General features: G+C 53.2%; 50 protein-coding genes, 1 tRNA gene and 2 rRNA genes (1 of these 53 running past the window's edge). 23 read left to right on the top strand and 30 right to left on the bottom strand.

The genetic code is table 11. The features are described 5' to 3' along the window. The first annotated feature begins 3 nt into the window (after nt 1-3). The 3 genes from rrf (WB237_RS17180) to rrf (WB237_RS17190) all read left to right on the top strand — a co-directional run bounded on the left by rrf (WB237_RS17180) (nt 4) and on the right by rrf (WB237_RS17190) (nt 368). Nucleotides 4-119: ribosomal RNA gene (rrf, locus tag WB237_RS17180) — 5S ribosomal RNA — on the top strand. 14 nt (nt 120-133) lie between these two features. Next, nucleotides 134-209 (top strand) — tRNA-Thr (locus WB237_RS17185). A 43-nt stretch (nt 210-252) separates the two neighbouring features. Beyond that, a 5S ribosomal RNA gene (gene rrf, locus WB237_RS17190) occupies nt 253-368 on the top strand. 106 nt (nt 369-474) lie between these two features. Here the strand turns inward: rrf (WB237_RS17190) and WB237_RS17195 are convergent. The 7 genes from WB237_RS17195 to WB237_RS17225 all read right to left on the bottom strand — a co-directional run bounded on the left by WB237_RS17195 (nt 475) and on the right by WB237_RS17225 (nt 9,892). Further along, nucleotides 475-1,233, bottom strand: coding sequence for an amino acid ABC transporter ATP-binding protein (locus tag WB237_RS17195; RefSeq protein WP_008502871.1), 759 nt, complete (start codon nt 1,231-1,233; stop codon nt 475-477). A gap of 7 nt (nt 1,234-1,240) precedes the next feature. Continuing rightward, nucleotides 1,241-2,344 carry an amino acid ABC transporter permease gene (locus tag WB237_RS17200; protein ID WP_049007524.1) on the bottom strand — a complete coding sequence of 368 codons (1,104 nt, stop codon included), beginning with the start codon at nt 2,342-2,344 and terminating at the stop codon, nt 1,241-1,243. 9 nt (nt 2,345-2,353) lie between these two features. Further along, nucleotides 2,354-3,535, bottom strand: coding sequence for an amino acid ABC transporter permease (locus WB237_RS17205; RefSeq protein ID WP_236921663.1), 1,182 nt, complete (start codon nt 3,533-3,535; stop codon nt 2,354-2,356). Nucleotides 3,536-3,602: 67 nt separating this feature from the next. Beyond that, complete coding sequence (locus WB237_RS17210) at nt 3,603-4,628, bottom strand: amino acid ABC transporter substrate-binding protein (protein WP_114978891.1); 1,026 nt, start codon at nt 4,626-4,628, stop codon at nt 3,603-3,605. A gap of 474 nt (nt 4,629-5,102) precedes the next feature. Beyond that, a complete protein-coding gene (locus WB237_RS17215) occupies nt 5,103-5,324 on the bottom strand; it encodes a lipoprotein (RefSeq protein WP_336214838.1) in 222 nt (73 codons plus the stop codon). 303 nt (nt 5,325-5,627) lie between these two features. Continuing rightward, complete coding sequence (locus tag WB237_RS17220; protein ID WP_336214841.1) at nt 5,628-8,741, bottom strand: efflux RND transporter permease subunit; 3,114 nt, start codon at nt 8,739-8,741, stop codon at nt 5,628-5,630. Between the two features lie 11 nt (nt 8,742-8,752). Next, entirely contained in the window at nt 8,753-9,892 is a 1,140-nt protein-coding gene (locus WB237_RS17225; RefSeq protein ID WP_336214843.1) for an efflux RND transporter periplasmic adaptor subunit, read from the bottom strand. Nucleotides 9,893-10,277: 385 nt separating this feature from the next. Between WB237_RS17225 and envR the strand changes: the two genes are divergently transcribed. Then, on the top strand, nt 10,278-10,994 hold the full coding sequence (gene envR, locus WB237_RS17230; RefSeq protein WP_336214846.1) for an acrEF/envCD operon transcriptional regulator: 717 nt from the start codon (nt 10,278-10,280) through the stop codon (nt 10,992-10,994). On the opposite strand, the gene WB237_RS17235 is transcribed toward envR, so the two are convergent. The 13 genes from WB237_RS17235 to acuI all read right to left on the bottom strand — a co-directional run bounded on the left by WB237_RS17235 (nt 10,913) and on the right by acuI (nt 23,010). Then, the gene (locus tag WB237_RS17235) at nt 10,913-12,991 is read right to left on the bottom strand and encodes a putative bifunctional diguanylate cyclase/phosphodiesterase (protein ID WP_336214848.1); all 2,079 of its coding nucleotides are present in this window, start codon (nt 12,989-12,991) and stop codon (nt 10,913-10,915) included. The genes envR and WB237_RS17235 overlap by 82 nt on opposite strands. Nucleotides 12,992-13,129: 138 nt before the next feature. Then, nucleotides 13,130-13,294: a DUF2556 family protein gene (locus WB237_RS17240; protein ID WP_114978886.1), complete on the bottom strand. Its 165-nt coding sequence runs from the start codon at nt 13,292-13,294 to the stop codon at nt 13,130-13,132. 179 nt (nt 13,295-13,473) lie between these two features. Further along, on the bottom strand, nt 13,474-13,770 hold the full coding sequence (gene fis, locus WB237_RS17245) for a DNA-binding transcriptional regulator Fis (protein ID WP_000462905.1): 297 nt from the start codon (nt 13,768-13,770) through the stop codon (nt 13,474-13,476). Between the two features lie 23 nt (nt 13,771-13,793). After that, nucleotides 13,794-14,759 carry a tRNA dihydrouridine synthase DusB gene (gene dusB, locus WB237_RS17250; RefSeq protein WP_014885445.1) on the bottom strand — a complete coding sequence of 322 codons (966 nt, stop codon included), beginning with the start codon at nt 14,757-14,759 and terminating at the stop codon, nt 13,794-13,796. Nucleotides 14,760-15,141: 382 nt separating this feature from the next. Continuing rightward, a complete protein-coding gene (gene prmA / locus WB237_RS17255) occupies nt 15,142-16,023 on the bottom strand; it encodes a 50S ribosomal protein L11 methyltransferase (RefSeq protein ID WP_028016986.1) in 882 nt (293 codons plus the stop codon). Nucleotides 16,024-16,034: 11 nt separating this feature from the next. Continuing rightward, nucleotides 16,035-17,486 (bottom strand): sodium/pantothenate symporter, encoded by a 1,452-nt coding sequence (panF, locus tag WB237_RS17260; protein ID WP_237995014.1) that lies wholly within the window; start codon nt 17,484-17,486, stop codon nt 16,035-16,037. Further along, nucleotides 17,476-17,718: a YhdT family protein gene (locus WB237_RS17265; RefSeq protein WP_336214853.1), complete on the bottom strand. Its 243-nt coding sequence runs from the start codon at nt 17,716-17,718 to the stop codon at nt 17,476-17,478. Before WB237_RS17265 ends, panF begins: the two co-directional genes overlap by 11 nt. A 108-nt stretch (nt 17,719-17,826) precedes the next feature. After that, complete coding sequence (gene accC, locus WB237_RS17270) at nt 17,827-19,176, bottom strand: acetyl-CoA carboxylase biotin carboxylase subunit (RefSeq protein ID WP_023333644.1); 1,350 nt, start codon at nt 19,174-19,176, stop codon at nt 17,827-17,829. 10 nt (nt 19,177-19,186) lie between these two features. Next, nucleotides 19,187-19,648, bottom strand: coding sequence for an acetyl-CoA carboxylase biotin carboxyl carrier protein (gene accB, locus WB237_RS17275; protein WP_336214856.1), 462 nt, complete (start codon nt 19,646-19,648; stop codon nt 19,187-19,189). Between the two features lie 21 nt (nt 19,649-19,669). Continuing rightward, nucleotides 19,670-20,122, bottom strand: coding sequence for a type II 3-dehydroquinate dehydratase (gene aroQ, locus WB237_RS17280; RefSeq protein ID WP_336214858.1), 453 nt, complete (start codon nt 20,120-20,122; stop codon nt 19,670-19,672). 234 nt (nt 20,123-20,356) lie between these two features. After that, nucleotides 20,357-20,956 carry a protein-methionine-sulfoxide reductase heme-binding subunit MsrQ gene (msrQ, locus tag WB237_RS17285; RefSeq protein ID WP_336214860.1) on the bottom strand — a complete coding sequence of 200 codons (600 nt, stop codon included), beginning with the start codon at nt 20,954-20,956 and terminating at the stop codon, nt 20,357-20,359. Next, on the bottom strand, nt 20,957-21,958 hold the full coding sequence (gene msrP / locus WB237_RS17290) for a protein-methionine-sulfoxide reductase catalytic subunit MsrP (protein WP_336214862.1): 1,002 nt from the start codon (nt 21,956-21,958) through the stop codon (nt 20,957-20,959). Nucleotides 21,959-22,035: 77 nt separating this feature from the next. Further along, nucleotides 22,036-23,010, bottom strand: a complete 975-nt coding sequence (gene acuI, locus WB237_RS17295) for an acrylyl-CoA reductase (NADPH) (protein ID WP_336214865.1) — start codon at nt 23,008-23,010, stop codon at nt 22,036-22,038. Between the two features lie 182 nt (nt 23,011-23,192). On the opposite strand from acuI, the gene csrD reads away from it, so the two are divergent. The 8 genes from csrD to tldD all read left to right on the top strand — a co-directional run bounded on the left by csrD (nt 23,193) and on the right by tldD (nt 35,459). Beyond that, nucleotides 23,193-25,133, top strand: a complete 1,941-nt coding sequence (csrD, locus tag WB237_RS17300) for an RNase E specificity factor CsrD (protein WP_336214867.1) — start codon at nt 23,193-23,195, stop codon at nt 25,131-25,133. Nucleotides 25,134-25,415: 282 nt separating this feature from the next. Next, nucleotides 25,416-26,459, top strand: coding sequence for a rod shape-determining protein MreB (gene mreB, locus WB237_RS17305; RefSeq protein ID WP_000913396.1), 1,044 nt, complete (start codon nt 25,416-25,418; stop codon nt 26,457-26,459). A 61-nt stretch (nt 26,460-26,520) separates the two neighbouring features. After that, nucleotides 26,521-27,537, top strand: coding sequence for a rod shape-determining protein MreC (gene mreC / locus WB237_RS17310; protein ID WP_023309400.1), 1,017 nt, complete (start codon nt 26,521-26,523; stop codon nt 27,535-27,537). Next, nucleotides 27,537-28,025, top strand: coding sequence for a rod shape-determining protein MreD (mreD, locus tag WB237_RS17315; protein WP_028016994.1), 489 nt, complete (start codon nt 27,537-27,539; stop codon nt 28,023-28,025). Before mreC ends, mreD begins: the two co-directional genes overlap by 1 nt. 9 nt (nt 28,026-28,034) lie before the next feature. After that, nucleotides 28,035-28,628: a Maf family protein gene (locus WB237_RS17320; protein WP_336214870.1), complete on the top strand. Its 594-nt coding sequence runs from the start codon at nt 28,035-28,037 to the stop codon at nt 28,626-28,628. Next, complete coding sequence (gene rng / locus WB237_RS17325; protein WP_014833490.1) at nt 28,618-30,087, top strand: ribonuclease G; 1,470 nt, start codon at nt 28,618-28,620, stop codon at nt 30,085-30,087. Before WB237_RS17320 ends, rng begins: the two co-directional genes overlap by 11 nt. A 41-nt stretch (nt 30,088-30,128) precedes the next feature. Then, complete coding sequence (gene yhdP, locus WB237_RS17330; protein ID WP_336214873.1) at nt 30,129-33,929, top strand: AsmA2 domain-containing protein YhdP; 3,801 nt, start codon at nt 30,129-30,131, stop codon at nt 33,927-33,929. A gap of 84 nt (nt 33,930-34,013) precedes the next feature. Further along, the gene (gene tldD / locus WB237_RS17335; protein ID WP_028016998.1) at nt 34,014-35,459 is read left to right on the top strand and encodes a metalloprotease TldD; all 1,446 of its coding nucleotides are present in this window, start codon (nt 34,014-34,016) and stop codon (nt 35,457-35,459) included. Nucleotides 35,460-35,506: 47 nt separating this feature from the next. Here tldD and WB237_RS17340 read toward each other — a convergent pair whose 3' ends face one another. Next, complete coding sequence (locus WB237_RS17340) at nt 35,507-36,121, bottom strand: YagU family protein (RefSeq protein WP_049007549.1); 615 nt, start codon at nt 36,119-36,121, stop codon at nt 35,507-35,509. Between the two features lie 218 nt (nt 36,122-36,339). Further along, nucleotides 36,340-37,266: an HTH-type transcriptional activator AaeR gene (gene aaeR / locus WB237_RS17345; RefSeq protein ID WP_336214876.1), complete on the bottom strand. Its 927-nt coding sequence runs from the start codon at nt 37,264-37,266 to the stop codon at nt 36,340-36,342. A gap of 179 nt (nt 37,267-37,445) precedes the next feature. Between aaeR and aaeX the strand changes: the two genes are divergently transcribed. From aaeX to WB237_RS17370, 5 genes are all read left to right on the top strand, one after another. Further along, the gene (aaeX, locus tag WB237_RS17350; protein ID WP_003860416.1) at nt 37,446-37,649 is read left to right on the top strand and encodes a p-hydroxybenzoic acid efflux pump operon protein AaeX; all 204 of its coding nucleotides are present in this window, start codon (nt 37,446-37,448) and stop codon (nt 37,647-37,649) included. 7 nt (nt 37,650-37,656) lie between these two features. Then, nucleotides 37,657-38,589: a p-hydroxybenzoic acid efflux pump subunit AaeA gene (gene aaeA, locus WB237_RS17355; RefSeq protein ID WP_129994875.1), complete on the top strand. Its 933-nt coding sequence runs from the start codon at nt 37,657-37,659 to the stop codon at nt 38,587-38,589. Between the two features lie 5 nt (nt 38,590-38,594). Beyond that, nucleotides 38,595-40,562 carry a p-hydroxybenzoic acid efflux pump subunit AaeB gene (gene aaeB, locus WB237_RS17360; protein ID WP_336214879.1) on the top strand — a complete coding sequence of 656 codons (1,968 nt, stop codon included), beginning with the start codon at nt 38,595-38,597 and terminating at the stop codon, nt 40,560-40,562. Between the two features lie 90 nt (nt 40,563-40,652). Next, entirely contained in the window at nt 40,653-42,107 is a 1,455-nt protein-coding gene (locus tag WB237_RS17365) for an NAD-dependent succinate-semialdehyde dehydrogenase (RefSeq protein WP_336214881.1), read from the top strand. 45 nt (nt 42,108-42,152) lie between these two features. Next, nucleotides 42,153-42,425 (top strand): barstar family protein, encoded by a 273-nt coding sequence (locus tag WB237_RS17370; RefSeq protein WP_008502839.1) that lies wholly within the window; start codon nt 42,153-42,155, stop codon nt 42,423-42,425. Between the two features lie 66 nt (nt 42,426-42,491). On the opposite strand, the gene yhcN (WB237_RS17375) is transcribed toward WB237_RS17370, so the two are convergent. The 3 genes from yhcN (WB237_RS17375) to argR all read right to left on the bottom strand — a co-directional run bounded on the left by yhcN (WB237_RS17375) (nt 42,492) and on the right by argR (nt 43,977). Beyond that, entirely contained in the window at nt 42,492-42,758 is a 267-nt protein-coding gene (gene yhcN / locus WB237_RS17375) for a peroxide/acid stress response protein YhcN (protein ID WP_111964988.1), read from the bottom strand. A gap of 110 nt (nt 42,759-42,868) precedes the next feature. Beyond that, nucleotides 42,869-43,132 (bottom strand): peroxide/acid stress response protein YhcN, encoded by a 264-nt coding sequence (gene yhcN / locus WB237_RS17380; RefSeq protein WP_114978871.1) that lies wholly within the window; start codon nt 43,130-43,132, stop codon nt 42,869-42,871. A gap of 374 nt (nt 43,133-43,506) precedes the next feature. After that, nucleotides 43,507-43,977 (bottom strand): transcriptional regulator ArgR, encoded by a 471-nt coding sequence (argR, locus tag WB237_RS17385; protein ID WP_003860428.1) that lies wholly within the window; start codon nt 43,975-43,977, stop codon nt 43,507-43,509. A gap of 397 nt (nt 43,978-44,374) precedes the next feature. On the opposite strand from argR, the gene mdh reads away from it, so the two are divergent. After that, nucleotides 44,375-45,313 carry a malate dehydrogenase gene (gene mdh, locus WB237_RS17390; protein ID WP_028017006.1) on the top strand — a complete coding sequence of 313 codons (939 nt, stop codon included), beginning with the start codon at nt 44,375-44,377 and terminating at the stop codon, nt 45,311-45,313. Nucleotides 45,314-45,403: 90 nt separating this feature from the next. Here mdh and degS read toward each other — a convergent pair whose 3' ends face one another. The 3 genes from degS to zapG form a co-directional block, all read right to left on the bottom strand. After that, nucleotides 45,404-46,471 carry an outer membrane-stress sensor serine endopeptidase DegS gene (degS, locus tag WB237_RS17395; protein ID WP_114978869.1) on the bottom strand — a complete coding sequence of 356 codons (1,068 nt, stop codon included), beginning with the start codon at nt 46,469-46,471 and terminating at the stop codon, nt 45,404-45,406. Between the two features lie 92 nt (nt 46,472-46,563). Continuing rightward, a complete protein-coding gene (degQ, locus tag WB237_RS17400) occupies nt 46,564-47,931 on the bottom strand; it encodes a serine endoprotease DegQ (RefSeq protein WP_114978868.1) in 1,368 nt (455 codons plus the stop codon). 171 nt (nt 47,932-48,102) lie between these two features. After that, a complete protein-coding gene (gene zapG, locus WB237_RS17405; RefSeq protein ID WP_008502832.1) occupies nt 48,103-48,501 on the bottom strand; it encodes a Z-ring associated protein ZapG in 399 nt (132 codons plus the stop codon). 189 nt (nt 48,502-48,690) lie between these two features. On the opposite strand from zapG, the gene zapE reads away from it, so the two are divergent. The 5 genes from zapE (at nt 48,691) to sspB (ending at nt 52,390) form a co-directional block, all read left to right on the top strand. Further along, a complete protein-coding gene (gene zapE / locus WB237_RS17410) occupies nt 48,691-49,815 on the top strand; it encodes a cell division protein ZapE (protein WP_336214890.1) in 1,125 nt (374 codons plus the stop codon). Between the two features lie 287 nt (nt 49,816-50,102). Beyond that, on the top strand, nt 50,103-50,531 hold the full coding sequence (gene rplM, locus WB237_RS17415) for a 50S ribosomal protein L13 (protein WP_003860434.1): 429 nt from the start codon (nt 50,103-50,105) through the stop codon (nt 50,529-50,531). A 15-nt stretch (nt 50,532-50,546) separates the two neighbouring features. Beyond that, complete coding sequence (rpsI, locus tag WB237_RS17420; RefSeq protein WP_003860436.1) at nt 50,547-50,939, top strand: 30S ribosomal protein S9; 393 nt, start codon at nt 50,547-50,549, stop codon at nt 50,937-50,939. 309 nt (nt 50,940-51,248) lie between these two features. Next, nucleotides 51,249-51,887 (top strand): stringent starvation protein SspA, encoded by a 639-nt coding sequence (gene sspA, locus WB237_RS17425; protein WP_028017010.1) that lies wholly within the window; start codon nt 51,249-51,251, stop codon nt 51,885-51,887. 5 nt (nt 51,888-51,892) lie between these two features. Then, the gene (gene sspB, locus WB237_RS17430; RefSeq protein ID WP_024906337.1) at nt 51,893-52,390 is read left to right on the top strand and encodes a ClpXP protease specificity-enhancing factor; all 498 of its coding nucleotides are present in this window, start codon (nt 51,893-51,895) and stop codon (nt 52,388-52,390) included. A 28-nt stretch (nt 52,391-52,418) separates the two neighbouring features. On the opposite strand, the gene gltD is transcribed toward sspB, so the two are convergent. Together gltD and gltB are read right to left on the bottom strand one after the other, a co-directional pair. Then, on the bottom strand, nt 52,419-53,837 hold the full coding sequence (gene gltD, locus WB237_RS17435) for a glutamate synthase subunit GltD (RefSeq protein ID WP_061096937.1): 1,419 nt from the start codon (nt 53,835-53,837) through the stop codon (nt 52,419-52,421). Nucleotides 53,838-53,846: 9 nt separating this feature from the next. Continuing rightward, nucleotides 53,847-57,671, bottom strand: partial view of a glutamate synthase large subunit gene (gltB, locus tag WB237_RS17440; protein WP_336214895.1) — the 3' portion only. It continues 636 nt past the right edge of the window; 3,825 of the gene's 4,461 nt are visible here — the last part of the coding sequence; the start codon falls outside the window, past its right edge — the gene reads right to left on this strand; its stop codon occupies nt 53,847-53,849.

Consider the following 57,671-nt stretch of genomic DNA (forward strand, 5'->3'; position numbering starts at 1 on the left):
TTGCCTGGCGGCTTTAGCGCGGTGGTCCCACCTGACCCCATGCCGAACTCAGAAGTGAAACGCCGTAGCGCCGATGGTAGTGTGGGGTCTCCCCATGTGAGAGTAGGGAACTGCCAGGCATCAAATTTAGCGTGCTGATATGGCTCAGTTGGTAGAGCGCACCCTTGGTAAGGGTGAGGTCCCCAGTTCGACTCTGGGTATCAGCACCACTTTATACTTAGGTTAAAGTTCGGCAAGAAGTAAAAGAATTTGTCTGGCGGCTTTAGCGCGGTGGTCCCACCTGACCCCATGCCGAACTCAGAAGTGAAACGCCGTAGCGCCGATGGTAGTGTGGGGTCTCCCCATGTGAGAGTAGGGAACTGCCAGACATCAAATAAGTGAAAAGGCCATCCGAAAGGATGGCCTTTTTGCGTTTATGCACCGAAAAAACGGTAGGCCGGGTAAGGCGAAGCCGCCACCCGGCAGAGCAAACAACTAATGAATCACCTGCGACAGGAATGCTCGCGTACGTTCTGACTTCGGATGCGCAAAGAACTCATCCGGCGGAGCTTGCTCGACAATCTCGCCACGATCCATGAAGATCACCCGGTCTGCTACGGTTCTGGCAAATCCCATTTCATGTGTCACGCACAACATTGTCATCCCGGATTGTGCCAACCCAATCATAGTATCCAGTACTTCCTTCACCATTTCAGGATCCAGTGCTGAGGTAGGCTCATCAAACAGCATGATTTTAGGTTTCATACACAGCGAGCGGGCGATAGCCACACGCTGCTGTTGTCCACCCGATATCTGGCCAGGAAATTTATTAGCATGTTCTGCAATGCGGACACGTTCCAGATAGTGCATTGCCAGCGCCTCCGCTTCCTTTTTCGGCATCTTTCGTACCCAAATTGGCGCAAGCGTACAGTTTTGCAGAACAGTCAGATGTGGGAACAAATTAAAGTGCTGAAACACCATTCCTACTTCCTGACGAACACGTTCGATATTGCGGATATCTTCATTCAGCTCAATACCATCAACAACAATACGCCCCTGTTGATGTTCTTCCAGGTGGTTAATACAGCGAATTGTCGTGGATTTACCTGAACCTGAAGGTCCACAAAGTACGATTCGTTCGCCCTGTTTAACTTTCAGGTTGATGTCTTTCAGGACATGAAACTGTCCATACCATTTATTAACGTCTTCCAGCGTAATCATCGCGTCAGCGGGTGTCATAGTAATTTGGCTCATAATTTCCTCAGTGCGGTGTACGCCCGGTGTTAAAGCGCTTTTCCAGATGCTGGCTATAGCGCGACATGCTAAAACAAAAGATCCAGTAGATTAGGGCAGCAAAGACATATCCTTCGGTGGACATACCCAGCCAGACGGGGTCAACGGTCGCCTGTTGCACACTGCTAAAGAGATCGAACAATCCGATGATGATCACAAGGCTGGTATCCTTGAAAAGGGCAATGATCGTGTTGACCAGACCAGGGATAACCAGCTTGAGTGCCTGGGGAAGAATGACAAGCCCCTGCGTTTTCCAGTAGCCGAGTGCCAGTGATTCTGCTGCTTCATACTGGCCTTTAGGCAATGCTTGCAGACCACCACGCACAACTTCAGCGACATAGGCGGACTGGAAGAGAATCACACCGACCAGGGCGCGGATCAGTTTGTCGATCGTTGTACCTTCTGCCATAAACAGCGGCAGCATGACCGACGACATAAACAGAACAGTGATAAGCGGTACGCCGCGCCAGAACTCAATGAAAATAACGGAAAGGACACGCACGACTGGCATTTTTGAACGCCGTCCCAAGGCAAGTAAAATCCCCCACGGCAGAGCACCGGCTATCCCCACTGAAGCGATAATCAGCGTTAACGTTAGACCACCCCACTGGCGGGTTTCAACGCGTTCCAGCCCCAGGAAACCGCCATACAACAGCACCCAGACAATAATCGGATAGACCACTGCCCAGACGGCAATATAGCGTCCACGATGAGGCAGCTTTTTCCAGAACATGATAGCGATTGAGAGCAGGCCAATAACCAGCGCCAGATTAATCCGCCAGCGTTGCTCGTGCGGATACAATCCATACATGAATTGCCCGAAACGCTCATGAATAAACACCCAGCAGGCACCAGATTTTGTGCAGTCTGCACGGGTTGAACCGACCCAGTTGGCCTGTAAAAACGCCCAGTTCAGCAGGGGAGGAATCAATTCCCACATGAGCCACAGGCAGACAATCGTCAGCAGGCTGTTGCTCCAACTGGAGAACAGATTCTTACGCGCCCAGAGAATGAAACGGCCACCTGTCGAGTGAGCAGGGCGCGAGGAGTGCGACAGTATCGCTTTTGTCATCATAGTTCCTTAGCGCTCGACCAGTGCTATACGACGGTTATAGAGGTTCATCAGCAATGAAATCACCAGGCTGATGATCAGATAGACAGACATGGTGATGGCGATGGTTTCAATGGCTTGCCCGGTCTGGTTAAGCACGGTTCCGGCGAACAGTGACACCATATCGGGGTAACCAATGGCAGCGGCCAGCGATGAGTTTTTGACAATGTTGAGGTACTGGCTGGTCAGGGGCGGAATGATGACCCTTAATGCCTGAGGTATGATGACCTGGCGAAGCGTCACGGTATGGGGCAACCCCAGAGAGCGCGCTGCCTCGTGCTGTCCATGCGGTACGGCCTGGATCCCTGAACGGATAATCTCAGCGATAAAGGCGGAGGTATAAATCGAAAGTGCCAGCGTCAGAGATGCCAGTTCAGGGATCAATACCATCCCGCCCTGAAAGTTAAAGCCACGCAGATGCGGAATATCCCAGTGTAGTGCGGCACCAAAGAGCCAGTGTGTCAAAAGCGGCAGGCCGATGATCAAGACTGCAGCCGTTGGCCAGGTTTTACGAAGCTGGCCAGTTTTTATCTGATGCTTGCGGTTAAAGCGGAATACTCCAACAGAGAGAGCAAGCGCTAACACTATCGCGAAAATGAAAGCGTACAGCCCTTCACCTGGTAGAGGAGAAGGAATGGACAACCCTCGGTTACTCAGGAAAAACAGCTCAAACGCGTCGACGGCCTGGCGTGGACCGGGAAGGTTACGCAGTACGGCGAAATACCAGAAGAAGATCTGCAGGAGTGGGGGGATATTGCGGAACGTCTCGATATAAACAGTCGAAAGTTTTCGCAGAAGCCAGTTTTCAGAAAGACGCGCCAGGCCAATAAAGAAACCCAGTATTGAAGCAAAGACGATACAAAGCGCCGATACCAGCAGCGTATTCAGTAAACCGACCACGAACACGCGTCCGTACGTGTCACCTTCCTGGTAGTCAATAAGATGCTGAACAATACCAAACCCCGCGCTGCGATCTAAAAACGCAAAACCGGAGGTAATACCGCGATTATTCAGGTTGGTTATGGTGTTATGGATAAGATATACGGCGATGAGAACAACCGCAACAATAGCAATAATCTGGAATAACCAGGCGCGGACCGCGGGATGAGAAAAGGATAGCGATCCTTTTACGGCTGAGCGGCGATGGGACATAAAGAAACCTCAGTAACCATGACTCTGGAGTGGGCACCACTTTCGTAGTGCCCGTTACAGCAATGACTTAACGTACTGGTGGAGCGTACTGAATACCGCCGTTATTCCAGAGGTTGTTCTGGCCGCGTTTGATCTTCAGAGGGCTTTCCGATCCCACGTTGCGCTCAAAGATCTCAGAGTAGTTGCCCACCTTTTTGATGATGTTGTAAGCCCACTTGTTATCCAGCTTCAGATCCTTGCCGAAATCGCCCTCTTTACCCAGCAGGTGAGCCATATCCGGGGTGGACGGGTTAGCGGCTTTCTCATCGACGTTTTTCGAGTTGATGCCCATTTCTTCCGCGTTCAGCATGGCAAAGAGCGTCCAGCGAACGATGGAGAACCAGTCTTCATCGCCACGACGGACAACCGGTCCAAGAGGTTCTTTCGAGATCACTTCCGGTAGGACAATCCACTCCGCTGGGTTGCTCAGCTTAATACGTAACGCATACAGCTGTGACTGGTCAGAGGCCAGTGTGTCACAACGACCAGATTCCAGCGCTTTGGCCGATTCATCCGAGCGGTCGAATGTGACAGGGGTGTATTTCATGTTATTGGCTTTGAAATAATCTGCGACGTTCAGCTCGGTATCGGTACCCGCCTGAATACAAACAGTCGCCCCATCCAGTTCTTTGGCACTTTTCAGGCCGGCTTTATTGTGGGTGAGGAAGCCGATACCGTCATAATAGGTGACGCCAGTAAATGACATCCCCATACCTGCATCACGGGAAGAGGTCCAGGTCGTATTACGGGAGAGCATGTCAACTTCGCCGGACTGCAGTGCCGTAAAGCGTTCTTTCGCCGTCAGCGGGGTATATTTTACTTTGCTGTCATCGCCAAAAACGGCAGCGGCGACGCCACGGCAGACATCTACATCAATCCCGGTAAACTTGCCGTTCGCATCGGCATAAGAGAAGCCTGGCAAACCGTCACTGATACCACATTGAACAAAACCTTTCTTTTTAACGGCATCCAGTGTCGTTCCCGCATGGGCTTGACCGGCTACAGCAAACAACATGCCTGCAGCGGCCAGGCTGGCTATCATCGTCTTTTTCATAATGCATCCTGTGTGGCGAAATTTATCGTTATAGAGGCGTTTTAAACGCTTTACCTGTCTGTGGCTTTGGCCAACGTTTATAAAGCAAACGTAATGCCAGGTTTTGCGTCCAACAAAATAAGTGATAAGTGAACGCATAATGCAGAGTGTAGACAGGCTTAAATAAAACGAGCGCCCCGAAACAGTGCGAAATTACAACCTGTGCCACAAATCGGAGCAAAAGTTTCAATGCCATTTGGATGGGAAGAACAGATAGTTTCAGGTGTGAATATTGGCAGGGTATTAAATGCTATTACTATGTGAAAATCATCACGATAGAGTGTGCAATTTAAATGGAATCACTAAAAAGATGTGATTGCCTTCAGGCTTGAATTAATCGTGCGGATAAAGACGGGGCTATTTTTTTACTTATTTGAAAATATTGCACTAATTAAAAGCAAAAGCGCGGCCAAAGCCGCGCTTTCTGAACAGATGTTACTTAGTCAGGGCAACGATACCCAGCGTCAAGCCCGCGACTGCGGCTGCACCACCGGCAATATCGCCTGCAGTCTCCCAGTTATCCTGGGTAGTGCCTTTCATACAGGTATTGGTATGAACCAGTCGGCCCTGGTCGTCGTAAACCGGCACACATGGAGAATCGTGCGCGCAACCAGCAAGCAGCGCAGCGAGTAGTGCAACGGAAATGAATCTTTTCATGATGTTACCTCAGTATTATTTCTCATCCGCTATAAAGCCAGGAGGGCTATTAACGAACTGGAGATTATTTTACCACCAGGGTAAGTCCTCGTTACACGAGGAATAATCTCAAATTATGTAGTTTGTAAAAATCGTGGAGAAAAGTCGTTTGCAGGAGGAATTAATGGAGGAATTGTGAAGTCGTAAAAAGCTGTTCTTACTTAATGCAAATAATCGTTTTTTAAGGTTGTTATTTTGTAATGTCTAATTCCTTGTTTACATTAAAAAATAAAAAAGGCACCAGAGGTGCCTTTCAGGGAAAAATTAATCCTTATGGCGAGTAAACCGTCGCCGGACAACCACAAAGAAGACCGGCACGAAGAAAATCGCCAGAAGAGTGGCGGAAAGCATCCCACCCATGACGCCTGTGCCGACGGCGTTTTGCGCGCCGCTCCCGGCCCCGGTGCTGATCACCAGTGGCATGACACCCAGAATAAAGGCAAGGGACGTCATCAGGATCGGTCTAAGGCGCATTCTTGAGGCTTCCAGCGTGGCTTCAATGAGGCCTTTACCTTCTTTATCCATCAGGTCTTTAGCAAATTCGACGATCAGGATGGCGTTTTTCGCCGATAAACCAATCGTTGTCAGCAGACCGACCTGGAAATAGACGTCATTGTTTAGCCCACGCAATGACGCTGCGAGAAGAGCCCCAATGACACCCAGTGGCACTACCAGCATGACGGAGAAGGGAATGGACCAGCTTTCGTACAGGGCAGCCAGACACAGGAACACCACTATCAATGAGATTGCATACAGTGCAGGCGCCTGGTTACCGGAAAGCCGCTCCTGGTATGACATGCCAGTCCAGTCATAGCCGATGCCGGAGGGGAGTTTTGCGGCAAGGCTCTCCAACATAGCCATCGCTTCACCGGTACTTTTACCCGGTGCAGACTCACCGAGGATCTCCATGGATGGCATCCCGTTATAGCGCTCCAGGCGGGGCGAACCATAAACCCAGTGAGCGTTGCTAAAGGCTGAGAACGGGACCATTTCTCCATTCGCGCTGCGCACGTAGAGGTTGTTAATGTCCCCTGGCAGCATACGGAATCGGGCATCGGCCTGCACGTAAACCTTTTTCACGCGACCATGATCGATAAAGTCGTTCACATAGGTGCCACCCAACGCCGTCGAGACCGTCTGATTAACGTCAGAAAGGCTGACACCTAACGCCTGTGCCTTCTCCTGGTCAACATCCAGTTTGAACTGAGGGGTATCTTCCAGACCGTTAGGACGCACGCGCACCAGCAGGTCAGGGTGCTCTTTCACCATGCCGAGTAGTTGATTGCGTGCCTGGGTTAGTTGGGTATGTCCCAGGTTAGCCTGATCAATCAGCTCAAAGTCGAAGCCCGTTGCGGTACCTAACTCAATAATGGCAGGCAGGTTAAACGGGAACACAAGGCTGTCTTTAATCTGACTGAAGGCTTTCGTCGCGCGACCGACAATGGCCTCGACGCCATTTTTCTCCCCCGGACGCTCCTCCCAGGGCTTCAGGCTGACGAACGCAATACCGGAGTTCTGGCCCTGGCCGCTGAAGCTAAAGCCGTTAACGGTAAAGACGGACTCAACATTTGCCTTCTCGTCGTTCAGATAGTAGTCCTGAACCTGATCGAGAACCTGCTGAGTCCTCGTCTGGGTCGCACCAGCCGGAAGTTGAACCATCGTCATAAACACCCCCTGATCCTCTTCGGGGAGGAAGGAGGTGGGTAAACGCAGGAAGAGCACCGCCATCCCACCGACAATAATGACGTACACCACCAGATAGCGCCCGGTCTTACGCAAAATACCGCTCACGCTGTTGCTGTAGTGCTCCACGCTCTTATCAAAGCGCGCATTAAACCAGCCAAAGAAGCCACCTTTTTTCTCATGGTGGTCGCTGGAAACTGGCTTAAGCAATGTCGCACACAGCGCTGGCGTCAGGATCAGCGCGACAAGCACAGATAGCGCCATCGCCGAAACGATAGTCAGTGAGAACTGGCGATAGATCGCCCCCGTCGAACCGCCAAAAAAGGCCATCGGAATAAAGACCGCTGAGAGCACCATGGCTATACCCACCAGTGCACCCTGGATCTGCCCCATTGACTTCTGCGTTGCCTCTTTTGGCGGCAGTTTGTCTTCAACCATGACTCGTTCAACGTTCTCGACAACCACGATAGCGTCATCAACCAGCAGACCTATCGCCAGCACCATCCCGAACATTGTGAGGGTATTGATGGAGAAGCCGAATGCTGCCAGCACCGCAAAAGTGCCCAGCAGGACGACCGGCACCGCGATGGTCGGGATGAGCGTCGCTCGTAGGTTTTGCAGGAACAGGTACATGACCAGGAAGACGAGAACGATCGCTTCAAACAGCGTCTTCACCACTTCGTGGATGGAGATTTTCACAAACGGCGTGGTGTCATACGGGTAGACAACCTTCAGACCTTGCGGGAAGAACTGTTGCAGCTGTGCCAGCTTGCTCTTAATGGCTGCTGCTGTATCCAGTGCATTTGCCCCGGTTGCCAGCTTAATCCCCAGACCAGTTGCCGCCTGCCCGTTGATTTTGGTCACCATATTGTAGTTTTCGCCACCCAGCTCAATGCGAGCCACATCCTTCAGATGAACCATGGAACCGTCCTGGTTCACCTTGAGCGTCACGCGGCCAAACTCTTCCGGTGATTTCAGACGGGTTTGTGCGATGATCGAGGCATTCAACTGCTGCCCTGGGATGGATGGCGTCCCGCCCAACTGGCCTGCCGCTATCTGGTCGTTCTGCGTTTTCAGCTGGTTGATAATATCCAGTGGCGTCAGCTGGTATTTGTTCATCGCATTGCTGTCGAGCCAGATGCGCATCGCATACTGGGCACCAAACAGCTGGACATCGCCTACACCAGACGTTCGGCTGATAGCATCTTTGACGTTCGAGGCGACATAGTCAGAGATGTCGTTCTGCGTGAGATTTTGGTTGTCTGAAACAAAACCGGCGACCAGCAGGAAGCTGCTACTGGATTTCTCAACGCCAATCCCTTGCTGCTGCACCTCTTGCGGCAGCAGCGGCATGGCGAGCTGCAGCTTGTTTTGTACCTGCACCTGGGCGATGTCCGGATCGGTTCCTGACTGGAAAGTCAGGGTGATAGTGACGTTACCCGCTGAATCGCTGGTGGAGGACATATACATCAGGTTATCAATACCGTTCATGTTCTGTTCGATAACCTGGGTCACGGTATCCTGCACCGTTTGAGCATCTGCTCCCGGGTAGGTTGCGGATATGGCCACGGCGGGAGGGGCGATGGTCGGATACTGTGCGACGGGAAGTTTGAGAATGGCCAGCCCGCCTGCAATCATCAAAATGATGGCAAGTACCCAGGCGAAAACAGGCCTCTGAATAAAGAAATTAGCCATGTCGTCGTCCCTTAACCGGCTGGTGTCGTGGTGGTATCCGGCGTGGCGACGACGGTAGCCCCCGGTCTGATTTTCTGTAAACCGCTAACAATCACACGGTCACCGTTTTTTAAACCTCCTGTCACCAGCCACCGATCGCCAATCGCCTGAGGCGCAACAACGGTACGCGACTCCACCTGGTTTTTGTCGTTAACCAGCAGTACGGTAGCGTCGCCCTGTGGTGTGCGTGTCACACCTTGTTGTGGAACCAGAATGGCATCCGGTTGTATGCCTTCATCAATGCGGGCGCGAACAAACATACCGGGTAGCAGCAGGTGTTGAGGATTGGGGAAAATGGCACGCAGGGTAATGGAACCGGTACTTTCGTCGACGGTAACATCAGAGAATTGCAATGTGCCTTTCAGCGGATAGGGCTGACCATTCTCCATCAGCAACTCAACGGTGCTGGTGGCATCGCCTTTCTGCAGGCTGGTCTGTTTCAGTCGCATGAAATCATTGCTGGACTGTGTAACATCGACATAAATCGGATCAAGCTGCTGGACGGTTGCCAGTGCGGTGGCTTGTCCGCTCGTGACAAGCGCGCCCTCGGTTACGCTGGATTTACCGATGCGACCAGCGACAGGTGACGTCACTTTGGTATAGGCAAGATTGATACGTGCCGATTCCACACCCGCCTGGGCGGCGGCAACGCTGGCGTCTGCCTGTTGAGCCGTCGCCACTGCCTGATCGTATTCCTGTTTGCTGACATATTGTGTGCCAACCAGCGGGAGATAACGCTTCACCGTCAGATGCGCGATATTCGCTGCTGCCCGAGACTTTAACAGTTCGGCTTTGGCGTTGTCATAGGCCGCCTGCCAGGTCGCGGGATCAATCTGGTACAGTGACTCACCTGCTTTTACATCACTACCTTCCGTGAAGTTGCGACGCAGGATGATGCCGCTAACCTGCGGGCGAACCTCCGCAACGCGAAATGCATCTGTTCTGCCCGGGAGTTCAGTGGTGACAGCCAGAGGGGCGCTTTTCACTATATGCACGCTGACCTGAGGTGCCTGTGGATGTTGTTGTTGGTTTTCCTGACCATCGCATCCAGTGAGCAATACCGCACAGACAATGAGACCGGATAAGGGCAAGCGTCTGAAATGATTCGTCATTACTGTTCCTTTAAATACCCATTAACCGATATTTGCCGTGGCTCGGTAGCTGGGCAGAGAGATAAAAATAAAATGTAGCTGCGTATAATAATGAGGGTATTTAATGTTTTTTAATTTATAAGTGCGAATGACCAGGCATGCTGGAAAAATCAGAATCAGACCCGGTGCAATCAGTCTTATAGTTCTGGCATGTTAATCAGGTAAATAGGATTTAATTTTTTATGCTATTCATTCGGTGAATTTAATGGGGGTTATGTATTTGTCTTAATTATAAATTAAGTGGATTGACTTTTTTTGTGCAAAATTAAAACTGATTTTAGTGAATACTTTCCTTCATCTGAACCCGGTATGACGTATAAATTTTGTGAGTAACGAGTAGTTATCTATGGCGCGTAAAAAGAAAGAAGAGGCTCAACAAACCCGACAGCAGCTGATTGAGGCGGCTATTGAACAGTTTGCGATGCGTGGCGTGGCCAGTACGACGCTGACGGATATCGCGGATGCCGCTAAGGTTACGCGCGGTGCGATCTATTGGCACTTTGCCAGTAAAACAGAAATATTTAATGCTATCTGGGAACAACAATTACCGCTTCGTGAAATTATTCGCGACAGACTTTCTGTTTCCGAAAACGATGATCCGTTGTTAATGCTTCGTGAGCAATTTATTATTGCCTTGCAGTATATTGCGCGTGAACCCCGGCAATGTGCGCTTTTACAAATTCTGTATCATAAGTGTGAATTTAGTAGTGACATGATTGCAGAGAGTGAAATCAGAAAACGTATTGGATTTAACTATGACTATTTACGTGCCACGCTGGAGGAATGCATTGCGCGGAAAATCATTTCGGCACAGGTAAATGTTGACCTTACGTTGATCGTATTCCACGGTTTTTTTAGCGGAATAATTAAAAACTGGTTAATGAATAACGACAGTTTTAATCTATATCAGCAGGCTCCAGCCCTGGTCGATAGCATTCTGGCGACACTCCCTGTCATCCGAGTATCGCCCCATGATGCTTACTACTTAGCGTCAGGTAACATTTCTCCCCTGGCACAAAGCGCCTCTATGGTCTGTGCGCTGACAGGTTTACCTAACAGATAACCCTGTAGGGTGTTACAGCCTAGCTTCGTCAAAAAAGTTTGCTGTGCTTCGGTTTCTACACCTTCAGCCACGACTTTCAGATTCAGTGTTTTTGCGAGGGCCACAATCGCAGAGACAATCGTTGCATCCTCGCTTTCCCCGCTTAGTTCTTTCACGAATGCTCTGTCGATCTTCAATTCACAGGCCGGTAAACGCTTGAGATACAGTAGGCTCGAATATCCGGTACCAAAGTCATCAATGGAGGCTTTCACGCCCGCATCCGTTAACTCCGTCAACACCCGTACACTCTCATCCGGGTTACTCATTGCTGTGGTTTCCGTCACTTCGAGGATCAACATTTCCGGTGGCACATTGTGGTGCGCCAGGCAGTCGAGAACGGTTTTAACCAGCGACGGTTGCTCAAACTGCAATGTCGACAGGTTTACCGCCATCGACCAGCTTTGATGCCCCTGAAGATGCCATTCCCTCAACTGCCGACAGGCTTCATTGATTACCCAGTTGCCGATGGGAATAATGAGCCCCGTTTTTTCCGCCAGCGGCAGGAAAAGGTCTGGCGTCAGTAATCCTTGTTTAGGGTGTTGCCAACGCAGTAATGCTTCAAAACCGAGGACAGGGCCAGCGGGTGCGTGAAATTTTGGCTGGTAAAGCAGGCGGAGCTCATTACGATCGATAGCCATCCACAGGTCGTTCATTAACTGGAGATGGGTCTGCGCCAGGGTATTCATGGAGGGCTGGAAGAAGTGGTAGCCATTTCGCCCCATATGTTTGGTGTGGTACATCGCCGCATCCGCATTAAACATCAGCTCACGTTCGGTTTTGCCATCGTGAGGATAAAAAGCGATACCAATGCTGAGTGTCACCACCAGTTCATAAGGATCGAGATTGAACGGACTATCAATCGCGCGAACCAGTGAGCTTGCCAGAGAAGCCGCATCGTCCGGACTTTCTCCTTCTGCCAGCAGAACAAACTCATCACCGCCGATACGTGCAAGGGTGAATTGACCTTTCAGGGGATGCAACAGACGCTGCGTAACGGCGACCAGCAGCTTGTCACCGATATCATGGCCGTAGGCATCATTGATGGCTTTAAAACCGTCAAGATCCATAAACATCAGGGCAAAATTGCTGCCTTCACGGTCAGCTTTGCTGATGGCCTGATCGAGTCTGTCTTCCAGCAGAATACGGTTGGGCAGACGCGTCAGGGTATCGTGCAGTGCCAGTTGCGCGAGTTCACGGTTCGCTTCGGCAAGTGATGAAGCAAGAAGGGCGGTACGCGCCTGAAGGCGGGCATCCAGCATTGATACCAGCAGGCTGATCCCCAGAATAGAGAGAGCAACAACGCTAACCAGCACCGCCAGCCAGCTTCCATTAATACCGTCATGGTGAACCATCGTCGACATCGGGAACTGTGCGGCTTTCATTCCGGCGTAGTGCATACCCGCAATGGCAATCCCCATGGTGATGGCAGCACCCATGCGCATCAGCACAACTTGAGCCGCTTCCTGGCGCAAGCGGAATGTCAGCCACAATGCAACGAGTGAAGCGGCAAGTGCAATGGCGACCGAAATGGCGACCCATATCTTGTCCCAGATAATGCCCGGTGTGACCTCCAGCGCTGCCATGCCGGTGTAATGCATGGCCACGATGCCACTTCCCATCACTAACGCGCCGGGCAACAGACGGCGTAAACGCAATCGCTCGCAGCTGACGAGCCATAGAGCAAACAGTGACGAACCCACAGCGATGATCATGGATAACACCGTCAGATTGGCGTTGTAACTCATGCTCATGGAGAGGTCCATCGCCAGCATGCCGATAAAATGCATCGCCCACACGCCAATCCCCATTGCAATACCACCGCCAGCCAGCCAGATACGGGCTGCGACACCCTGACTCCCGGCGACGCGCGCGGCCATATTCAGCGCGGTATACGCGGCAAGGATAGCAACAACAAAGGAGAGGACTACAAGGATATGGTTGTATTGGCTAACCAGCATGGTCGGTTCTACTCGAGTTTGACGTTACGCCAGAGCGGTTGAGAAGGGCGAGACATTATCATCGGAAGGGAACGGCTCAAAGGGATTTAAATCCCTGTTTTTAGTAGGAGATAACAGGGAGTTGATGGGGAAAGAGGCTTAGTCGAGTTCTGAACAGTTCACTAATTTGAGCGGATTGACGGAGTTCATATTGCGACACTTATCGGTTTCGGTGCTCATTAGTTCAATCCACTGCATCAGGAGTGCATCGAAAATGAAAACGGAGATTGCGAAGACAACCAGCCACCAGTATTTACGAATCATTGTGTCATTCCGCGAGAAGAGAGTCAGTAAAGTGGTGGAAATATACATGAAACGTCGCGGTTTAAAAGTGGGATAACCGAAGGTTTACAAAGCGTTGACGGTGGCAGGCGCGGGCAATAAAAAAGGCGCATCCCCATGCCAGGTAGCGCCTTTTTAAACAAGCATTTCGCTAATCGAAATTAGTTCATGCCGTATTTTTTCAGTTTCTTACGCAGAGTACCACGGTTGATACCCATCATCAGCGCAGCGCGGGTTTGGTTACCGCGGGTGTATTGCATCACCATGTCCAACAGTGGCTGTTCAACTTCAGCCAGTACCAGCTCATACAGGTCATTAACATCCTGACCGTTCAGTTGAGCAAAATAGTTCTTCAGTGCCTGTTTAACCGAGTCACGCAGGGGCTTTTGAGTTACCTGGTCCTGAGAGTTAACGGTAGAAACGGTCAGTACGTCAGAATTTACGCGTTGTTCGAACATAGTTCTGTCAGCTCTTTATTTCATTACGCAAGATTTTCGAAGTATGCCTCCAACGCCTCCAGCTGTTCGCTGGCATCCTCTATGGCGTTGAATGTGCGCCGAAACTGGTCATCTGGAGCGTGCTCCTGGAGATACCAGGAGACGTGTTTACGCGCAATTCGGTACCCTTTTGCCTGACCGTAGTGGTCATGCAGTTCCCGAACATGCGAACAAAGCAAGCGCTTAACCTCTGCCAGAGGCAGCGGGGCAAGCAGCTCCCCAGTGTCCAGATAATGCTGGATTTCCCGGAAGATCCAGGGTCTTCCCTGAGCTGCACGTCCTATCATCAGAGCATCAGCTCCCGTATAGTCGAGTACAGCCCTGGCTTTAAGCGGGTCAGTTATGTCGCCATTCGCGATAATCGGAATGGAAACTTTCTGCTTAACTGCCCGAATGCTGTCGTATTCAGCTTCACCGTTGAACAAACAGGCGCGAGTGCGTCCATGAATGGTCAGGGCCTGAATGCCACAGTCTTCGGCCAGTTGGGCAATCTCTACACAGTTACGGTGTTCCGGCGACCAACCCGTGCGAATCTTCAACGTAACAGGAACGTCCACTGCGCTGACAACCGCCGTCAGGATAGATTTCACCTGGTCGGGGTATTGCAGAAGGGCTGAACCTGCAAGCTTGCGATTCACTTTTTTGGCCGGGCAACCCATATTGATATCAATAATCTGGGCACCACTTTCCACGTTAATACGCGCGGCATCTGCCATCTCTTCAGGCACGCTTCCGGCAATTTGCACGGTGCGGATACCTGGTTCATCAATGTGCACCATCCGAAGGCGGGATTTATCGCTTTCCCATACCTGCGGGTTAGACGACATCATCTCGGATACGGTTAAACCGGCTCCCATCTCATAGCACAGCGTCCTGAACGGCCGGTCGGTAATACCTGCCATAGGGGCTGCGATCAGGCGATTTCTAAGCTGGTGGTGTCCGATGCGCATGAGTTAAGAAATGACCATACTGTGACTGCAAGGCGGCGTATATTACGCATTTTTCGCACGAGATGAAAGGCCAAACTTTGAACAATCCTCTGTTGTAGATCAAGGAATCGCCGCTCAATCGCTCTGTTAAAAATTATTCATCATGTAAATCATTGTGTTATGCGATAATGCTTGTTTTATGTACGCTTACAATTTCCCGTAACTTCTAATCATTTCTGAATAAATGCTTCGCTGAAGCGGGATAATCTGCTGTTTTTAGCAACAGTTTTACCGCCATCTTTGAGATCTGGCTCTCATTTTAGGACAAGATATTCAGAGACGAGGGAAGAGGTTTTATGCAGCAAAACGAGATAAGGCGTGGCCTGATGACCACGCCCAGGGCTTATTTTTTACGGCCGGTAATACGACACCACTCTTCTTTCTCCACCACCGGGTCGAGCGCAAAGAGATCGGCATAGGCTTCGCAAACGCTATCAGCCTGGCTTGCCAGGATACCCGAAAGTCCAAGCAGACCGCCCTCAACGGGCAGCACGCTGATTAACGGAGCCAGTTCGCGTAATGGGCCTGCCAGAATGTTTGCGACCACCACATCGGCTTTCATGGCTTCTGGCTGCGCATCCGGCAGATACAGTTCCAGACGATCGGAGACACCGTTACGCTCGGCGTTATCACGGCTGGCCTGAATGGCCTGCGGATCGATATCGATCCCGATGGCTTTTGCTGCACCCAGTTTCAGTGCCGCAATGGCCAGGATCCCGGATCCGCAACCGAAGTCGATCACCGTCTTGCCGTCCAGATCCAGACCATCCAGCCACTGCAGGCACAGGGAGGTGGTTGGGTGGGTGCCGGTACCAAATGCCAGGCCCGGATCGAGCATCACGTTAACCGCGTTCTCATCCGGAACGTCGCGCCAGCTTGGGCAGATCCACAGACGTTTACCGAACTGCATAGGGTGGAAGTTATCCATCCACTCGCGTTCCCAGTCTTTGTCTTCCAGCTGTTCGATTTTGTGCACAAAACCCACGCCGAGCAGAGGATGGTTTTCCAGAATTGCGACGACCTCTTTCATGTCGGTTTCGGCATCAAACAGGCCAATAACGTCGGTATCACCCCACAGGCGGGTTTCGCCCGGCAGTGGCTCGAAGACAGGCGTGTCATGCGTGTCCTGGAAGGTGATGGAGACCGATCCGGCCTCCATCAACGCATCGCTCAGCTCTTCGGCGTTTGCACCAGTTGTATTTAGTTTTAGTTGGATCCACGGCATGGCAAAACTCTTTATTTATCAGTAGAAATCATAGCGGGTTGCGGGACGGGCTGACCGAAACGGTTCCCCACCACAAACGCCAGCAAACTTAACAGTAACGAAGGCACAATCGGATGGAAGCCCAGATACTGAATTTTAAATGTCGCCAGGACGGCATACAGCACGCCACCGACGATCATACCGCTTAACGCGCCCGCAGCATTTGCACGCTCCCAGTAGAGACCAAGCACCAGCGGCCACAAGAAAACAGCTTCGAGACCACCAAACGCGAGCAGGTTGAGCCAGATGATCATCTCAGGCGGACGCCATGCGGCTAACAGCAGCAAAGCCCCCAGCACCAGCGTAATCACGGCGGACATACGCTTCAGGCGTCGTTCATTCTCAACCTGTTCAGGACGCAAATTGAGATAGAGATCTTTAATGATCGTAGCGGAACTTTGCAGTAACTGGGCATTGATCGTCGACATGATGGCGGCCATCGGTGCGGCAAGGAATATCCCGGCAGCAAATGGCGGTAACACTTTTACCATCAGCGTAGGGATCACCAGATCCGGCACGGTGAGATCAGGGATCACAGCGCGGCCTAATGCACCTGCCAGATGCATGCCAAACATCAGAATGGCAACCACAATGGTACCAATGATGATGCCTTTATGAACCGCCTTGCTGTCTTTATACGAGATACAGCGCACTGCAGTGTGCGGCAGACCAATCACGCCAAAGCAAACAAGTACCCAGAATGACGTCATAAAGGTCGGAGAAAGAATGTCATCTGCGCCCTGAGGAGAGACCAGTTTTGGATCGATCGCTTCCAGCGTTTCAACAGCGTGGCTCAGGCCACCCGCAGCGTGCACAATGCCCACCAGCAGAACAATCGTCCCGATAAGCATTACCATTCCCTGCATGGTGTCGTTAAGCACACTGGCGCGGAAGCCACCAAATGCCGTATACAGCGCGATGCTTATCCCAAAGATCAGTAGCCCCGTTTCGTAAGGGATACCTGCAGCGGTTTCCAGCAGACGAGCGCCACCGATAAACTGCACCGTCATCGCGCCAATAAAGGCCACCAGCAGACTTAAACTTGCCAGCCATACCAGTAAACGGCTCTGGTAACGTGCAAACAGCATATCGTTGAGCGTCACAGCATTGTAACGACGCGCCAGAATGGCAAACTTTTTGCCGAGGATACCCAGCGAGAGCCAGACTGCAGGCAACTGGATCATCGCTAAAAGCACCCAGCCTAGCCCGTATTTATAGGCTGCACCTGGGCCGCCGATAAACGAGCTGGCGCTGATGTAGGTAGCGGTGAGTGTCATGGCCAGCACTACCCCGCCCATGGAGCGACTGCCAAGAAAATACTCGTTCAGAAAGGTGCCCGTCGCTCTTTTACGCATGGCATAAACCGACAATCCAAACACGACGAGCAGATACGCAATCAGTGGCAGAATAACTTCAAGCTGCATCATCGTCCTCCAGCGGAATATCGCGATAAATGAACTTCACCATTGCCCAGCACAAAACAATAAACACCAGCGGCATGAGCAGGCACGCCATTTCAAACCAGTGCGGCAGGCCGGTAATGCCAATAACTGAATCAGGTAAGTAAGCGGTTACTAACCATGCAGCAAGATAGAGAAGGGTCAGCCACAGCGCCCAGCGCGCTTCTTTATGGGCCTGAACAAAACGCTTGTCCATTTTTTGTCCCTTGTGGATGAATAAAGCGGGGATTGTACATGATGAGGCTTTCCAGGCCCCAGAAATAAAAAAGGCCGGATAATCCGGCCTTTTCACAAAGATGCTGTATTACTTCTCGTTCAGACCGAGTTTTTTCTCAAGATAGTGGATGTTGGTTCCACCATTCTGGAAGTGCTCGTCGCTCATAATACGCATCTGCAGATCAACGTTGGTTTTGATACCGTCGATGATCAGCTCCTGCAGGGCATTTTTCATGCGGGCAATCGCCACGTCACGGTTTTCGCCGTAGCAGATAAGCTTGCCGATCATAGAGTCATAGTACGGCGGTACGGTGTAACCGGCGTAGATATGAGACTCCCAACGCACACCAAAGCCACCCGGCGCGTGGAAACGCGTGATTTTACCCGGGCTTGGCAGGAAGGTGTTCGGGTCTTCGGCGTTGATACGGCATTCTACCGCATGGCCTTTCACCACAACTTCTTCCTGCTTGATGGACAGCGGCTGGCCCGCAGCGATACGCAGCTGTTCTTTGATCAGGTCAACACCGGTGATCATTTCGGTAACCGGGTGTTCAACCTGAATACGGGTGTTCATCTCAATGAAGTAGAACTCGCCGTTTTCGAACAGGAACTCGAAGGTACCTGCACCGCGATAGCCGATATCGACACACGCTTTGGAGCAACGCTCGCCGATGTAGCGACGCAGTTCCGGGGTAATACCCGGTGCTGGTGCTTCTTCGACCACTTTCTGGTGACGACGCTGCATGGAGCAGTCACGTTCTGCCAGATAGATTGCGTTACCCTGACCGTCAGCCAGCACCTGAATTTCGATGTGGCGTGGGTTTTCCAGGTATTTTTCCATGTACACCATGTCGTTGCTGAAAGCGGCTTTCGCTTCAGCTTTGGTCATGGAGATGGACTGTGCCAGTTCGGCATCGCTGCGCACAACGCGCATACCGCGACCGCCACCGCCGCCAGACGCCTTGATGATCACCGGGTAGCCAATGCGTTTAGCATGCGCACGGTTAGCATCCATGTCGTCGGTCAGAGGGCCGTCAGAGCCTGGTACGGTTGGTACACCAGCTTTTTTCATCGCGGTGATGGCAGACACTTTGTCGCCCATCAGGCGGATGGTGTCAGCTTTCGGACCAATGAAGATAAAGCCAGAGCGTTCAACCTGCTCAGCAAAGTTGGCGTTCTCAGAGAGGAAGCCGTAACCCGGATGAATTGCCACCGCGCCAGTGATTTCAGCGGCGCTGATGATAGCCGGGATATTCAGATAGCTTTTTACGGACGGAGCCGGGCCAATACAGACCGTCTCATCCGCCAGCAATACGTGTTTTAAATCGCGATCCGCGCTTGAGTGCACAGCGACGGTCTTGATGCCCAGTTCTTTACAGGCACGAAGAATACGCAGTGCGATCTCGCCGCGGTTGGCGATAACAATTTTATCCAGCATGTACGCCTCGTTACTCGATGACGACCAGCGGCTCGTCAAATTCAACCGGCTGACCACTTTCGACCAGAATCGCTTTCACAGTACCTGATTTGTCTGCTTCGATCTGGTTCATCATTTTCATCGCTTCAACGATGCACAGGGTATCGCCTGCGTTGACTTTCTGACCCACTTCGATGAACGCCTTCGCGTCCGGGCTCGGGGTGCGGTAGAAAGTACCAACCATTGGGGAACGTACGATGTGACCACTGATTTCTGCAGCAGCGGCAGGTGCGGCTTCAGCGGCTGGCGCAACGGCTGTGGAGAGCACAGGCTGCTGCACTGGCGCAGCATAAGCCTGCTGCATTACCGGGAAGCTAGCGGCTGGTGCTGCACGGCTGATGCGTACAGACTCTTCGCCTTCAGAAATTTCCAGTTCGGAGATGCCTGATTCTTCAACCAGCTCGATCAGTTTTTTAATCTTACGAATATCCATGAGTGGGTTCCGTACTCTTGTTTAGTTTGATTGTGACAAGCGTTTTACCGCTGTCTGTAAAGCGTATGAATAGCCGTCAGCACCCAGTCCGCAGATAACGCCAGAAGCGATATCCGACAGATACGAATGGTGGCGGAACGGCTCTCGGGCGTGCACGTTACTCAGGTGGATCTCGATAAACGGGATACTCACCGCGAGCAGTGCGTCGCGGATAGCAACACTGGTGTGCGTAAACGCGGCCGGATTGATCAGGATATAGTCCACATTGTCTTTAGCCTGATGAATACGGTCGATGAGTGCGTACTCCGCGTTTGACTGAAAATGATCCAAATCCACATTGAGTGACGCGGCTTCCGTTCCCAGACGGTTAACAATTTCACCCAATGTTAGCGTGCCGTACTTCTCCGGCTCGCGGGTACCGAGCATGTTAAGGTTCGGTCCGTTTAAAACTAAGATATGGAATTTATCAGCCATTGTGCTGCTATCTCCTGCGATTTTCCGGTAAAAAACAAAATATACCTTCGAAACGCAATTGTCACCTTTTCAGAGGCCTAAACCCGCTGTCGGGTGAACCAAAGTCGCACATTATAACGATTTCGTAGCATTTGGCAGCTAAATACTGGTCTTATCAGGGAAGATTATCAACCGCTATCCGAAAAAGATTAGCGGTTGACAGGTAATCTGCGGGAAAACGCACAGTTTCGCGAACTATCGCAACCACTGACGGAACTTCTTATAACGCCATGCTAAAAGCGCCACGGCCACCAGCGCATAAAGGATTGGCTGCGGCGAGAGGATCTTCACCGACCATAGATAATGAATGGGTGCGAGGATCGCGACAAGATAGACGAAGTTGTGCAGCAGTTGCCAGCGCCTGCCCAGTTTACGTTGCGCATATTGCGTGGATGTCAGCGCTAATGCCAGCAAAACCAGCCAGCTCACGATACCCAGCGTCAGATAAGGACGCGTCACCAGTTCACGGCCAAGCAGTGTCAGATTGTTAATTCCCAGTTCCAGCAGGGCATAGCTGGTGAGATGTAGCGTCGCCCAGGCAAAACACCATAGCCCCAAAAGCCGACGGGTTCGTATCAATAATGGCTGTTTAGCGTAGCGCGCCAGCGGCGAGACGAGCAAGGTTGCCAGCAAGAATTTCAGAGCCATCCTACCCGTAAAGTGCTGAATATCCTTTGCCGGGTCTGCGCTAAAGAGTCCCTGGCTGACGGCCCAGAACAGCCAGATAAAAGGAAGCAACCCGGCTAAGTGGAGCAGCACTTTCAGCCAGGTGATCTGTTTTGCTGTTAAACGCACTCAGAAGTTCTCCCGTAAATTGAGACCACGGTAAAGTGAAGCCACTTCATCCGCATAACCGTTAAACAGCAGCGTCGGCTGGCGCTTCACGTCCAGCGCACCGCCGGAACCGATAAAACGCTCGGTTGCCTGCGACCAGCGTGGATGATCCACATGCGGATTCACATTGGCGAAGAAACCGTATTCACCCGGGGCGGCCAGATTCCAGGTGGTTGGCGGACGTTCGCGGGTGAGCTTAATGCTGACAATAGATTTAATCCCTTTGAAACCATATTTCCACGGTACGGTTAAACGAATGGGGGCACCGTTTTGCGGTGGAAGCGCTTTGCCGTAAACACCAACGGTCAGCAGGGTAAGTGGATGCATCGCTTCGTCGAGGCGTAACCCTTCGACATAAGGATACTCAAGCCCGCCGCCGATAAACCGGTCTTTCTGCCCAGGCATCTCGTCAGGAGCATAGCGCGTCTGGAAAGCGACATATTTTGCATTGCTGGTGGGCTCCGCCATTGCCAGCAGTTTATGCAGCGGGAAGCCAACCCACGGCACTACCATCGACCAGGCTTCCACACACCGCATGCGGTAGATACGTTCTTCGAGCGGGAAGCGGGTGGTGAGATCGTGATGGTCCAGCGTCAGGGGTTTTGCCACTTCACCGTCAATTTTCAGCGTCCACGGATCGGTTTTGAGGCTTCCTGCGTTGGCGGCAGGATCGGCCTTGTCGAGGCCGAATTCGTAGAAGTTGTTATAGCCGGTGACTTTATCTTCCGGTGTGAGCGTCAGCGTGTTTTGCCACTGGGCCGGTTTGGTAAAGGTGAGTGGCGCGCCGGAAGGGGCTTTCGGCCTGTCGTTGCCTTTAAACCAGTCGAGCAGGTCGGCGTGTGCCGTTGGGGAAAGCGTCAGGGCTGTGGCGCTGATGCCAAGCATTTTCAGGATCTGGCGGCGCTGTAACATAAAGACAGATTCAGACGTTACGTCGGCTTCCGTCAGTTTTCTATTTTTCATGGCATCCTCCGTCATGCGTTTTTCTAAGCATGACGGAGGAGAAGGATTCACGCGAATATGTCACGAAAATTTGAAGATTAGGCAATTTTCACCAGCGCGCGACCGTGGAACTGATTGTCCATGATCTTACTGGCATATTCCGGGGCCTGGCTGAGGCTAATTTCCGTTGCGCTCTGGGTATAGAAGGATTCTGGCAGATCGCGCACCAGTCGTTCCCAGGCTTCATGACGACGGGCCGCTGGCGTCATCACTGAATCGACCCCCTGCAGGCGAACGTTACGCAAAATAAATGGCATCACCGTTGTTGGCAGGGCAAATCCTCCCGCTAGCCCGCAGGCTGCCACGCAGCCGCCGTAGCTCATCTGCGCCAGTACTTTCGCCAGCACTTTGTCACCGACGGTATCCACTGCGCCTGCCCAGACCTGTTTTTCCAGTGGGCGGGTTTCGGCAAACTCGTCGCGGCTAAGTATGCGGTTAGCGCCGAGCTGGCGCAGGTAATCGTGGGTGCTTTCACGACCAGAAACAGCGGCGACCTGATAACCCAGTTTGTGCAGCAGCGTGACTGCTGTGCTACCCACGCCGCCGCTGGCGCCGGTCACGACAATTTCCCCTGATTCCGGACGGACGCCCGCATCTTCCAGCGCCATTACGCAGAGCATGGCGGTAAAGCCTGCTGTGCCAATGATCATTGCTTTACGGCCATCTATCCCCTTCGGCATAGGGACCAGCCAGTCACCCTTAACACGCGCCTGCGTTGCCAGGCCACCCCAGTGGTTTTCGCCTACGCCCCAGCCGGTGAGCAGCACCTGCTGGCCAGTATGGAAACGTGGATCTTCGCTGGTATGAACCCGGCCAGCAAAATCAATACCGGGTACCATAGGGAAATTTCGGATGATTTTCCCTTTGCCGGTGATAGCCAGTGCATCTTTATAATTTAAACTGGACCAGTCGATGTCGACGGTGACTTCGCCTTCCGGTAAGCGAGTCTCTTCAACGGTTTGCACTGAGGCAAGCGTTTTGCCGTCCTGCTGTTCTAAGATCAAAGCCTGCATACGGGGTCCTCATGACTCGGATGATTGGAAAATAATTTCTGAAGACTATACTCGCTCAGGGAAAAGCAATGTCGATTTAACGCAATAAATTGCCAGATACACCTGATTTGATAGTATGCCGCATTTGAAATGCAAGTTAGCGCTTACTCGCTACCCCATCAACCCACGGAGTAATCTCAAGGATGCGATTAACGACGAAGTTCTCAGCTTTTATCACCTTGCTGACGGGGCTTACCATTTTTGTCACACTGCTTGGCTGCTCTCTGAGCTTTTATAACGCCATTCAGGACAAGCTGGTCAACCGGGTCCAGGCTGTTGCTTCGGTGATTGATGTCCGTCTGCTGACGACGCCGCTGCCAGAGCTTTCCCGCGAACTGGATGAGTTGATGGCACCTGTTGATATTGTTCAGATCGACATTCAGCAGGGAAAGCATCGGGTTTTTAGTCATATACGGCAGGATAGTTATCGGCCGGCAGGTGCGGTGAGCCAGTATCGGGAACTGACTGTGCACTCGCTTAAAAATCCTGGGATGACCCTGCACATGGTCTACCTTGATCCGATGGCCAGTTATTTCCGCTCCATGATGACCACTGCGCCACTCACCATTGCTGTTGCGTTTATCGTCCTGCTTATTTTTCTTGCTGTCCGCTGGCTGCGTCGCCAGCTCTCCGGTCAGGAACTGCTGGAGGTGCGCTCCGTGCGGATCCTTAACGGTGAACGCGGCCCGCAGGTGCGTGGTTCAGTCCATGAATGGCCTTCACGCGCCAGTAGCGCGCTGGATACGTTGCTCTCAGAAATCCAGTTCGCCAGTGACCAGCGCAGCCGTATGGATACGCTGATCCGCTCTTATGCCGCCCAGGATAATAAAACCGGCCTTAACAACCGCTTGTTCTTTGATAACCAACTGGCCACGTTGCTTGAGGATCCGGAAAAGGTGGGGACGCACGGGGTGGTAATGATGATTCGCCTGCCTGACTTCGATCTCCTGCGCGACACCTGGGGACAGCGGGTTGCGGAAGAAAATCTCTTTACGCTAATCAACCTGCTCTCCACCTTTATTATGCGTTACCCGGGGGCACTGCTGGCCCGATATCACCGCAGCGATTTTGCCGTATTGTTGCCGCATCGCACGTTGAAGGAGTCGGAAAGCATCGCCAGCCAGCTGCTGAAGGCGGTGGATGCGCTGCCGCAGAGCAAAATGCTCGACAGGGACGATATGGTGCATATGGGGATCTGTGCCTGGCGCGGCGGGCAATCAACAGAACAAGTGATGGAACACGCGGAAGCGGCGACCCGCAACGCCGTGTTACAAGGGGCGAACGGGTGGGCGGTTTATGACGACTCGCTGCCGGAAAAAGGGCGTGGCAATGTGCGTTGGCGAACGCTGATTGAGCAAATGCTCAGCCGCGGCGGGCCACGTATTTATCAAAAACCTGCAGTCATGAAAAACGGTCATGTTCATCATCGTGAATTGATGTGCCGTATTTTTGACGGCACGGAAGAAGTTATTTCTGCGGAATATCTGCCGATGGTGCTGCAGTTTGGGCTGTCCGAAGAGTATGACCGCCAGCAAATTAGCCGTTTGATTCCGTTTTTATCCTTCTGGCCTGAAGAAACTCTGGCGTTACAGGTCACCGTAGAGTCGTTAATACGCCCGCGTTTTCAGCGCTGGCTGCGTGATACATTAATGCAATGCGAAAAATCGCAACGCAAACATATTATTTTTGAACTTGCTGAGGCAGATGTGGGTCAACACATCAGCCGGTTGCGACCGGTGGTACGTTTGATCAATGCGCTCGGCGCGCGTGTAGCCGTTACGCATGCCGGGCTGACGCTGGTCAGTACTAACTGGATCAAAGAGCTGGATGTGGAGTTATTAAAGTTACATCCGGGGTTGGTAAGGAATATTGAGAAGCGTACGGAAAACCAGCTGCTGGTACAGAGTCTGGTTGAAGCGTGCAAGGGAACGCGAACGCAAGTATTTGCCACAGGTGTGCGCTCCAGAGGTGAATGGCAGATGTTAACAGAGCGCGGTGTGATGGGTGGTCAGGGGGATTTTTTTGCCGCCTCTCAGCCGCTTGACACCAACGTGAAAAAATATTTGCAAAGATACTCTGTTTGACCTGCCGTTTACGCTGTTTTCACGTAGAATATCGCGCCTGTAGCTTTGAGTATGTCGAGCAAAAAGCCAGTGAACGACCTTTAACGGGTTACAAACGTCAGTGGGGAACGCTACTGTTTACTCAGCCCTGAGGGAGTCAGGGGATGATTTTGTAACATCAGGAAACGTACTGCACAAATTTTCACCGTTGCAGATGATTTTTGCGCCTTGTCGCTGCTGCGTGTGGTTGGTAAAGTAAGCGGATTTTGTTTTCCGCCCCAGCTTTCAGGATTATCCCTTAGTATGTTGAAAAAATTTCGTGGCATGTTTTCCAATGACCTGTCCATTGACCTGGGTACCGCGAATACCCTTATTTATGTAAAAGGACAAGGCATCGTATTGAATGAGCCTTCTGTTGTGGCCATTCGTCAGGATCGTGCAGGCTCGCCGAAAAGCGTCGCTGCAGTGGGTCATGACGCGAAGCAGATGCTGGGTCGTACCCCTGGCAACATCGCCGCCATTCGCCCAATGAAAGACGGCGTTATCGCTGACTTCTTCGTGACTGAAAAAATGCTTCAGCACTTCATCAAGCAGGTTCACAGCAACAGCTTCATGCGCCCAAGCCCGCGTGTTCTGGTATGTGTGCCGGTTGGCGCAACCCAGGTTGAGCGTCGCGCAATCCGTGAATCTGCCCAGGGTGCAGGTGCTCGTGAAGTGTTCCTGATTGAAGAGCCAATGGCTGCGGCAATTGGTGCAGGTCTGCCTGTGTCTGAAGCAACCGGTTCTATGGTGGTGGATATCGGTGGTGGTACCACTGAAGTCGCCGTTATCTCTCTGAACGGTGTTGTTTACTCCTCTTCCGTGCGTATCGGTGGCGATCGTTTCGACGAAGCCATCATTAATTACGTTCGCCGTAACTACGGTTCTCTGATCGGTGAAGCCACTGCAGAGCGTATCAAACACGAAATCGGCTCTGCGTATCCGGGCGATGAAGTGCGTGAGATTGAAGTACGCGGCCGTAACCTGGCTGAAGGTGTTCCACGCGGCTTCACCCTGAACTCCAACGAAATTCTGGAAGCACTGCAGGAACCGCTGACCGGCATCGTAAGCGCGGTAATGGTTGCGCTGGAACAGTGCCCGCCAGAACTGGCGTCCGATATCTCCGAGCGTGGTATGGTTCTGACCGGTGGTGGTGCGCTGCTGCGTAACCTCGACCGCCTGTTAATGGAAGAGACAGGTATTCCTGTCGTAGTTGCAGAAGATCCACTGACTTGCGTCGCCCGTGGTGGTGGCAAGGCGCTGGAAATGATCGACATGCACGGCGGCGACTTGTTCAGCGAAGAGTAGTCATTGTGAAAGGGTAGCGTATCGCTACCCTTTCTCTCTGACACGAGAATACGCATAGCCTATGAAGCCAATTTTTAGCCGTGGCCCATCGCTACAGTTTCGCCTCATTCTGGCGGTTCTGGTGGCGCTTGGGGTCATTATTGCCGATAGCCGCCTCGGTACGTTCAGTCAGATCAGAACGTACATGGATACCGCCGTCAGTCCTTTCTACTTTGTATCAAATGGTCCCCGCGAACTACTCGACTCCGTTTCTCAAACGCTGTCTTCGCGCGACCAACTCGAACTCGAAAACCGGGCATTACGTCAGGAACTGTTGCTGAAAAACAGCGAACTGCTGATGCTGGGGCAATACAAGCAGGAAAACGCGCGTCTGCGTGAACTGCTCGGCTCGCCGTTGCGTCAGGATGAGCAGAAGATGGTGACGCAGGTGATCTCCACCGTAAACGATCCTTACAGCGATCAGGTTGTGATCGACAAAGGTAGCGTAAACGGTGTGTATGAAGGTCAGCCTGTCATCAGTGATAAAGGCGTTGTGGGCCAGGTTGTTGCCGTGGCCAAACTGACCAGCCGCGTTCTGCTGATTTGCGATGCTACCCATGCGCTGCCGATTCAGGTCCTGCGTAATGACATTCGCGTGATCGCCGCCGGTAACGGTTGTACGGACGATCTGCAATTGGAACACCTGCCAGCGAACACGGATATCCGTGTCGGTGACGTTCTGGTGACCTCCGGTCTGGGTGGACGTTTCCCTGAAGGCTATCCGGTTGCGGTGGTCTCTTCGGTGAAGCTCGATACTCAGCGTGCCTATACCGTGATTCAGGCGCGTCCAACCGCAGGTTTACAGCGTCTGCGCTATCTGCTGCTGCTGTGGGGCGCCGATCGTAATGGTGCTAATCCGATGACGCCTGAAGAGGTGCATCGTGTGGCGAATGAGCGTCTGATGCAGATGATGCCGCAGGTTCTCCCGCCTGCGGATTCCATGGGGCCGCCTGCGCCAGTCCCGGCGCCAGCAACAGGGTTAACGCAGCCGCTGCCGGATGCGCCACCACCGCCTAAACTCTCTTCGGGAGGGCAGTAGTGGCAAGTTATCGTAGCCAGGGACGCTGGGTCATCTGGCTCTCGTTTCTCATTGCGCTGTTACTGCAGGTTATGCCCTGGCCGGATGACATTCTTGTTTTCCGGCCAAACTGGGTGTTACTCATTTTGCTCTACTGGATCCTTGCCCTGCCGCATCGCGTAAATGTCGGCACAGGTTTTGTGATGGGTGCCATACTGGATCTCATTAGTGGTTCTACGCTTGGCGTGCGCGCGTTGTCCATGAGCATTATTGCGTACCTCGTCGCACTTAAATTCCAGCTCTTTCGTAACCTCGCGCTCTGGCAACAGGCCCTGGTGGTGATGTTGTTGTCGCTTGCTGCGGATATTGTTGTTTTCTGGGCAGAGTTTTTAGTGATCAACGTCTCTTTCCGACCGGAAGTGTTCTGGAGTAGTGTAGTAAACGGTGTGCTCTGGCCGTGGTTATTCCTGCTGATGCGTAAGATTCGCCAGCAGTTTGCCGTGCAATAAAAGGTTTCTATGACGTCTTTGTATCTCGCTTCTGGCTCCCCGCGCCGTCAGGAACTCCTGACGCAGTTAGGGGTATCTTTTGAACGCATCGTGACCGGCATTGAAGAAAAGCGTGCTGAGGGCGAAAGTGCTCAGCAGTACGTGTCTCGCCTTGCGCGCGAGAAAGCGCAGGCTGGCGTAGCCAGTGTGCCACTTGACCTTCCGGTGCTGGGGGCAGATACCATCGTTATTCTTAACGGTGAAGTGCTTGAGAAACCGCGCGACGCCGATCATGCGGCGCATATGCTGCGCAAAATGTCCGGGCAAACGCATCAGGTGATGACCGCGGTGGCGCTGGCGGACAGCAAGCACGTGCTGGATTGTCTGGTGGTGACGGACGTGACCTTCAGAGTACTGACCAACGACGAGATCGCCGCGTATATTGCCAGCGGTGAACCGATGGATAAAGCAGGTGCATACGGTATTCAAGGGCTGGGTGGCTGTTTTGTCAGGAAGATAAATGGCAGCTATCACGCCGTAGTCGGCTTACCGCTGGTGGAAACGTATGAGTTGCTGAGCAATTTTAACTCACTGCGTGAGGGAAGGGATAATTATGACGGCTGAATTGTTGGTAAACGTAACGCCATCGGAAACCCGTGTGGCCTACATTGATGGTGGCATTCTTCAGGAAATTCATATTGAGCGTGAAGCGCGACGCGGAATAGTAGGCAATATCTACAAAGGTCGTGTCAGCCGCGTACTGCCGGGTATGCAGGCGGCTTTTGTAGATATTGGACTGGATAAGGCGGCATTTTTACATGCCTCCGATATCATGCCGCATACCGAGTGTGTCGCAGGCGAAGAGCAAAAGCAGTTTGCCGTACGCGACATTTCGGAGCTGGTGCGTCAGGGGCAGGATCTGATGGTGCAGGTGGTGAAAGACCCCCTTGGCACCAAAGGCGCCCGTCTGACAACCGACATCACATTACCTTCCCGTTACCTGGTATTTATGCCCGGCGCGTCGCACGTGGGGGTTTCCCAGCGTATTGAAAGTGAAAGCGAGCGCGAGCGCCTTAAGAAAGTGGTCAGCGCCTACTGCGACGAACAGGGCGGATTTATCATCCGAACCGCCGCCGAAGGGGTTAGTGAAGAGGATCTGGCATCCGATGCGGCTTACCTGAAGCGCGTCTGGACCAAGGTGATGGAGCGTAAAAAACGCAACCAGACCCGCTATCAGCTGTACGGTGAGCTGGCGCTTGCCCAGCGCGTCCTGCGCGATTTTGCTGATGCTCAGCTCGACCGAATCCGCGTGGACTCGCGTCTGACGTATGAAGCGCTGCTGGAATTTACCGCTGAGTACATTCCGGAGATGCCTGGCCTGCTGGAACATTACACCGGGCGTCAGCCAATCTTCGATCTCTATGATGTCGAAAATGAGATCCAGCGTGCGCTGGAGCGCAAGGTTGAACTGAAGTCCGGTGGTTATCTGATCATCGATCAGACCGAAGCAATGACCACCGTGGATATCAACACCGGTGCGTTTGTCGGACATCGCAACCTGGATGACACCATCTTCAATACCAACATCGAAGCGACACAGGCCATTGCGCGCCAGCTTCGCCTGCGCAATCTGGGTGGCATTATCATTATCGACTTTATTGATATGAATAATGAAGACCATCGCCGTCGCGTGCTCCATTCGCTGGAGCAGGCGCTGAGTAAAGATCGCGTGAAAACCAGTATCAACGGCTTCTCACAGTTGGGGCTGGTGGAAATGACGCGTAAACGGACCCGTGAAAGCGTGGAACATGTGCTGTGTAATGAGTGTCCAACCTGCCACGGACGCGGCACCGTAAAGACGGTGGAGACCGTCTGCTATGAGATCATGCGTGAAATTGTCCGCGTTCATCATGCCTACGACTCCGATCGTTTTCTGGTCTATGCTTCCCCTGCGGTGGCTGAAGCGCTGAAAGGTGAAGAGTCGCACGCGCTGGCGGAAGTGGAAATCTTTGTCGGCAAACAGGTAAAAGTACAAATTGAGCCGCTCTATAACCAGGAGCAATTTGACGTCGTCATGATGTAAGACGCAGTTCGCTGCGTGAAAAAGCTGACAAGGAGAGATGCGTGAGGCGATTGCCGGGGATTTTACTGCTTACAGGGGCAACGCTTGTCGTGATTGTCGCGCTGCTCGTGAGCGGGCTGCGCCTCGTTTTACCGCATCTGGACAGCTGGCGTCCGCAGGTGCTGGCGAAGATCGAATCCGCCACCGGTGTGCCGGTGGATGTAAGCCAGATCAGTGCTAACTGGCAGAATTTTGGCCCGACGCTCGATGTCCGGGATATCAACGCCAGCCTGAAAGATGGCGGCTACCTGAAAATCAAACGCGTGACCCTGGCGCTGGACGTCTGGCAAAGCCTGCTGCATCTTCGCTGGCAGTTTCGCGATCTCACCTTTTATCAACTCCAGTTTTTGACCAATACGCCGCTGTCGGGTGGTGACAGTAGCCAGGGTCTTGAAGCCAACCGTTTCAGCGATCTCTTCCTGCGTCAGTTCGATCATTTCGATCTTCGTGACAGTGAAGTGAGCTTTATTACCCTTTCTGGCCAGCGCGCTGAACTGGCGATCCCCCAGTTGACCTGGTTGAATGGCAAGGATCGACACCGCGCCGAGGGGCAGGTGAATCTCTCCAGTCTGAACGGTCAGCACGGCGTGATGCAGGTGCGCATGGATTTGCGAGACGATGACGGCTTGCTCAACAACGGCAAGGTATGGCTTCAGGCCGACGATGTGGATGTAAAACCGTGGCTGGGGGACTGGCTTCAGCAAAATATGCAGCTGGAAACCGCACGTTTCAGCCTTGAAGGCTGGATGACCCTGACGAAAGGGAAATTTGCCAGCGGTGATATCTGGCTGAAACAGGGGGGAGCAAGCTGGAAGGGCGAGAAACAGCAGCATCAGCTTTCCGTCGATAACCTCACCGCGCATGTGACGCAGGAGAAAGGGGGTTGGCAGTTTGCCATTCCGGATACGCGCATCACCATGGACAACAAGCCATGGCCGCGTGGCGCGCTGATGCTTGCCTGGATGCCTGAGCAGGATGTCGGCGGTGTGGAAAGTAAACGTAGCGATGAGTTACGTATTCGCGCCAGTAATCTGGATTTGGCCGCAATAGAAGGTCTACGCTCAATGGCGGCGAAGCTCTCTTCAGATCTCGGGGAAATCTGGAAGGACACGCAGCCGAGCGGAAAGATAAATACTCTGGCGCTGGATATTCCGCTCCAGGCGACGGAAAAAACCCGCTTCCAGGCGACCTGGAAAGATCTTGCCTGGAAGCAGTGGAAGTTACTGCCGGGCGCGGAGCACTTTAGCGGCAAGCTGGAAGGCAGCGTAGAAAACGGCAGGCTGACGGTCGATATGCATGACGCCAAAATGCCTTACGAGACGGTCTTCCGCGCGCCACTGGAAATAGAACAAGGCAGTGCGGTACTTAACTGGCTCAAGAACGATAAGGGCTTCCAGCTTGATGGCCGCCATATCGACGTAAAAGCCAAAGCCGTACATGCGCGCGGTGATTTTCGCTATCTGCAACCAGAGGGTGATGAGCCGTGGTTGGGGATTCTGGCCGGGATCAGTACCAACGATGGTTCTCAGGCCTGGCGCTATTTCCCGGAAAACCTGATGGGAAAAGCACTGGTGGACTATCTGAGCGGCGCGATCCAGGGGGGGCAGGCGGATAACGCCACGCTGGTCTATGGCGGTAACCCACATCTTTTCCCGTACAAACATAATGAAGGTCAGTTCCAGGTCCTGGTGCCGTTGCACAATGCCACCTTTGCGTTCCAGCCAGGCTGGCCCGCGCTGAAAAACCTGGATATCGAACTTAACTTCCTCAATGACGGATTATGGATGAAGTCAGACAGCGTCACGCTGGGCGGTGTGACGGCCAGCAATCTGACGGCAAATATCCCAGATTATTCAAAAGAGAAACTGCTGATTGATGCCGACATCAACGGCCCGGGCAAAGCCGTAGGTCCGTATTTTGAGGAGACGCCGTTGAAAGAGTCGCTGGCGGCGACGCTTCAGCAACTGCAGCTTGATGGCGATGTGAATGCTCGCTTACATCTCGATATCCCGTTGGACGGTGAGATGACCACTGCCAAAGGCGACGTCCGTCTGAAAAATAACAGCCTGTATATCAAACCTCTTGAAAGCACGCTGAAAAATCTCAGTGGGCAGTTCAGTTTTGTGAACGGTAACCTGAAGAGCGAGCCGCTCACTGCCAGCTGGTTTAATCAGCCCGTAAATATCGACTTTACGACCACTGAGGGTGAAAAGGCGTATCAGGTGGCTGTCAATCTCGACGGTAACTGGCAGCCAGCGCGTATGGATGTCCTGCCGAAGCCGATTGAAGCGTCAGTGGATGGGGCGGCATCCTGGAAGGGGAACGTGGCAATCGAACTGCCTTATCACGCTGGTGCACATTATAAGGTAGACATCACGGGAGACCTGAAAAACCTTCATAGCCAGCTACCTGCGCCGCTGGATAAACAGGCCGGACAGCCGCTGCCAGTAAAGCTTAACGTCGATGGCAACCTGAACAGTTTCGAGCTGATCGGAATCGCGGGCGGGACAAACCACTTCAACAGCCGCTGGCTGCTTAACCGCAAACTCACCCTCGACAAAGCCATCTGGACGACGGACACTCGCACCACTCCGCCGTTGCCTGAACAGTCGGGGATTGAACTTAATCTCCCGCCACTGGACGGTGCAGAGTGGCTGGCGCTGTTTCAGAAAGGCGTTGGGCAAAACGTTGATGAAACCGCTCAGTTCCCGCAGACCATTACCGTACGTACACCATCGCTGATGCTGGGTGGGCAGCAGTGGAACAACCTGAGCATTGTCTCTCAGCCAACGGCTAACGGGACGAAAATCGAGGCTCAGGGCAGAGAGATCAACGGCGCACTGACCATGCGTAACAACGCGCCGTGGCAGGCTGCGATCCGCTACCTCTACTACAACCCGACAGCTGCGAACGGGAACGGCCAACCGGCAAATACATCGCCGTTGAGTAATACATCCCGCGTGGATTTTACTGGCTGGCCTGATCTCCAGTTGCGCTGTGCCGAATGCTGGCTGTGGGGGCAAAAATATGGCCGTATCGACGGTGATTTCGCTATCCAGGGAAATACGCTCACGCTCACCGGCGGGCTGGTCGATACCGGTTTTGGTCGCATGACAGCTGCCGGAGAATGGGTGAATAACCCGGGCGAGCAACGTACCTCTCTGAAGGGCGACATTAAAGGCAACAAGCTGGATGCCGCGACCAATTTCTTTGGCATCACCACACCGTTGCGTGGCTCGTCATTTGACGTTGATTACGATCTTCACTGGCGTGCCGCGCCGTGGACACCGGACGAAGCCTCGCTGAACGGCATCCTGAAAACCCGCTTCGGTAAAGGTGAAATCGCCGACGTAAGCACGGGGCGCGCCGGGCAGATCCTGCGCCTGCTGAGTTTTGATGCGCTGCTGCGCAAGCTGCGCTTTGATTTTAGCGATACCTTCAGCGAAGGGTTCTACTACGATTCCATCCGCAGCACGGCGTGGATCAAAGACGGCGTTATGCACACGGACGACACGCTGGTGGACGGCCTGGAAGCGGATATCGCGATGAAAGGCTCGGTCAACCTCGTGCATCGAGAGCTGGATATGGAAGCCGTGGTGGCGCCGGAAATTTCCGCGAGCGTTGGCGTGGCAGCAGCCTTTGTGGTGAACCCGATTGTTGGTGCGGCGGTGTTTGCCGCCAGTAAAGTGCTGGGGCCGCTGTGGAGCAAGGTCTCCATTCTGCGCTACCACATTACCGGCCCGGTAGATAAACCGCAGATTAATGAAGTGCTGCGCCAGCCGCGCAAAGAAGCACAGCAATGATTTGACGTGGGCAGGTAATTGCCTCACTCTCAATAAATACGATCTTTATACCGCCACAGGCGGCAACGAACGAGTAGCAATACGATGAGTCTGAACCTGGTAAGTGAACATTTGCTCGCAGCGAACGGCCTGAGCCATCAGGACCTGTTCTCCATTCTTGGTCAACTGACCGAACGCCGTCTCGACTACGGCGATCTCTATTTCCAGTCGAGCTATCACGAATCCTGGGTTTTAGAAGACAGCATCATCAAAGACGGCTCTTATAACATCGACCAGGGCGTCGGTGTCCGTGCCGTTAGCGGCGAGAAAACCGGTTTTGCTTATGCCGATCAGATTAGCCTGGCCGCCCTGGAGCAGAGTGCTCAGGCTGCGCGTACCATTGTGCGTGATACCGGCGATGGTCGTGTGAAAACGCTGGGTGAAGTGCAGCACTCTGCGCTCTATACCAGCATTGATCCGCTGCAGAGCATGAGCCGTGAAGAGAAGCTGGATATTTTGCGCCGCGTGGACAAAGTGGCGCGTGCTGCTGACAAGCGTGTGCAGGAAGTCTCTGCCAGCCTGAGCGGCGTCTATGAGCTGATTCTCGTTGCGGCGACGGACGGTACTCTGGCCGCGGATGTTCGTCCGCTGGTCCGTCTCTCCATCAGCGTACAGGTTGATGACGACGGCAAACGCGAGCGCGGTTCAAGCGGCGGTGGCGGTCGTTTCGGCTATGACTGGTTCCTGGGCGATGTTGACGGTGAAGCACGCGCTGACGCGTGGGCAAAAGAAGCCGTGCGCATGGCGCTGGTGAATCTGAATGCCGTCGCGGCGCCGGCGGGGACATTCCCGGTCGTTCTGGGTGCTGGCTGGCCTGGCGTGCTGTTGCACGAAGCGGTGGGCCACGGTCTGGAAGGTGACTTTAACCGTCGTGGTACATCCGTATTCAGCGGCCAGATGGGGCAGCTTGTCTCGTCTGAGCTTTGCACCGTGGTGGATGATGGCACCATGCGCGATCGCCGTGGCTCGGTGGCTATCGACGATGAAGGCACGCCTGGCCAGTACAATGTGCTGATCGAAAACGGCGTGCTGAAAGGCTACATGCAGGACAAACTCAACGCGCGCCTGATGGGCGTCGCGCCAACGGGTAACGGTCGTCGTGAATCCTATGCGCATCTGCCGATGCCGCGTATGACTAACACCTATATGCTGCCGGGCAAATCCACACCGCAGGAGATTATCGAATCCGTCGATTACGGCATCTTCGCGCCAAACTTTGGCGGCGGTCAGGTGGACATCACCTCCGGTAAATTTGTCTTCTCTACCTCAGAAGCGTACTTGATTGAGAAGGGTAAAGTGACCAAAGCGGTGAAAGGTGCGACGTTGATTGGCTCCGGTATTGAAGCCATGCAGCAGATTTCCATGGTTGGTAATGATCTGAAGCTGGATAACGGCGTGGGCGTCTGCGGTAAAGAGGGGCAGAGCCTGCCGGTTGGCGTAGGCCAGCCGACGCTGAAAGTCGACAATTTGACGGTGGGTGGTACTGCCTGATCTGACGATGCATAAAAAAATGGCGCTACAGAGGTAGCGCCTTTTTTTTAACGTAAGTTACCCAGCGGTATTTCTGGATCGGGCTCGTGCGTGATGCGGTTACGCAAATCACGACGAATGATTTCGATCGACCAGAACCAGACTAAATGCCCCACGATTTCTGAGACGTGTTCGTACCATGGAAGTTCGAAAAGCGGCGGCGTCAGACCCATCAGCGGGAAGGAGATCATGTGGACAAAAAGCTGGGCTAACGCACCTGCCAGCAAACCTTGCCAGAGTTTAATTTTCGGGAAGACTTCCGCAACTACACAATACCCTACAGCGAAGACGATTGAGAAAATAATATGTGTTACACCGACCCAGTTAAATATATGTCCGGCGAATGTATAAACCGCCGCGTTAGGATCGACGACGCCCAGCCAGTCGCGTAAAAATACATAAGGTGGATTGAGAAAATTACGCGAGCAGTCAATCTGACTTGCGGCTCTTATTAATTGCTCTGGTCCGCATGCGGCAGTGAATAAATCACCAGGGCTACGTGGTGGAAGTGGCACCTCCGCTCCCCATTTCACGAATGCAGAGACAATCCCTGCGATTAAACCAATGAACGCGGCGAGTCCATAGCGCCTGCGCGAAGGTGGTGTTTGTTCAAATATATTCATTTTTTTCCTTGTTCAATGTCATCCTGCGGAATACATTTTATTATTCATATCAGTAACAAATTAATAACAGTCTGAGTGCCAGACTTCTTATAAGGTAATGGGAGGGTAACTGAAGTGTCAATTATCTATTACTGATAGTGGCGAGGGAAAATTCCTGGATGAATGCGCGTCTCATCCAGGAAATATTCGTGCAAAATATGTGTTCCGCGACTAATAGATTATTCCTTACTTCTGCCGCGCATCCCCTGAAATAACTCCGCTACGTCCACAAAATAGTCTGTCAGATAGTTAATACACACCTGCACCTTGAGTGGTAGCTTGTCTTTTTCTGTGTACAGGGCGTATACCGGGCGCGGATCGGACTGGTAGCGAGGGAACAGGATCTCCAGTACTCCGCTGTTGATCTCGTTGATCACCCACATCAACGGTACGTAGGCGATCCCGGCTCCTGCCACTAACCAACGTGAAATGGTCATTGGATCGTTGGTGATAAACCGGCCTTCTGGCAGCAGTCTGGTGGAGAGCCCTTCCGGAGCAATCAGTTCAAATTCATTGTCGGGTCGAACGCTGTATTCCAGCCATGAGTGGTTGGTGAGATCGGCGGGTTTCTCAGGGACCCCGTATTGCGCCAGATAACTTTTAGAGGCGCAAACCACCATCGGCATGCTGCCCAGCCTGCGCGAGAAAAGGCTGGAATCCTGCAACGCTCCAACGCGGATCACCACGTCCAGACCATCGGCAATCAGATCCGGCGCCGGAATACCTGTCACCAGATTCACGGTTAATCCTGGATACTCTTTCAGCATGTCCGCTGTCATGGCAGCGAGGACATTTTGTGCCATAGTTGAAGAACAACCGATGCGCAGTGTGCCGATAGGTGTGTTGTTGAAAGCATAGAGTTGTTCGTGAACATCCTGCACTTCAAGCAGCATGCGGCGACAACCCTGATAGTAAATTTTACCCGCTTCTGTCAGCCCAATGCTGCGGGTACTGCGATTGAGCAGCTTGACCTGAAGCTCATCTTCCAGTTTGGACACCGTCTGGCTGATTGAAGAGACGCTCATCTGAAGCTGGCGTGCAGCAGCGGTAAAAGAGCCCAGTTCAACCACTTTGGCGTAGACTGACATGCGTTTTAAACGTTCCATTGTTCACTCTGGCTTAAAAGTGATTTAGATCACATATTATAGATAACAGCATAACAGTTACGTTAATATATTATTAATTACTTAACGGCTGCGCCATTCTCGCCCGGCATATCTTGCTCTTCTGCGATGGCGTGCGCTAAAAAATTCTGTAGCCTGCACTCTCTCTTATCAAGGTCAACATGAGTCTGTTTCCCGTTATCGTGGTGTTCGGTCTGTCGTTCCCACCGATATTTTTCGAGCTTCTTTTATCACTGGCGATCTTCTGGCTGGTGCGTAAGGTGCTGGTTCCTACCGGGATCTACGATTTCGTCTGGCACCCTGCATTGTTCAATACCGCGCTGTATTGCTGCCTGTTTTACCTGATATCGCGCATGTTTGTCTGAGGTTGATGTGAAAACACTAACAAGAAAAATCTCCCGAACCGCCATCACCATGGCGCTGGTTATCCTCGCCTTCATCGCTATTTTTCGGGCCTGGGTCTATTACACGGAATCACCGTGGACACGTGATGCGCGTTTCAGCGCCGATGTCGTGGCCATAGCCCCCGACGTGGCCGGTCTTATCACGGCGGTCAATGTTCACGATAACCAGCTGGTAAAAAAAGATCAGGTTCTGTTCACCATCGACCAGCCTCGCTACCAGAAAGCACTGGAAGAAGCGGAAGCTGATGTGGCCTATTATCAGGCGCTGGCGGCAGAGAAACGCCGTGAGGCTGGCCGTCGTAACCAGTTGGGTGTTCAGGCCATGTCCCGCGAAGAAATTGACCAGTCAAATAACGTGCTGCAAACCGTGCTGCACCAGATGGCCAAAGCTCAAGCGACGCGCGATCTGGCAAAGCTCGATCTGGAGCGCACTGTGATCCGCGCGCCGGCCGATGGCTGGGTCACTAACCTTAATGTCTATGCCGGGGAATTTATCACCCGGGGCTCAACAGCTGTGGCACTGGTTAAACAGAACTCCTTCTACGTGCTCGCCTATATGGAAGAGACCAAGCTGGAAGGCGTACGTCCGGGTTATCGTGCCGAAATTACACCGCTTGGCAGTAACCGCGTCTTTAAAGGCACCGTCGACAGCGTCGCCGCAGGGGTGACCAACGCCAGCAGTTCTAAGGATGCAAAAGGGATGGCGACAGTGGATTCCAACCTGGAATGGGTGCGTCTGGCTCAGCGTGTGCCGGTGCGTATCCATCTGGACGAACAGCAGGGAAATGTGTGGCCTGCGGGTACCACGGCGACGGTGGTGATTACCGGCGCTAAAGACCGGGATGCCAGCCAGGAGTCGATCTTCCGTAAAATTGCCCACCGTCTGCGCGAGTTTGGCTAATCGCTATGGGTATCTTCTCCATCGCCAACCAGCACATTCGCTTCGCCGTGAAGCTGGCGAGTGCCATCGTGTTGGCACTGTTTGTTGGCTTCCACTTCCAGCTTGAAACCCCGCGCTGGGCGGTGCTGACGGCGGCAATTGTCGCGGCGGGTCCAGCATTTGCGGCCGGTGGTGAACCTTACTCTGGTGCGATCCGCTATCGCGGGATGCTGCGTATCATTGGGACGTTTATCGGCTGTTTCGCGGCGCTGACCATTATTATTTTGATGATCCGCACCCCACTGCTGATGCTGATGGTGTGCTGTATCTGGGCGGGCTTCTGCACCTGGGTCTCGTCTCTGGTGAAAGTGGAAAACTCCTACGCCTGGGGACTGGCGGGTTACACCGCGCTGATTATTGTCATTACCATCCAAAGCGAGCCGCTGCTTGCGCCACAGTTCGCCGTTGAGCGTTGCAGTGAGATTGTGATTGGTATTGTCTGCGCGATTGTCGCTGATCTTCTTTTCTCCCCCCGCTCTATCAAGCAAGAGGTGGATCGCGAGCTGGATGCGTTGATTGTTGCCCAGTACCAGCTGATGCAGCTATGCATCAAGCATGGTGACAGTGAAGAGGTGGATAAGGCCTGGAGCGGGCTGGTACGTCGCACGCAGGCGCTGGAAGGGATGCGCAGTAACCTTAATATAGAGTCTTCGCGCTGGGCCCGGGCTAACCGTCGCCTTAAAGCCCTCAATACGGTCTCCTTAACGCTGATTACCCAGGCGTGCGAAACCTATCTGATCCAGAACACCCGTCCCGAAGCGGTCACCGATACGTTCCGCGAGCTGTTTGCCGAGCCGGTGGAAACCGTGCAGGACGTGCATAAGCAGCTTAAGCGCATGCGCCGGGTCATTGCCTGGACAGGGGAACGCGACACACCAGTGACCATCTACACCTGGGTCGGGTCCGCGACGCGTTACCTGCTGCTGAAACGCGGCGTGGTTAGCAATACCAAAATCAGCGCGACGGAAGAAGAGGTGCTGCAGGGAGAAGTGTTGATTAAGGCGGAATCCGCCGAGCGTCATCACGCGATGGTCAACTTCTGGCGCACGACGCTCGCCTGCATGCTCGGTACGCTGTTCTGGTTGTGGACAGGCTGGACATCCGGCAGCGGTGCAATGGTGATGATTGCCGTTGTGACTGCACTGGCGATGCGTCTGCCCAACCCGCGTATGGTCGCCATTGATTTCCTGTATGGCACCATTGCCGCCCTGCCGATAGGCGCGCTCTATTTCCTGGTGATCATCCCGTCCACGCAACAGAGCATGTTGCTGCTCTGCATAAGCCTGGCGGTGATGGCGTTCTTTATCGGCATAGAAGTGCAAAAGCGCCGTCTGGGATCGTTGGGGGCGCTGGCCAGTACGATTAACATCATTGTGCTGGATAACCCGATGACCTTCCATTTCAGCCAGTTCCTCGACAGCGCATTGGGTCAGCTGGTGGGGTGTTTCCTGGCAATGATGGTTATTCTGCTGGTGCGCGATAACTCACAGGCAAGAACGGGCCGTGTATTGTTGAACCAGTTTGTTTCCGCTGCCGTGTCGTCGATGACCACCAATACCGCACGTCGCAAAGAAAACCACTTACCGGCGCTCTATCAGCAGCTGTTTTTACTGCTGAATAAGTTCCCGGGTGACATCGCTAAGTTCCGGCTTGCATTAACCATGATCATCGCGCACCAGCGTCTGCGTAATGCGCCTGTGCCGATCAACGACGATCTGTCGGCTTTCCACCGTCAGCTACGCCGCACTGCCGACCATGTACTTTCCGCGACCAGCGATGACAAACGCCGTCGTTACTTTACGCAACTGCTTGAAGAGCTCGATATCTACCAGGAGAAGCTTAAAGTCTGGGAAGCTCCGCCTCAGGTAACCGAGCCAGTAGGACGGCTGGTGTTTATGCTGCACCGCTACCAGAATGCCCTCACAGATAACTGACTGAAGTAAAAAAGCCGACGCCAAAAGCGTCGGTTTTTTTGTGGCTATACTTAATTCCAGCACGTTCTTACATTCAGAAAGGGAGGACACATGACGACTGAGACGCTTCAGGACCACATCCTTTTTCAGACCGGTTATCTGGTTAATGGCATCTGGAAAACGCTGGACACGACGTTTGATGTACTTAACCCGGCGACCGGCGAGGTCATCGCTAAAGTCGCGAAAGCGGGTAAAGCGGAAACCGAAGCTGCGATTGCCGCAGCCACCAACGCTTTCCCGGCATGGCGAGCCAAAACCGCGAAAGAGCGTTCGGCGATCCTTTACCGCTGGTACGAACTGATAATTGAAAATAAACACTGGCTCGGGCAGCTAATGACCACTGAGCAGGGCAAGCCTCTGAAAGAAGCGGAAGGTGAGGTAGAGTACGCCGCCTGCTTTATCCAGTGGTTTGCCGAAGAGGCCAAGCGCGCTAACGGGGAAATTATTCCGCCGATCAAACCCGGTTCCCGCATTCTGGCAACCCGCGAACCCATTGGTGTGGTCGTGGCGATTACACCATGGAACTTCCCGATGGCGATGCTCACCCGAAAATTAGGCCCGGCGCTTGCTGCGGGCTGTACCGGGGTGATCAAACCAGCCAATAACACGCCGCTCAGTGCTTTTGCGCTGCTTACGCTGGCTAAACAGGCCGGTGTGCCCGACGGTGTTCTCAACGCCGTGGCCGGGAATACCCATGAAATCAGCGATGCGATCATGGCCAGCCGGGACGTGCGTAAAATCTCCTTTACTGGTTCGACTTCCGTCGGCAAAACGCTGGTGCGTAACGCCGCAGACACCATGAAAAAAGTCTCGATGGAACTGGGGGGAAATGCCCCGTATATCGTTTTTGAGGATGCGGATATCGACGCAGCGGTTAAAGGTGCTATCGCCAATAAATTCCGTAATGCCGGGCAGGTCTGCGTGAGCGTTAACCGTTTCTATATTCAGGAAACCGTCTACGACAAGTTTGTGAATAAACTTGCCGATGCGGTGAAGGCGCTGAAGGTGGGTAATGGTCTTGAAGAGGGGGTTGTCGTCGGACCGCTGATTGAACCTGCTGCGGTCAACAAGGTACGTGAGCATGTCGACGATGCCGTTGCCCGCGGGGCAACCGTACTGGCAGGGGGGAAACCCCATCCACTTGGCGGGAATTTCTGGATGCCAACCGTACTGGGTGACTGCCATGAAGGCATGAAGCTGGCAGAAGAAGAGACGTTTGGACCGGTAGCGGCGTGCTTCCGTTTCACTTCAGAAGATGAGGTCATCCAGCGTGCTAATAACACGCCTTATGGCCTGGCGGCTTACTTCTATACCCAGAATCTTTCACGCGTTTTCCGTGTTTCTCAGGCTATCGAGAGCGGGATGATTGGCATTAACGAATGCGCCGTCTCTACGGAACTGGGGCCTTTTGGCGGGGTAAAAGAGTCAGGCCTTGGACGCGAGGGCTCCGTGCTGGGGCTGGAAGAGTATCTGGAAGTCAAAACCCTGCATATCGGGGGATTATAATAGACAGGGCGGCAACTGCCGCTCGCCTGGACTGGGTGGCTGGCAATGAAAACCTATACGTTTGATTTTGACGAGATCGACAGTCAGGAAGACTTCTATCGTGAATTTATCCGGGTGTTTGATCTTGAACGGGAAAGCGTGACGAATCTGGATACCCTGTGGGACGTGGTGACCGGCAGTCTGTTGCCACTCCCGCTGGAGATTGAGTTCATTCATTTACCCGATAAGCTGCGCAGACGTTTTGGCGCACTGATATTACTGTTCGATGAAGCGGAAGAAGAGCTGGAAGGGCAACTGCGTTTTAACGCGCGCCATTGAATGACATAAAAAAAGCCCCTGACCAGCAGGTCAGGGGCAAGTCGTATGATGAAATACGACGAGGGTTTATTTATACAGCTCTGCCGTTGCATGCCAGTGGTCACCCTGATTCAGTTCGGTGACACGATAGCTGCTGGCGCCTGCTTTTTCAGCTTTTGCGGCCAGTTCGTGACGAATATCCATGGGTGAGCCAGTGACAGACGTTACGGATACACTGCCCATAGACTGCAGATTTTGTGCCTGGTCGGCATTCACTTGCTGTACGGCTGCACTTGCGCCGAAAGAGAGAACTGAGGCCAGACCGAGGGTTGCGATGATCAATTTGGTTTTCATAGTCTTTACTCCTGAATAGGGTTGTTGCTCAACGGCGAGAAGGGTTGAAAAGCTATTTTTATGCCTGGTGCCGTTGAGTGGAGATTTATGTCTTCAGTTATTGCTAAAACTTATTTATACAGCTCAGCAGTCGCGTGCCAGTGGTCACCTGAACGTGCTTCAATGATGCGGTAGGATGATGCACCCTGTTCTTCCGCTTTCTTGTTCAGCATCTCATGCATGTCCATCGGAGATGTACCGATCGCACCGACAGAAACCGTACCGATTGCCTGGCGGGATTGCGCCTGTTCAGCATTGATTGAGTCAGCAGCGAAAGCACCGAATGACAGGACAGACAGGACGCTCAGCGCCGCTACAGTAGTTTTAATGTTCATGATTTTTACCTCGTCGAATTTTTTAGTGGGGTCTTGTTTCGTGACCCTCATCACAAAATCAAGCATACACTAATAACGGTAAAAATTAATACCAGACTAATTGTTCCAGTTGTTATTACGTGTTAACCAATGCGTTTTTTATAACCAAATTGCATAATATTGGGTGTTTTTTGTCCGTTTTGTGTATTGATCTCTAATTAAATCATATGGATATCGGATTTTGATTTTTTGTGCGATTTTTTGATTTAGCATTCACCAGATGAATGTTAATAGGTAGTAAAAAGCACTATTTGTCAAAGTCAGGGCAGTGGAATCGAGAGGGAAACGCAGCGGGAGCAGAACGATCCCCGCAGCGGCGCTACGGGGAGAGGGGTTTAGAGTTCCTGTTCGAACAGAACCAGAATTGCCTCGTAGAGGTCTTTGACGGAGAAACCATTTGCCGGGGTGGTAAAGATAGTGTCATCCCCGGCAATCGTGCCGAGAATACCTTCCGCTTTACCTAAGGAATCCAGCAGGCGAGCAATCAACTGTGCAGCACCAGGGCTGGTGTGGATCACCACCACGGCGTCGTTATAGTCGATATCCAGAACCAGATTCTTCAGCGGGCTGGAGGTCGTCGGCACGCCAAGTTCAGCTGGCAGGCAATAGACCATCTCCATTTTGGCGTTACGGGTACGCACCGCGCCAAATTTAGTTAACATGCGGGAGACTTTCGACTGATTGATGTTATCGAAGCCTTGTTCCTGTAACGCCTGAACAATCTCTCCCTGAGAACTGAATTTCTCTTCTTTGAGTAGCGCTTTAAACGCCTTTACTAATTCTTCTTGCTTAGACGAGCTTCGCATAAGTCACCCGGAATATGACGATAGAAACAACATTATTATGCATGTGGATGAATTTTTATGCAAATTATCTACTCAGCACCAGGCTGAAATAATGTTATGAAAGGGAGTGATTTTATCAGATTTCGTTATCAGAAAACATGCCTGGGTCACGCCGCGCAAATAAGCTTAAAAGTAAATTAAATGTTATCAAAATGATGTTGTTTTGGTGGCGGGGCAGGGTGTATTGTAACCACCTCTTAATTCGTTGCCGTCTGTCGTCAGATAGTCTTCTGGTGAGAGATAAAGTCGCGTGACCTCAAATTCTTTAGCTACGAAAATTGTAATTATTTACTCGCTGAATTATGGTCGCCGCAACGGAGTTACAGATACTTAAGTTAACCATAATAAGGAGTTTAGGATGAAAGTCGCAGTCCTCGGCGCTGCTGGTGGTATCGGCCAGGCGCTTGCCCTACTACTGAAAACCCAACTGCCTTCAGGCTCAGAACTCTCCCTGTACGATATTGCTCCGGTAACCCCTGGTGTGGCGGTTGACCTGAGCCACATCCCGACAGCTGTGAAAATCAAAGGCTTCTCCGGTGAAGACGCGCGTCCTGCTCTGCAGGGTGCCGACGTGGTGCTGATTTCTGCAGGCGTTGCGCGTAAGCCAGGTATGGATCGTTCAGACCTGTTCAACGTCAACGCGGGCATCGTGAAAAACCTGGTGCAGCAGATTGCTGAAATCTGCCCGAAAGCGTGCATCGGTATTATCACTAACCCGGTGAACACCACTGTTGCTATCGCGGCAGAAGTGCTGAAGAAAGCCGGTGTTTACGACAAAAATAAACTGTTCGGCGTGACCACGCTGGATATTATCCGTTCCAACACCTTTGTTGCTGAGCTGAAAGGCAAACAGCCAACAGAAGTGGAAGTTCCGGTGATCGGTGGGCACTCTGGTGTCACCATTCTGCCTCTGCTGTCGCAGATCCCTGGCGTTAGTTTCACCGAGCAGGAAGTGGCTGACCTGACCAAACGTATCCAGAACGCGGGCACCGAAGTGGTGGAAGCGAAGGCGGGTGGCGGTTCTGCAACTCTGTCTATGGGCCAGGCGGCTGCACGTTTCGGTCTGTCACTGGTTCGCGCTCTGCAGGGTGAGAAAGGCGTTGTTGAATGCGCTTACGTTGAAGGCGACGGTGAACACGCTCGCTTCTTCTCTCAACCGCTGCTGCTGGGTAAAAATGGTATCGAAGAACGTCAGCCTATCGGCAAACTGAGCGCGTTTGAACAACACGCGATGGAAGGCATGCTGGATACCCTGAAGAAAGATATCACCCTGGGCGAAGAGTTCGTTAACAAGTAAAACGAACCGTCTCACGTAGGCCGGGTAAGCGTTAGCGTCACCCGGCAAAAAAAACCGAAGCACTCACTGGCTTCGGTTTTTTTATGGCTGTCAGTTTGTTGCCGGGTATTCCTGAACCGTCACCTGCAGCGTGAGTTTCTTATCATTGCGCATGACTTCAACAGGGATAATAGAGCCCGGTCGGATCTCTGCGACCTGGTCCATGGTCTCCAGTGCCGAGACCGCTGGCGTACCATTAACCGACACAATGACATCGTTAACCTGAATTCCCGCGTTGTCTGCCGGGCCGCCAGGTGATACCTCGTTGACCACGATGCCCTGAATCTGATCAATACCGCCACCCTGGTTATGCATTGGTGCAATTTCACGGCCACCTATTCCGATATAACCACGGATCACCCGTCCATCGCGGATCAGTTTATCCATAATTTTGGTCGCCAGCTGGAACGGAATGGCAAAGCCGATCCCTTCCGGTGTCTCGCCGTCGTTGCTCTTGTCGAACGAGAGGGTATTGATGCCCATCAACTCACCCAGTGAGTTAACCAGTGCACCGCCGGAGTTACCGCGGTTGATCGACGCATCGGTTTGCAGGAAGTTCTGCCGCCCGGATGGGTTGAGGCCAATACGACCCGTCGCACTGATAATTCCCTGGGTAATCGTCTGGCCCAGGTTATAAGGGTTACCGATAGCCAGGACGACGTCGCCAATGTGAGGGGTACGTTTGCGATTAATGGGAATGATCGGCAAACCGCCTGTGGCGTTGATTTTCAGGACGGCCAGGTCGGTCAGGCTGTCAGACCCCACAAGTAACGCCTCAAACACGCGGCCATCCTGTAGGGCAACGATAATCTGGTCGGCATCGTTAATCACATGCTTGTTGGTAATAATGTAGCCGCGCTCGTCCATAATCACCCCGGAGCCGAGGGTGCGGATCTCCAGTTGGTTATGGGTTGCACTATTAAGGCCGCGGTTATAGACATTCACCACGGCAGGTGCGGCACGGCGAACGGCCTGGTTGTAGGTGGCCGGCGTTTCATCCGTGCTGTCGAACTCGGGAGCCGTCAGCTTGTTGAACTGACGTAAAGACGGCATTGCCGCCAGCAACAGGCCGCCGACAATCAAACCGATGACAATTGAACGTAAGAGCTTTAAAAGCATGATGCGCGTGTCGTTAAAAAAGGGACGATTTGCAGCATAACATGAGTTATCCGGACATCACACGCAGCGGTGATGTCCGGCATCGCAAATGCTTAGCGCAACAGAATATAGATAGACTCATTACCACGCATAACCTGCAGGGCAATGACCGCTGGTTTACTTTCCAGTACCTTGCGCAGCTCGGCGATGGATTGCACGCGATTGCGGTTTACGCCAATGATGACATCATCCTGATGTAATCCGGCCTGCGCGGCAGGGCTGCTCTTCTCAACGGTGTCGATGCTAATGCCTTTCGTACCGTCTTTCAGTTGCCCATCGCTTAACGTTGCCCCTTGTAACGCCGGGGCGATAAGCTCAGCACTGGCAGATGACGAGGTACTCTTATCCAGCGTGACTTCAACGTCCAGCGGCTTGCCGTCACGAATCAGTCCCAGTTTCACTTTGGCACCTGGTTCTGTCGTGGCAATGCGTGAACGCAACTCTGCGAAGCTACTCAACGGTTTACCGTTCAGGCTGACGATCACATCGCCTGACTTCACGCCGGCTTTTGCCGAACCGGAGTTTGGCAGCACTTCACTCACAAATGCGCCCCGCTGCACGTTGATGTTGAACGCTTTGGCGATATCCGCGCTCATTTCCATTCCCTTGATCCCCAACAGTCCGCGCTTGATTTCACCGAACTGGATCAGTTGCTGGGCAAGCGTTTTGGCCATGTTACTGGGGATTGCAAAACCAATTCCAATGCTGCCGCCGCCAGGGGCCAGAATAGCCGTGTTAATCCCAATCAGCTCGCCATTAAGGTTGAGCAATGCTCCACCGGAGTTCCCACGGTTGATGGAGGCATCCGTCTGAATAAAGTTTTCCAGCCCCTCCAGATTCAGACCGCTACGTCCCAGCGCCGAGACGATCCCGGAGGTGGCGGTCTGTCCTAAACCAAAGGGGTTGCCCACGGCAACGGCAAAATCACCAACACGCAGTTTGTCGGAGTCCGCAATGGCAATCTGAGTCAGGTTGCTCGGGTTCTGCACCTGCAACAGCGCAATGTCGCTCTGGTCATCGCCGCCAATCAGTTTGGCATCAAATTCACGCCCATCATTTAGCTGTACGCTGATTTTATCGGCCTGGCTGATAACATGGTTGTTGGTCAGAATATAGCCTTTGGCCGCATCAATAATGACGCCTGAACCCAGACCTTCAAAAGGCTGAGCCTGCTGGTCGGGAGCTTCATCGCCAAAATATTTTTTCAGTTCTTCCGGTACGCGTTGGCTTTGTACAGCCGTACCCTCAACCTGTACGCTGACGACCGCAGGCAACACTTTTTCCAGCATCGGCGCGAGGCTTGGAATGGCCGCCTGACCGGGCACCTGAGAGGGGATGGCGGCAAGGGCAGGGAAGGACGCCGAGAGAGATAACCCGACACTTAACGCGATAGCGCTCAACAGCTGGTTTTTTTTCTTCATCGATGTTGACTCTCGTAACCTGGAATAAAGGAAAAACGGCCCCAAAAACACGTTGATGTTATTGAATTTTAAACCGCTGAACAATGAGGTGTTTAACTAAATGATAGCTGGGGTCATGAAGAAAGGACGGGCGCAATCGCTGCGCCCGTAAAATAAATTCAGGTTGTGCGATTAATCGCGTTTTACACCGCCACGTAGCAGGCCGGAAGCACCATCTGAATAGTCACGAGGCATCTGAACGGGCGCCTGATCGTTACCGGCTTCAGAGTCTGCCAGACGGTTGCGGAACGGATTGGTTTCCGCAGTCATTTCCGGCAGCAGGCTGCTGGAGCTTTTTGCCATATGTTGATACAGCTGACGATAGTCGGTCGCCATGTTGTCCAGCAGCTCGGCGCTACGGGCAAAGTGGCTGACCAGCTCTTCACGATACTCTTCCAGTTCCGCTTTGTTTTTTTCCAGTTCGTACTGCAGTGACTGCTGCTGACGCAATTTGCGATTACCGAAACGCATGGCCACAGCGCCGATGACGATGCCGACGACTAAACCGATTAGCGCATATTCCCAGGTCATGAACTTCTCCCGTTGTCTTGTTGTTCCGTAGGGTGTTGGCTCGGCTCCTGCCTGTGCCTGATAATGCCACTATAACCGCTATTTCTGTAGAAGTGGAATCCTGACGTATCATCGCGTAGTGTAGAACGGCCTTTTTTTCATCAGTCACGGCTGCTGGTGAGGTTTAATTGAAGGAATAACAATAAGATTATGCAAAACCTGTCCCCTGCATCGCGTTATCAACTTGCCCTTAACGACGGCACTCATCAAGCGGATGACGTTCAACGTGAGGCGGTAAGCCGTCTGGAGATGATTTATCAGGAACTCACGGCAAAACCCGCTGAAGTCGAACAGAATGGTGGGCTAAAGGCGGCATTTGGGCGGTTGCTCGGTAAAAAAGCACCACAGGTTCATGCTCCTGTACGCGGCTTATATATGTGGGGCGGCGTAGGGCGCGGAAAAACCTGGCTGATGGATCTGTTTTATCTGAGTCTGCCGGGCGCACGAAAGCAGCGTCTGCATTTCCATCGTTTTATGCTGCGGGTTCATGAAGAGCTAACTGCACTGCAGGGCAAAAGCGATCCGCTTGAGATTGTGGCCGACAGGTTTAAGGCGGAAACGGACGTGCTTTGCTTTGACGAATTTTTTGTTTCTGACATCACCGATGCCATGCTGTTAGGTGGCCTGATGAAAGCGCTGTTTGCACGCGGGATTACGCTGGTTGCCACATCGAACATTCCGCCGGACGAGCTGTACCGCAACGGTCTGCAGCGCGCACGTTTCCTGCCTGCCATCGACGCCATCAAGCAGTATTGTGACATTATGAATGTGGATGCCGGGGTGGATTACCGGCTGCGTACGTTGACCCAGGCGCACCTGTGGCTCTCACCGCTGAACGCCGAGACAACCCATCAAATGGATAAACTCTGGCTGGCGCTGGCGGGGGCAAAACGTGAAAACGCTCCGGAGCTTGAGATTAACCACCGCCCGTTGCCCACTCTTGGCGTAGAGAATCAAACGCTTGCCGTCTCCTTTACAACACTTTGTGTGGATGCCCGCAGTCAGCATGACTATATTGCGCTTTCACGCCTGTTTCATACCGTGATGGTGCTGGATGTTCCGGTCATGACGCGGCTGATGGAGAGCGAAGCGCGACGCTTCATTGCGCTGGTAGACGAGTTTTATGAGCGTCACGTCAAGCTGGTGATTAGCGCTGAGGTACCTTTATATGAGATCTACCAGGGAGAGCGGCTGAAGTTCGAGTTCCAGCGTTGCCTCTCGCGTCTGCAGGAGATGCAGAGCGAGGAATACCTCAAGCTTGAGCATATGCCATAAATGCCAGCCTCTCCCGGTGGGAGAGGAACGGGGGGAGGGCACCAGACCGCGCAATACCTCCCCCCGAAAAACCCATTCCAAATCACATTTAAGGGTCGATCTTTGACCTCAACTTCTCTATAATCTTGCGACCCCACGTTACGAGAAGGTTTTTTTCCCGAAACTTTCTATGTGTCGGCATGTGCTATTCGAAGGGGTAGGTTTGCCGGACTTTGTCGTGTGAACCTCAACTGACTAAACGTTTGGGTGTTCACCAACGTGTAACTTATTATTTGGGTAAGCTTTTAATGAAAACTTTTACAGCTAAACCAGAAACCGTACAGCGCGACTGGTATGTTGTTGACGCGACCGGTAAAACTCTGGGCCGTCTGGCTACTGAACTGGCTCGTCGCCTGCGCGGTAAGCATAAAGCGGAATACACTCCGCACGTTGATACCGGTGATTACATCATCGTTCTGAACGCTGATAAAGTTGCTGTAACCGGCAACAAGCGTACTGACAAAATGTACTACCACCACACCGGCCACATCGGTGGTATCAAAGAAGCGACCTTTGAAGAGATGATTGCTCGCCGTCCTGAGCGTGTGATTGAAATCGCGGTTAAAGGCATGCTGCCAAAAGGCCCGCTGGGTCGTGCTATGTTCCGTAAACTGAAAGTTTACGCAGGTAACGAGCACAACCACGCGGCACAGCAACCGCAAGTTCTTGACATCTAATCGGGATTATAGGCAATGGCTGAAAATCAATACTACGGCACTGGTCGCCGCAAAAGTTCCGCAGCTCGCGTTTTCATCAAACCGGGCAGTGGTAAAATCGTAATCAACCAGCGTTCTCTGGAACAATACTTCGGTCGCGAAACTGCCCGCATGGTAGTTCGCCAGCCGCTGGAACTGGTTGACATGGTAGAAAAACTGGATCTGTACATCACCGTTAAAGGTGGTGGTATCTCCGGTCAGGCAGGTGCGATCCGTCACGGTATCACCCGCGCTCTGATGGAGTACGACGAATCCCTGCGTTCTGAACTGCGTAAAGCTGGCTTCGTTACTCGTGACGCTCGTCAGGTTGAACGTAAGAAAGTGGGTCTGCGTAAAGCACGTCGTCGTCCACAGTTCTCCAAACGTTAATCATTTTCTGCTTACGCAGAACGATTGGCGAAAAACCCGCTTCGGCGGGTTTTTTTATGGATAATGTGCAGGTTATCCACAATATAAATTCATATATCTCCTCTTTTTCCACATTTCCAGAATCCCCTCACCACAAAGCCATCAAAATCTGGTAAACTATCATCCAATTTTCTGCCCAAATATCGGTGAATACTCGATTTTTGTTCGATTCTTGAACAATGTGTCTTCTCTGGGATGGGCGATACAACATCTGGCTGGCCCCTGTTGGGCCGGTAGCAGTAAAAATTCTGAATATACCTGGAGGTTTTCATGGCTGTCGCTGCCAACAAACGTTCGGTAATGACGCTGTTTTCTGGTCCTACTGACATTTATAGCCATCAGGTTCGTATCGTGCTGGCCGAGAAGGGTGTCAGTTTTGAGATCGAGCATGTGGAAAAGGATAACCCACCTCAGGATCTGATCGATCTCAACCCGAGCCAAAGCGTACCGACGCTGGTGGATCGCGAGCTGACCCTGTGGGAATCCCGTATCATTATGGAATATCTGGATGAGCGTTTCCCACATCCGCCGTTGATGCCGGTTTACCCTGTTGCGCGTGGTGAAAGCCGCCTGTACATGCAGCGTATCGAGAAAGACTGGTACTCGCTGATGAACGTTATCGTTAGCGGTTCCTCTTCTGAAGCCGACGCAGCACGTAAGCAACTGCGTGAAGAGCTGCTGGCAATTGCCCCTGTGTTTGGTCAGAAGCCATTCTTCCTGAGCGATGAGTTCAGCCTGGTGGATTGCTACCTGGCACCGCTGCTTTGGCGTCTGCCGACTCTGGGCGTAGAGTTCAGCGGTCCGGGTGCAAAAGAGCTGAAGGGTTACATGACTCGCGTATTTGAACGTGATTCATTCCTGGCATCGTTAACTGAACCTGAACGTGAAATGCGTCTTGGCCGAGGCTAATGACTGTGGAAATGTCACAACTTACCCCACGCCGTCCGTATCTGCTGCGCGCCTTCTATGAATGGCTGCTGGATAACCAGCTCACGCCGCACCTGGTTGTGGATGTGACGTTGCCGGGCGTGCTTGTTCCTATGGAATATGCGCGTGACGGACAGATCGTGCTGAACATCGCGCCGCGCGCGGTGGGTAACCTGGAACTGGCCAACGACGAAGTGCGCTTTAATGCGCGCTTTGGCGGTGTGCCGCGTCAGGTGTCCGTTCCTCTGGCTGCGGTACTGGCGATCTACGCGCGTGAAAACGGCGCGGGTACGATGTTCGAGCCGGAAGCGGCGTATGATGAAGATGTTGCCAGCCTGAATGATGACAACGCATCCGATGAGCGCGAAAGCGACACGGTGATGTCGCTTATTGATGGCGATAAACCCGATCATCATGACGACAATGATCCTGATGACGATCCGCCTCCACGCGGTGGTCGTCCGGCTCTTCGCGTCGTCAAATAAAAAAACAGGCCCAATCGGGCCTGTTTTTTTACACTTCCAGGTAATTCAGTATACCGTCAGCCGCTTTGCGACCTTCGGCAATCGCGGTGACCACCAGGTCAGAGCCGCGAACGATATCGCCACCGGCGAAGATTTTCGGGTTGCTGGTCTGGAAAGCGTTGTCGCTGCCTTCCGGCGCAATCACGCGGCCCTGAGAGTCCAGCTCCACGCTGTGCTTCGCCAGCCACTCCATGCTGTGAGGGCGGAAACCGAACGCCATCACGACGGCATCGGCCGGGATCACATGCTCAGAACCGGCTACGATCTCGGCGCGACGACGGCCTTTCGCATCCGGCGCACCCATCTCAGTACGCGCCATCTTCACGCCGCTCACTTTACCGTTGGCATTCACTTCAATACCCAGAGGCTGGATGTTGAACTGGAACTCCACGCCCTCTTCACGCGCGTTTTTCACTTCGCGTTTAGAGCCCGGCATGTTCTCTTCGTCACGACGGTAGGCGCAGATCACGTGTGCCGCATTTTGACGAATGGAAGTACGCACACAGTCCATCGCCGTATCACCACCACCCAGTACGACAACGCGTTTGCCTTCCATGCTGACGTATGGCTCATCGGCGGTTTCGCCGTAACCCATAATCTGCTTGGTATTAGCAATCAGGAATGGCAGAGCGTCGTAAACGCCTGGTGCGTCTTCGTTCTCCAGACCACCGCGCATGGACTGATAGGTGCCCACGCCCAGGAATACGGCGTCGTAATCTTTCAGCAGATCGTCGAGTTGCACATCGCGGCCTACTTCCACATTCAGTTTGAACTCGATACCCATGCCGGTGAAGATTTCACGACGGCGGGTCATGACCTCTTTCTCCAGCTTGAAGGCCGGGATACCGAAGGTCAGCAAACCGCCGATCTCCGGATGACGGTCAAAGACCACTGCCTTCACGCCGTTGCGGGTCAGCACGTCCGCACAGGCCAGGCCCGCCGGGCCCGCGCCGATGATTGCCACGCGCTTGTCGGTTTGCTTCACGCCGGTCATATCCGGACGCCAGCCCATCTCAAACGCTTTATCGTTGATATAACGCTCAATGTTACCGATGGTCACTGCGCCAAACTCGTCGTTCAGCGTACAGGAGCCTTCACACAGACGGTCCTGAGGACACACGCGGCCACACACTTCCGGCAGGGTGTTGGTCTGGTGAGACAGCTCGGCGGCTTCAAAGATACGCCCCTCGTTGGCCAGCTTCAGCCAGTTCGGGATGTAGTTATGCACCGGACATTTCCATTCGCAGTAAGGGTTACCGCAGGACAGGCAGCGGTCTGCCTGTGCTTTGGCCTGGCCTTCTGAAAACGGCTCATAGATTTCAACAAATTCAATTTTACGGATTTTCAGCGGTTTCTTTGGCGGATCAACACGCTGCAGGTCGATAAACTGGTATACGTTCTGACTCATCTGAATTCCTTACTGCGCCTGCACACGCAGCTCTGCTGAGCTACGACTACGGTGACCCAACAGTGCTTTAACATCGCTGGACTTCGGTTTAACCAGCGCGAATTTCGCAGAGAACGCTGGCCAGTTCGCCAGGATCTCTTCGCCGCGCGAAGAACCGGTATGCTGCACGTGTTCGGTAATCAGACCGCGCAGGTGTTCTTCGTGGATAGCCAGCGTGTCAACGTCCAGCACTTCCACCAGCTCCGGGTTCACGCGTTTGCGGAACTCACCGTCTTCATCCAGGACGTAGGCAAAACCACCCGTCATGCCTGCGCCGAAGTTCACGCCGGTTTTACCCAGAACGCAAACAATCCCGCCCGTCATGTATTCACAGCCGTTATCGCCAATGCCTTCCACCACGGTGATTGCACCGGAGTTACGCACCGCAAAACGCTCGCCCGCACGGCCCGCTGCAAACAGACGACCGCCGGTCGCGCCGTACAGACAGGTGTTTCCGATGATGCTGGCTTCGTGGCTGCGGAAAGCTGAACCGACAGGAGGACGCACCGCCAGCAGACCACCCGCCATGCCTTTACCGACGTAGTCGTTGGCATCGCCGGTCAGATACAGCTCAACGCCGCCTGCGTTCCACACGCCGAAGCTCTGGCCCGCAGTACCGCTGAAGTGCGCGGTAATCGGATCAGCAGCCAGCCCCTGGTCACCGTGCGTCTGCGCGATGTAACCGGAGAGGGAGGCACCCACGGAACGGTCGGTGTTGCGAATATCAAACCAGAACGTTTTGCTCTGCTTGTCGTCAACATAGGGTTTCGCCTGCTGCAGCAGCTGCGCGTTCAGCACGCCGTTATCAAACGGCGGGTTGTTCTCGGTGCAGTAGACCGCTTTGCCTGGATGCGGCTGCGCGGTTTCCAGCAGCTTGCTCAACTCCAGCTTCTGCTGCTTGGCGGTGAAGCCTTCCAGCTCTTTCAGCAGGTCGGTACGGCCAATCAGGTCTACCAGGCGCTTCACGCCCAGCTGCGCCATCAGCTCGCGGGTTTCGCGGGCGATGAACTCAAAGTAGTTGGTCACTTTGAACGGCAGACCGTGATAGTGGTTCTTACGCAGCTTCTCGTCCTGGGTTGCAACGCCGGTTGCACAGTTGTTCAGGTGGCAAATACGCAGGTATTTACAGCCGAGTGCAACCATTGGACCGGTGCCAAAGCCGAAGCTTTCCGCACCCAGAATCGCCGCCTTGATGATGTCAAGGCCGGTTTTCAGACCGCCATCCACCTGCAGACGGATCTTGTGACGCAGACCGTTAGCTACCAGCGCTTGCTGAGTTTCCACCAGCCCCAGCTCCCACGGACAACCCGCATATTTCACGGAGGAGAGTGGGCTTGCACCGGTACCACCGTCATAACCGGCGATAGTGATGAGATCCGCATAGGCTTTTGCTACGCCCGTTGCGATGGTACCGACGCCCGGCTCTGAAACCAGCTTCACGGAGATCATCGCTTTCGGGTTGACCTGTTTCAGGTCGAAAATTAGCTGCGCCAAATCCTCGATAGAGTAGATATCGTGGTGTGGTGGCGGAGAGATCAGCGTCACGCCCGGTACGGAGTAGCGCAGTTTGGCGATGTACGGGGTGACTTTATCACCCGGCAACTGACCGCCTTCGCCCGGTTTAGCACCCTGAGCGACTTTAATCTGAATAACGTCGGCGTTGACCAGGTACGCTGGCGTGACGCCAAAGCGACCGGATGCCACCTGCTTGATACGGGACACTTTGTTGGTGCCGTAACGGGCAGGATCTTCGCCGCCTTCGCCGGAGTTCGAGTTCCCACCGATGCTGTTCATGGCTTCCGCCAGCGCTTCATGGGCTTCCGGACTGAGAGCACCGATAGACATTGCTGCAGTATCAAAGCGTTTGAACAGCTCAGTGGCTGGCTCAACGTCATCAATACTGACCGCATCATCACCAGGATTCAGTGCCAGCAAATCGCGCAGCGTTGCTGCCGGACGGCTGTTTACCAGCTCAGCATATTGCTGATAATCGCTGTATTCGCCGCTCTGAACTGCCTGCTGCAGCGTGCGCACCACGTCCGGGTTATAGGCGTGGTATTCGCCACCGTGAACGTATTTCAGCAGACCGCCCTGATCCAATGGTTTACGTGCCAGCCAGGCGCGTTTCGACAGGTTTACCAGATCCTGCTGGAAGTCAGCAAAGCTGGCACCGCCGATGCGGCTGACCACGCCCTGGAAGCAGAGGTTGGCGACCTCGTCATGCAGGCCGACCGCTTCAAACAGCTTCGAGCATCGGTAGGAGGCAATGGTCGAGATGCCCATTTTGGACATGATCTTGTACAGACCTTTGTTGATGCCATTACGGTAGTTCAGCATCACTGCACGGTAGTCTTTGTCGATCGCGCGGGTATCGACCAGACGTGCCAGTGTTTCGTAGGCCAGGTATGGATAAATCGCCGTCGCACCAAAGCCTAACAGCACGGCAAAGTGGTGCGGGTCACGTGCACTTGCGGTTTCAACAATGATGTTGGCGTCGCAGCGCAGGCTCTTCTCAACCAGACGGGTCTGGATAGCACCGACTGCCATTGGTGCTGGCACCGGCAGGCGATTCTTCGCGATATTACGGTCAGACAGCACCAGCAGAACGGTACCGTTACGCACCATCTGTTCGGCTTTGTCACACAGGGCATTCACCGTCTCTTCGAGGCTCGCTTCGGCCACGTCGAAGGTGATATCGAGTGTGTCAGCGCGGTAGTGCTCCTCTTTCATGGTGGTGAGCTGTTTGAAATCGGAGTACAGCAGGATCGGCGATTTAAAGGTCAGGCGGTGCGCCTGGCCTTCGGCCTCGCAGAAAACGTTCATCTCGCGGCCGATGCTGGTCGCCAGCGACATCACGTGGGCTTCACGCAGCGGATCGATTGGCGGGTTGGTGACCTGCGCGAACTGCTGGCGGAAGTAGTCGTAAATGATACGTGGCTGACTGGAGAGCACGGCAAACGGGGTGTCATCGCCCATGGATCCAACGGCTTCCTGGCCGTTTTCACCCAGCACGCGGATAACGGAATCCAGCTCTTCAGCACTGTAGTTAAACTGTTTCTGGAAGCTCGCTAGCGTGTCGTCGTCCATTTCGCGGCTACCGACATCTTCATCGGACAGGTCTTCGAACGGCACGAGGCGACGCACGTTTTTCTCCATCCACTCTTTGTACGGATGGCGGCTTTTCAGGTCGTTATCGGTTTCGGCGGAGTGCAGAATACGTCCGCCGCGGGTGTCGATAACCATCAGTTCACCCGGGCCGACGCGGCCTTTCTCAACCACTTCGTCAGGCTGGTAATCCCAGATACCGACTTCGGAGGCACAGGTGATGAGTTTGTCTTTGGTAATGACGTAGCGCGCCGGACGCAGACCGTTACGGTCCAGGTTACAGGCTGCAAAACGGCCGTCGGACATTACGATGCCCGCCGGGCCATCCCACGGCTCCATATGCATGGAGTTAAAGTCAAAGAACGCGCGCAGCTCCGGATCCATATCCGGGTTGTTCTGCCAGGCAGGTGGCACGAGCAGACGCATGGCGCGAACGATGTCCATCCCGCCTGCCAGCAGCAGTTCCAGCATGTTATCCATTGAACTGGAGTCAGAGCCCGTTTCGTTGACGAACGGTGCGGCATCGTGCAGGTCAGGGATCAGTGGCGTCTGGAACTTATAGGTACGGGCGCGGGCCCACTGGCGGTTACCGGTGATGGTGTTGATCTCGCCGTTGTGCGCCAGATAGCGGAACGGCTGAGCCAGCGGCCAGCGTGGAACAGTGTTGGTGGAGAAGCGCTGGTGGAACAG

Origin of the sequence: Enterobacter sp. P82 (assembly GCF_037053385.1) — a bacterium.
In the GTDB taxonomy this organism is placed as follows: domain Bacteria; phylum Pseudomonadota; class Gammaproteobacteria; order Enterobacterales; family Enterobacteriaceae; genus Enterobacter.

Coding starts and splice junctions, on each gene's coding strand:
- WB237_RS17195 (WP_008502871.1), bottom strand. CDS start 1,233: ATGAGCCAAATTACTATGACACCCGCTGACGCGATGATTACGCTGGAA.
- WB237_RS17200 (WP_049007524.1), bottom strand. CDS start 2,344: ATGACAAAAGCGATACTGTCGCACTCCTCGCGCCCTGCTCACTCGACA.
- WB237_RS17205 (WP_236921663.1), bottom strand. CDS start 3,535: ATGTCCCATCGCCGCTCAGCCGTAAAAGGATCGCTATCCTTTTCTCAT.
- WB237_RS17210 (WP_114978891.1), bottom strand. CDS start 4,628: ATGAAAAAGACGATGATAGCCAGCCTGGCCGCTGCAGGCATGTTGTTT.
- WB237_RS17215 (WP_336214838.1), bottom strand. CDS start 5,324: ATGAAAAGATTCATTTCCGTTGCACTACTCGCTGCGCTGCTTGCTGGT.
- WB237_RS17220 (WP_336214841.1), bottom strand. CDS start 8,741: ATGGCTAATTTCTTTATTCAGAGGCCTGTTTTCGCCTGGGTACTTGCC.
- WB237_RS17225 (WP_336214843.1), bottom strand. CDS start 9,892: ATGACGAATCATTTCAGACGCTTGCCCTTATCCGGTCTCATTGTCTGT.
- envR (WP_336214846.1), top strand. CDS start 10,278: ATGGCGCGTAAAAAGAAAGAAGAGGCTCAACAAACCCGACAGCAGCTG.
- WB237_RS17235 (WP_336214848.1), bottom strand. CDS start 12,991: ATGCTGGTTAGCCAATACAACCATATCCTTGTAGTCCTCTCCTTTGTT.
- WB237_RS17240 (WP_114978886.1), bottom strand. CDS start 13,294: ATGATTCGTAAATACTGGTGGCTGGTTGTCTTCGCAATCTCCGTTTTC.
- fis (WP_000462905.1), bottom strand. CDS start 13,770: ATGTTCGAACAACGCGTAAATTCTGACGTACTGACCGTTTCTACCGTT.
- dusB (WP_014885445.1), bottom strand. CDS start 14,759: ATGCGCATCGGACACCACCAGCTTAGAAATCGCCTGATCGCAGCCCCT.
- prmA (WP_028016986.1), bottom strand. CDS start 16,023: ATGCCGTGGATCCAACTAAAACTAAATACAACTGGTGCAAACGCCGAA.
- panF (WP_237995014.1), bottom strand. CDS start 17,486: ATGCAGCTTGAAGTTATTCTGCCACTGATTGCGTATCTGCTCGTCGTG.
- WB237_RS17265 (WP_336214853.1), bottom strand. CDS start 17,718: ATGGACAAGCGTTTTGTTCAGGCCCATAAAGAAGCGCGCTGGGCGCTG.
- accC (WP_023333644.1), bottom strand. CDS start 19,176: ATGCTGGATAAAATTGTTATCGCCAACCGCGGCGAGATCGCACTGCGT.
- accB (WP_336214856.1), bottom strand. CDS start 19,648: ATGGATATTCGTAAGATTAAAAAACTGATCGAGCTGGTTGAAGAATCA.
- aroQ (WP_336214858.1), bottom strand. CDS start 20,122: ATGGCTGATAAATTCCATATCTTAGTTTTAAACGGACCGAACCTTAAC.
- msrP (WP_336214862.1), bottom strand. CDS start 21,958: ATGAAAAATAGAAAACTGACGGAAGCCGACGTAACGTCTGAATCTGTC.
- acuI (WP_336214865.1), bottom strand. CDS start 23,010: ATGCAGGCTTTGATCTTAGAACAGCAGGACGGCAAAACGCTTGCCTCA.
- csrD (WP_336214867.1), top strand. CDS start 23,193: ATGCGATTAACGACGAAGTTCTCAGCTTTTATCACCTTGCTGACGGGG.
- mreB (WP_000913396.1), top strand. CDS start 25,416: ATGTTGAAAAAATTTCGTGGCATGTTTTCCAATGACCTGTCCATTGAC.
- mreC (WP_023309400.1), top strand. CDS start 26,521: ATGAAGCCAATTTTTAGCCGTGGCCCATCGCTACAGTTTCGCCTCATT.
- WB237_RS17320 (WP_336214870.1), top strand. CDS start 28,035: ATGACGTCTTTGTATCTCGCTTCTGGCTCCCCGCGCCGTCAGGAACTC.
- rng (WP_014833490.1), top strand. CDS start 28,618: ATGACGGCTGAATTGTTGGTAAACGTAACGCCATCGGAAACCCGTGTG.
- tldD (WP_028016998.1), top strand. CDS start 34,014: ATGAGTCTGAACCTGGTAAGTGAACATTTGCTCGCAGCGAACGGCCTG.
- WB237_RS17340 (WP_049007549.1), bottom strand. CDS start 36,121: ATGAATATATTTGAACAAACACCACCTTCGCGCAGGCGCTATGGACTC.
- aaeR (WP_336214876.1), bottom strand. CDS start 37,266: ATGGAACGTTTAAAACGCATGTCAGTCTACGCCAAAGTGGTTGAACTG.
- aaeX (WP_003860416.1), top strand. CDS start 37,446: ATGAGTCTGTTTCCCGTTATCGTGGTGTTCGGTCTGTCGTTCCCACCG.
- aaeB (WP_336214879.1), top strand. CDS start 38,595: ATGGGTATCTTCTCCATCGCCAACCAGCACATTCGCTTCGCCGTGAAG.
- WB237_RS17365 (WP_336214881.1), top strand. CDS start 40,653: ATGACGACTGAGACGCTTCAGGACCACATCCTTTTTCAGACCGGTTAT.
- WB237_RS17370 (WP_008502839.1), top strand. CDS start 42,153: ATGAAAACCTATACGTTTGATTTTGACGAGATCGACAGTCAGGAAGAC.
- yhcN (WP_111964988.1), bottom strand. CDS start 42,758: ATGAAAACCAAATTGATCATCGCAACCCTCGGTCTGGCCTCAGTTCTC.
- yhcN (WP_114978871.1), bottom strand. CDS start 43,132: ATGAACATTAAAACTACTGTAGCGGCGCTGAGCGTCCTGTCTGTCCTG.
- argR (WP_003860428.1), bottom strand. CDS start 43,977: ATGCGAAGCTCGTCTAAGCAAGAAGAATTAGTAAAGGCGTTTAAAGCG.
- mdh (WP_028017006.1), top strand. CDS start 44,375: ATGAAAGTCGCAGTCCTCGGCGCTGCTGGTGGTATCGGCCAGGCGCTT.
- degS (WP_114978869.1), bottom strand. CDS start 46,471: ATGCTTTTAAAGCTCTTACGTTCAATTGTCATCGGTTTGATTGTCGGC.
- degQ (WP_114978868.1), bottom strand. CDS start 47,931: ATGAAGAAAAAAAACCAGCTGTTGAGCGCTATCGCGTTAAGTGTCGGG.
- zapG (WP_008502832.1), bottom strand. CDS start 48,501: ATGACCTGGGAATATGCGCTAATCGGTTTAGTCGTCGGCATCGTCATC.
- zapE (WP_336214890.1), top strand. CDS start 48,691: ATGCAAAACCTGTCCCCTGCATCGCGTTATCAACTTGCCCTTAACGAC.
- rplM (WP_003860434.1), top strand. CDS start 50,103: ATGAAAACTTTTACAGCTAAACCAGAAACCGTACAGCGCGACTGGTAT.
- rpsI (WP_003860436.1), top strand. CDS start 50,547: ATGGCTGAAAATCAATACTACGGCACTGGTCGCCGCAAAAGTTCCGCA.
- sspA (WP_028017010.1), top strand. CDS start 51,249: ATGGCTGTCGCTGCCAACAAACGTTCGGTAATGACGCTGTTTTCTGGT.
- gltD (WP_061096937.1), bottom strand. CDS start 53,837: ATGAGTCAGAACGTATACCAGTTTATCGACCTGCAGCGTGTTGATCCG.